A 45,696-nucleotide genomic window follows, 5' to 3' on the forward strand; every position below is an offset into this window, starting at 1 on the left:
GGGGCCGGTCCCCCCCCCCTCCCCCCCCCCCCCAACACCCCCCCCCCCCCCCCCCCCCCCCCCCCCCCCCCCCCCCCCCCCCCACAACTGGTCCTGGGTGACTGCCGGCCTGGTGGTCAACTCGCTCCCACAAAGGCGGCGCACGCCTTGAGTCAGCCTGGCGCGCGGGAGCGGACCTGGACCGTCACCCACTCGGACCGCTGGCTGACATCATCCAGGCGCTCGACCTGATAAAACACGCTCACCGACCTGTCGCGCTGTTCCTGCCAATAACTGGCAGGAATCACAAACTTGAGCGATTTGCCTGCCGTGGCCTCGGTGATTTCGCGCTCAAGCACATGAGTGGAGTTGCCATCGCACTGCAACCAAACCCACTCTCCCGCCTCAAGCCCGGGGTCATCGATGACAATCGTCACCCCTTCTTGCAGGTCGTCGACCTCCAGCCACCCGGCGTTCATTTCCAGGATCTGGAGCGCCTTCAGCGCAGGACGCCGCAGCGGACCGATGTGCAGCGACAAAGGCTCGGCACGACGCACCGAATGCCCGTGCCGGACCCCATAGACCAAGGCCAGGTCGTGCCCTTCATGGGGAGCGATCAACGAATGATCGATCCAGAGCGATACCTTACGCCCCACCGCGTAGGCTTCTATGTCCAGCACATCGCGCCACAGCGCGTTGGAATCCTTGCTGGCCGTCAGGATCAAGCGATCGCCGACCGCCATCCTGGCGTAGGGCCGGATGCTCACCCAGGTTCCTTCAGGCACCCGGTTTGGATCGAGACTGCCACCCACCGCATCGTTGGCAATGACAGGCAGCAGTTGCGGCGCGGCATCGCCGATCCCCAGTTGCAGGGGTTCCGAAGCCAGCGTGCCCGGCAACCGTTTGCCCGTCACTTGGTAGGAGATCTCCAGCGAGCCACCGTCCAACTCGGCGATGTGTGGTTCGCGCACGACGAACACGACGTCTCGCCCCACTTGCCGTTCGGTGACGAACCCGGCCACTTCATGCCGGTAGGGTTCGCCATCGTTGTTGACGCCGTGCCAACGCAGCAGCACCTCATCCCCGCACGTCATCATGGGATACGGCTTGACGGTAACCACAGCCTTGCGCCAAGCGGGGTTGATCACCCCGTCCCTGGCCGCCGCCAGGACCGGTGGTGGCAACCTGGTTTCGGACATTGAACGGGGTCGTTGAAGCGATGGATAGGTGATCATGTGCAAGCTCCAGTCCTTGGATGAAGGCACCGTTCCGATAACGGCGCCTGATGGAGCCATTAAAACCCGCCCGCGGCAAACCCACAGCCAGACAAGGCGACAGCGGGAGTGAGCCCTTGGCGCTCGAACCTGTAGCTGCAAACGACAACGGTTATCGGAGGTCTCCTACACCTTTGAGCGCCACCGGGTTACCTCCCACTATTCCCACTTTTTTTATTCCGGTTTCCCTGGATCAGGGCGGTTCCTTCCTACACCACACAGGATGAGCCTGCATTAGAGTGAAGTCGCAAATTCAAGGTGAACCTCTTCGAAAAAGGTACGAACATGCAACGGAATGCAACCACTCAATTTCCCATCCTGCTGGTCCATGGGTTGTTCGGGTTTGACAAGATCGGCGGCGTCGAACTTTTCCATGGCATCAAACAGTCCCTACGCGCAGGCGGTGCCCGGGTGTTCATCCCGTACTTGTCGGCCACCCACTCCAACGAGGCCAGAGGCGAACAACTGCTGGCGCAGATCGATCGGGTCCTGGCCGGCGCCGGTGCTACTCGGGTCAACCTGATCGGCCACAGCCAGGGCGCGCTGGCCGCCCGGTATGCCGCCGCGCTGGCACCTGACATAGTGGCCTCGGTCACCTCGGTCAGCGGCCCCAACCATGGCTCCGAACTGGCCGATTTCCTGCGCAAGGCCCTTACCCCCGGACGACTGCCGGGGCATGTGGCACGGGGTGTCGCCACGCTGTTCGCTGACTTCATCTCGTTGCTGGACGGCCAGGCGCAGCTATCGCCGGCCGCCGTCGCCGCGCTGGCGGCTATGACCACAGAAGGCGTTGGCGCCTTCAATGACAAATACCCCCAGGGCCTGCCGAAGCACTGGGGCGGGAACGGACCGGACCGGGTCAACGGCGTGCGCTACTACTCATGGAGCGGCACGTTGCAAGAATCGGTGGATAAAGAACAGGCGCCTTTGCAGGCTTTCTGCCGCGCCTTTTCCGAATACTTCATCACCGAAGCCGGGCAGAACGACGGCCTGGTCGGGCGTTTCAGTTCGCACTTGGGCAGGGTCATTCGCTCTGACTACCCCATGGACCACATGGAGGCCATCAACCCTGGAAGTGGCAAGGCATGCTTGAGGACAGACCCCGCAGAGCTTTACCTGCGCCACGCCGAGCGCCTGCGCAAGGCCGGCCTTTGATCGCCGGGTCCAAGGTTTTGACGCAATTTTGACAACACCCCGTCGATGAATCCGGTAGGCTCAACACCTTTGAATACATTGAAAGGAATTTTGCCCCATGGCCAAAGCCACTGCCCGCCACATCCTGGTTTCCAGCGAAGACAAGTGCAACGAACTCAAGGCCCAGATCGAAGGCGGCGCCGATTTCGCCGAAATCGCCAAGGCCAACTCTTCCTGCCCATCCAGCCGTCAGGGCGGCGACCTGGGTTCGTTCGGCCCGGGCCAGATGGTCAAGGAATTCGACACTGTCGTGTTCAGCGCGCCGATCAATACGGTCCAGGGCCCGGTCAAGACCCAGTTCGGCTACCACTTGCTGGAAGTCACCAGCCGCCAGGACTGATTCCGGTACAGAGACCCTTCACTCAAGGGTGATGTGATTCATTGTGGCGAGGGAGCTTGCTCCCGCTGGACTGCGAAGCGGGCCCAACCATTGGCGGCTGCTGCGCACCCGAGCGGGAGCAAGCTCCCTCGCCACAAGGGCTGGCGATTCAGCCGCCGCTCGCGTACAAATCAGTGTCAACGTTCACCCGGCTTTAAGGCTGACAATGCGACTGGCGTTTTCTTCACTGCTATTGACTGCCGCGGTCCTGCTCACAGGCGCCCCAGGCGTCGATGCAGCACCGCAACATGCCCTGACCGTCTATGGCGAACCCGCCAAATATGCCGAAGGCTTCGGCCACTTCGCCTACGCCAATCCCCAGGCCCCCAAAGGTGGGACCATGCGCCGCTCGGCCATCGAGATCGGCCACTTCGACCACATCCTGCCCTACATCGACAAAGGCATCGGCGTCAGCCAGATCGACGGGATGCTGTATTCGCCGCTGGCCCAGCGCTCGCTGGACGAGCCCTATACCGTTTATGGCCTGGTGGCGCAGAAGATGGAGCGTGCCGACGATGGCCTGTCCCTGCGCTTCTACCTGAACCCCAAGGCCCGCTTCGCCGATGGCAAGCCCATCACCGCCGAGGATGTGCGCTACAGCTTCGAGCTGCTGATGACCCAAGGCAGCCTGCGCTATCGCACCCAGTTCGCGGCGGTCAAGGACGTCGTGGTCGAGGACGAGCGCACCGTGCGCTTCAACTTCAAGAACAACGAAAGCCGCACGCTGCCCCTGGACGTCGCCACCCTGCCGGTCTTTCCCGAACATTGGTGGAAGACCCGCGATTTCGCCAACGGCGGCGGCTACGAGGCCCCACTGGGCAGTGGCCCGTACCGGGTGAGCAAGGTCGATTCCGGGCGCAGCATTACCTTCGAACGCAATGCCGATTGGTGGGGCAAGGACTTGCCGGTCAGTCGCGGGCTCTACAATTTCGACCATTTCAGCATCGAATATTTCGGCGACACCGACGTCGCCCGCCAGGTGCTGCGCGGCGGCGCCTATGACTACAACCGGGAATTTTCCGCCACCGGATACTCCATCGGCTATGACGGCCCGGCCCTGCAGGACGGGCGCCTGCAAAAGGCTCACTTGGCCAAAGAGGCGCCCCAGACCGCCCAGGGTTTTGTCTTCAACCTGCAAAAACCGCAATTCCAGGACCGCCGCGTGCGTCAAGCCCTGGCGATGCTCTGGGATTTCGAATGGAGCAACCGCCAGATGATGCGCAACCTTTATGTGCGTCAGCAGAGTTTTTTCTCCAACACCGACCTCGCCGCCCGCAAACTGCCGGACGCCGGCGAGCTGGCGATTCTCGAGCCGTTGCGCGGGCAGATTCCCGACGAAGTCTTCACCCAGGTCTTCCAGGCCCCGAAAACCGATGGCAGCGGCGTGATCCGCGACAAACAACTGCAAGCCCTGGCCTTGTTGGAACAGGCCGGCTGGAAACCCGAGGGCGACCGCCTGGTGAATGCCGAGGGCGAACCGCTGAGCTTCACCTTCCTGAACAGCCAGAACGGTATCGACCGCCTGCTGCTGCCCTACAAGCGAACCCTGGCGCAGATCGGCATCGACATGAGCATTCGCCGCATCGATGCCTCCCAGTACGTCAATCGCCTGATGAGTCGCGACTACGACATGATCATCACCGGCTATCCCGTCAGCACTTCGCCGGGCATGGAACTCTACAATTACTTCGGCTCGGCGGCCGCCAACGATCCAGGGGCCAACAACTACATGGCCTTGAAGAACCCGGCGGTGGACGCCCTGATCGACGGGCTGGTCAAGGCCAGCACCCAGGCCGACATGCTGCACCATGCCCACGCCCTGGACCGGGTGCTGCAATGGAATTACTACTGGATCCCCAACTATTACCCGCCGGGCAGCTCGACCGTGTGGTGGAACCGCTTCGGCATGCCAAAGGTCCAGGCCAGCAATGACGAAGCCATCGAAAGCTGGTGGGAAGTGAGCACCACGCCGCTGACCAACGAGCAGATGCGCGCCGAACGCCTCAGGCGCGGCACACCCGGAGGGCCGCATTGATGTGGGCTTATATCGCGCGGCGCCTGCTGCTGATCATTCCCACCCTGGTGATCATCCTGCTGGTGAACTTCGTCATCGTGCAGGCCGCACCCGGCGGCCCGGTGGAACAGGCCATCGCCCACCTGCAAGGCATCGGCGGCGGCAGCGTCGGCGGCTCGGGCGGTGAGATGACCGGCAGCTCCCGAGCCAGTCGCGGCCTCGACCCGCAGTTGATCAAGGACATCGAAAAACAATACGGCTTCGATAAGCCGGCCCATGAGCGCCTATGGCTGATGCTCAGCAGCTACGCCCGCCTCGACTTCGGCAAGAGTTTCTTCCGCGGCGCCACGGTCACCGACCTGATCCTGGAAAAAATGCCGGTAACCATCTCCCTTGGGCTCTGGGCGACCTTGATCACCTACCTGGTGTCGATCCCCCTGGGCATTCGCAAGGCCGTGCGCCACGGCTCGGCATTCGATGTGTGGAGCAGCACGGCGATCATCATCGGCTACGCCATGCCGGCGTTTCTTTTCGCGATGTTCCTGATCGTGATGTTTGCCGGCGGCACCTCGCTGAACTGGTTTCCGGTGCGCGGGCTGGTGTCGGACAACTTCGAGTCGCTGTCGACGCTGGGCAAGATCGCCGATTACTTCTGGCACCTGGTGCTGCCGGTCACGTCGCTGGTGATCGGCGGCTTCGCCACCCTGACGATCCTGACCAAGAACTCGTTCCTCAATGAAATCACCCGCCAGTACGTGGTCACCGCGCGAGCCAAGGGCATGAGCGAACGCCGGGTGCTCTACGGCCACGTGTTCCGCAATGCGATGCTGTTGGTGGTCTCGGGCATTCCCCAAGCGTTTATCAGCGTGTTCTTCGCCGGTTCCTTGCTGATCGAAGTGATCTTTTCCCTCGATGGCCTGGGACGCATGAGCTACGAGGCCGCCGTGTCGCGGGATTATCCGGTGGTGTTCGGCTCGCTGTTCATCTTTACGCTGTTCGGCCTGCTGATCAAACTCATCGGCGACCTCTGCTACACCCTGGTGGACCCGCGCATCGACTTCGCCGCGAGGAACGCCTGATGTTCAAGCTTTCCCCCTTGGGCCGCCGACGTTTCGAACGTTTCAAGAAAAACCGTCGGGGCTGGTGGTCATTGTGGCTGTTCATCGGCCTGTTCATCCTGAGCCTGGGCGGCGAGTTGATCGCCAATGACAAACCGCTGGTGGTCAGCTACCAAGGCTCGCTGTATTTCCCGGTGTTCAAGCGCTACACCGAACAGGCATTCGGCGGGCAGTTGCCGTTCCAGGCCGACTACCGCAGCAGCTATGTGCAGAACCTGATCCACAAGGACGGCGGCTGGCTGTGGTTTCCACCGATCCCGTTCAGCGACGACACGCCCAATTACGACCTCAACCAGCCGGCCCCGAGCCCGCCCTCGGCGGTGAACTGGCTGGGCACCGATGACCAGTCCCGGGACGTGCTGGCCCGGGTGATCTTCGGCGCGCGGGTGTCGATCCTGTTCGCCCTGGCCCTGACCGCCATCAGCGCGCTGATCGGCATCGCCGCCGGTGCGTTGCAGGGCTATTACGGCGGCTGGGTGGATCTGCTCGGACAGCGCTTGCTGGAAGTCTGGTCCGGGCTGCCGGTGCTCTACTTGTTGATCATCCTGTCCGGCTTCGTCGAGCCGAATTTCTGGTGGCTGCTGGGGATCATGGCACTGTTTTCCTGGCTGGCCCTGGTGGACGTGGTCCGCGCCGAGTTCCTGCGCGGACGCAACCTGGAGTACGTCAAGGCCGCCAGGGCCCTGGGCCTGTCCGACCGCAAGGTGATCGTGCGGCATATCCTGCCCAACGCGATGAACGCCACCCTGAGCTACCTGCCCTTCATCCTCACTGGGGCGATCTCCACCCTGACCGCCCTGGACTTCCTCGGTTTCGGCATGCCGGCCGGCAGCGCATCGCTGGGCGAGTTGATCGCCCAAGGCAAACAGAACCTGCAAGCGCCGTGGCTGGGGTTGACGGCATTTTTCACCCTGGCGCTGATTCTTTCCCTGCTGGTATTCATCGGCGAGGCGTTGCGCGACGCCTTTGATCCACGGTCTTGAAAACAGCCATGAAGCGGAACCTTGAGATGAGCGACAACCTGATCGAAATCCGCGACCTGAGCGTGGCCTTCAACGACCAGACGGTGGTGCGCAACCTGTGCCTGGACATCCGCCCCGGCGAATGCCTGGCCCTGGTGGGCGAATCAGGCTCCGGCAAGTCGGTGACGGCCCATTCGATCCTGCAATTGCTGCCCGAGACCGGCACTCGCACCACCGGCAGCATTCGCTACCGTGGCCAGGAACTGCTGGGGGCCGAGGCCAAGACCCTGCGGGAGTTGCGCGGCAACCGCATCGCCATGATCTTCCAGGAACCGATGACCTCGCTCAACCCACTGCACAGCGTCGAAAAGCAGATCGGTGAAACCCTGATGCTGCACCGGGGCCTGGGCGGCAAAGCGGCGCGCCAGCGCATCCTCGAACTACTGGCCCTGGTGGGCATCCAGAAGCCCGCCGAGCGGCTCAAGGCCTACCCTCATCAACTGTCCGGCGGCCAGCGGCAACGGGTGATGATCGCCATGGCCCTGGCCTGCGAGCCGGAGCTGTTGATTGCCGACGAACCGACCACGGCGCTGGACGTGACCGTGCAGCGCAAGATCCTGCTGCTGCTCAAGTCCTTGCAGCAACGGCTCGGCATGTCCTTGCTGCTGATCAGCCACGACCTCAACCTGGTGCGCAGCATCGCCCAGCGGGTGTGCGTGATGCAGGCCGGGGAAATTGTCGAGCAGGCACCCTGCGAAACCCTGTTCAGCGCACCGAAGCATCCCTACAGCTGCGAGCTGCTGCACGCCGAACCGGAAGGGGAGGCCCTGCCTCGGGACGAACGCGAAGACGTGTTGCAGGTGCGGGACCTGCGGGTGAGTTTTGCCTTGGGCGGCGGGCTGTTCCGACGCAAGGAATACTTGCGCGCCGTGGACGGCATCAGCCTGAGCATCCAGCGCGGCAAGACCCTGGGCATCGTCGGCGAATCCGGTTCCGGCAAGTCCACCCTGGGCCAGGCAATCCTGCGGCTGATCGAATCCGAAGGCAGCATCCACTTCCAGGGCCATGCCCTCGAACAGTTATCCCACAAGGCCCTGCGGCCGTGGCGCAAAAAGATGCAGGTGGTGTTCCAGGACCCGTTCGGCAGCCTCAGCCCGCGCATGTCGGTGCAACAGATCATCAGCGAAGGCCTCGAAGTCCACAGCCCGTCCACCGCCGAGGTGTGTGAGGCGCAGGTGATCCAGGCCCTCAAGGAAGTAGGACTCGACCCGCAGAGCCGCCACCGCTACCCCCATGAGTTTTCCGGTGGCCAGCGCCAACGCATCGCCATCGCCCGGGCCCTGGTGCTCAAGCCGGCCCTGATCCTGCTGGACGAACCGACCTCGGCCCTGGACCGCACCGTGCAGAAACAAGTGGTCGCCCTGCTGCGCCAGCTCCAGGAAAAGCACGGCCTGACCTACCTGTTCATCAGCCATGACCTGGCGGTGGTCCGCGCCCTGGCCCACGACATGATCGTGATCAAGGACGGCAAGGTGGTCGAGCAAGGCGCCAGCCATGACGTGTTCGACTCACCCCAGCATCCCTATACCAAGGAGTTGTTGGCGGCGGCGCATCCGGGGTGGGCATAATCGGCGTTATGCAGTTGGACCGCGTCGCGGCCTTCGCGAGCAGGCTCGCTCCCACATTGGATCTTCAGCACACCGAAGATCACCTGTGGGAGCGAGCCTGCTCGCGAAGAGGCCCGAACAGAACCCACACATTCTGGAACTAGCATGAACCCCACCGAAAGCCTCAAGGATTACAAGCGCGTGCGCACGCTGGCGATCCGCTCGTTGTTCGAGATCATCGAGCAGTCCAGCGAAGGCACGGTGATTGTCGACCGTGACGCGAATATCGTCTGGATGAACGAGCGCTACGCCCGCCGTTTCGGCCTGAACTCGGCGCAGGAGGCGATTGGCCGGGCGTGCGAGAGCGTGATCCCCAGCAGCCTGTTGCGGGAAGTGGTGCGCACCGGGCGGCCGATCCTGCTGGACATGCAGGACACCCCCAAGGAGCCGCTGGTGGTGATGCGCCTGCCGATCCACGACAGCGCGGGTGCGGTGATCGGTGCCATCGGTTTTGCCTTGTTCGATGAATTGCACAGCCTGTCGCCGATGCTCAAGCGCTACCTGAGCATGCAGGAAGAGCTGGCCTCCACCCGTTCGCTGCTGCGGGCGCGGCAAACCAAGTACAACTTTGCCCATTTCATTGGCACCAGCAGCGCCGGCCTTGAGGTCAAACGTCGAGCCCGGCGCAGCGCCAGTGCTGATTCGCCAGTGCTGCTGCTCGGCGAAACCGGCACCGGCAAGGAACTGCTGGCCCAGGCCATCCACAGCGCTTCGCCGCGGGCACACAAGGCATTCGTCAGCATCAACAGCGCGGCGATTCCTGAATCACTGCTGGAAGCCGAGTTCTTCGGCACCGCGCCGGGGGCCTTTACCGGGGCCGACCGCAAGGGCCGCGCCGGCAAGCTGCAGATTGCCCAAGGCGGCACGCTATTCCTCGACGAGATCGGCGACATGCCGTTGCCGCTGCAAAGCAAACTGCTGCGGGTGCTCCAGGAAAAGGAATACGAACCCGTGGGCTCCAACGAGGTGCTGCAAAGCGACGTGCGAGTGATCGCCGCCACCTCCATGGACCTGGAAGCGGCGATCAAGCGTGGAGAGTTCCGCGCCGACCTGTATTACCGCCTCAACGTGTTGCCGATCCAGGTCCCGCCGTTGCGCGAACGCCTGGATGATTTGCCGGCCCTGAGCGAAGCGATCCTGGAAGAACTGCGCAGCCAGCACGAACTGAACCCCGCCGCCCTCGACCTGCTGCGGCAACACGCGTGGCCGGGCAACATCCGCGAGCTGCGCAATGTGCTGGAACGGGCCGCGCTGCTCAGCGATGACCTGGTGCTCACGGCGGCGGACATCCGCGCGGCCATCGGGACGTTCACGCCGGTGGCGCGGCCAGCGGACGTGAGCGTCGATCCCCTGCCCCACGAAACCTTCAGCCAGGCCCGGGCGCGCTTCGACCGGCAATTGATCGAAACCACCCTCGCGCAATGCGGGGGCAAGGTGGTCGAAGCGGCCGAGCGGTTGGGGCTGGGGAGGTCGACGCTGTACAAGAAGATGGTGGCGTTGGGGATTGCAGAGTCTCAATAAAGAGACTTTATTTCTCTATTGGTAGACTGCTGATGGGGGAGCGCTTTGCGCTCATCGCGAGCAAGCTCGCTCCCACAGGGGGCCGGGGTTTTCCTGGAATACCCGGTCAACCTGTGGGAGCGAGCTTGCTCGCGATGAGGCCAGCCCAGCCCCGAAAGATCTCCGATTAGAGACAAATCATTCAACCCACTCCTATAAACACAAATAAAACCCTTATATTTCAGCCAGTTACACACCTGGCACAAAACTCGCTATAGCCCCGCCACCGCTTCACCACAACAATAACAATCCAGGAGACACACCATGAGTGTGATCATTGCCTTGGCAGCTCTCACGCTGCTGATGGTTGCCGCCTACCGTGGCTACAGCGTTATCCTCTTCGCCCCCATCGCCGCCCTCGGTGCCGTCCTGCTCACCGACCCGTCCGCCGTCGCCCCTGCCTTCACCGGGGTGTTCATGGAGAAAATGGTCGGCTTCATCAAGCTCTACTTCCCGGTGTTCCTGCTCGGTGCGGTGTTCGGCAAGCTGATTGAGTTGTCGGGGTTCTCCCGCTCCATCGTCGCCGCGGCGATTCGCTTGCTGGGGACGCGCCAGGCCATGCTGGTGATCGTGCTGGTCTGCGCCGTGCTGACGTACGGCGGCGTGTCGCTGTTCGTCGTGGTGTTCGCGGTGTACCCGTTCGCCGCCGAGATGTTCCGCCAGAGCAACATTCCCAAGCGGCTGATCCCGGCCACCATCGCCCTCGGCGCGTTCTCGTTCACCATGGACGCCCTGCCCGGCACGCCGCAGATCCAGAACATCATCCCCAGCACGTTCTTCAACACCACCGCCTGGGCCGCACCATGGCTGGGCGTGATCGGTACGGTCTTCGTGTTCAGCCTCGGCATGCTGTTCCTGCAACGCCAACGCAACAAGGCCCAACGCGAGGGCGAAGGCTACGGCACCGAGCTGCGCAATGAACCGGAAACCGCCGAAGACATCAAACTGCCGAACCCGTGGATTGCCGTTTCGCCGCTGCTGGCGGTGGGGGTCATGAACCTGCTGTTCACCCAGTGGATTCCCCAGTGGTATGGCAAGACCCACAGCCTGGCGCTGCCGGGGATGACCGCCCCGGTCACCAGCGACATCGCCAAGCTCACCGCGATCTGGGCGGTGCAGGCGGCGTTGCTGGTGGGCATCATCATGGTCCTGCTGTTCGGCTTCCGGGCCATTCGCAGCAAACTGGCCGAAGGCAGCAAGAGCGCGGTGGGCGGTGCGTTGCTGGCGGCGATGAACACCGCGTCGGAATACGGCTTCGGCGCCGTCATCGCGTCCTTGCCGGGCTTCCTGGTCCTGGCCGACTGGCTCAAGAGCATTCCCAACCCGCTGGTCAACGAAGCGGTGACCGTCACGCTGCTGGCGGGCATCACCGGCTCCGCCTCGGGCGGCATGAGCATCGCCTTGGCGGCGATGTCGGAAACCTTCATCAGCGCCGCCCACGCCGCCAACATTCCCCTGGAAGTGCTGCACCGGGTGGCCGCCATGGCCAGCGGCGGCATGGACACCCTGCCCCACAACGGCGCGGTGATTACCCTGCTGGCGGTAACCGGGCTGACCCATCGCGAAGCCTATAAAGACATTTTCTGCATTACGCTGATCAAGACCCTCGCGGTGTTCTTCGTGATCGGTGTGTTCTACGCCACTGGCATTGTGTGAGGTTCCCCATGACAACCCCTCTTTCGGGCAAGACCGCCCTGGTCACCGGCTCCACCAGCGGCATCGGCCTGGGCATCGCCCTGAGCCTGGCCAAGGCCGGCGCCAACCTGATCCTCAACGGCTTCGGCGATGCCTCGACGGTGATCGCCGAGGTGAAACAGTTCGGCGGCAAGGTCGGCCATCACCCGGCCGACGTCAGTGACCCGGCACAGATCGCCGACATGCTCGCCTACGCCGAGCGTGAGTTCGGTGGCGTGGACATCCTGGTGAACAACGCCGGGATCCAGCACGTGGCCGCCGTGGAGGATTTCCCGGTGGAGCGCTGGGATTCGATCATCGCCATCAACCTGTCATCGGTGTTCCACGCCACCCGCCTGAGCCTGCCGGCCATGCGGGCCAAGGGCTGGGGACGGATCGTCAATATCGCTTCGGTGCATGGCCAAGTCGGTTCGGTGGGCAAGGCGGCGTATGTCGCGGCCAAGCATGGGGTGATCGGCTTGACCAAGGTGGTCGGCCTGGAAACCGCCACCAGCAATGTGACCTGCAACGCCATTTGCCCGGGCTGGGTGCTGACGCCGCTGGTGCAAAAACAGATCGATGATCGCATTGCCACGGGCGTCGACCCGCAACAGGCACAGCACGACCTGTTGGCCGAGAAACAGCCGTCCCTGGAATTCGTCACCCCGCCGCAACTGGGGGAACTGGTGCTGTTCCTGTGCAGTGAAGCCGGGAGCCAGGTGCGGGGCGCGGCGTGGAATATCGATGGGGGGTGGTTGGCTCAATAGATACGCAACCTTGTGTGGTGAAAGCGCTCTTTGTGGCGAGGGAGCTTGCTCCCGCTCGGCTGCGTAGCGGCCGCCTATTGGGTCTGCTTCAGCCCAGCGGGAGCAAGCTCCCTCGCCACAGAAGCGACCTGGCTACAGGAAGCACCGTTTCACCGCTTGCTCCCTCGCCACAAAGTGCGCCTTGTGCTGCAATGTTTATAAGCCCGAAAAAACAAGAGGCACCCCATGTCCGACATCCTCTGGCAACCCAGCCCCGAACGCATCGCCCAGTCACGCATGGACGCCTTTCGCCGGTTCGCCAACGCGCGGCATCAGTTGCAACTGAACGACTACCCTGCCCTGCACGCCTGGAGCATCGACCAGCGCGAGGCCTTCTGGCAGGCCATCGTCGATTTCTTCGAGATTCGCTTTCACCAAGCCCCCGACGCGGTACTGCTGGAGGGTGCGCAAATGCCCAGCGCCCAGTGGTTCCCGGGCGCCACGCTGAACTTCGCCGAACACCTGCTGCGCCGCCGCGATGACGCCCTCGCCGTGGTAGCGCTGGCCGAAAACGGCGACGAGGAACACCTGACCTGGGCCGAACTCGCCGCCCAGGTCGCCGGCCTGCAAAAAAGCCTGCAAGCGGCCGGCGTGACCCGGGGCGACAGGGTCGCCGCCTGCATGCCCAACACCTGGCAGACGTTGGTGGGAATGCTCGCCAGCACCAGCCTGGGCGCCATCTGGTCGTGCTCATCGCCGGATTTTGGTACCCAGGGCGTCATCGACCGCTTCGGCCAGATCGAGCCCAAGGTGTTGATCACGTGCGCGGGTTATCGCTATGCCGGGAAAACCATCGACCAGCGGCCCAAGATCAACGAGATCCTTGAACGATTGCCATCATTGCAGCAATTGATCGTGCTGCCTTATGCCCAGCCTGAGGCCCGCGTCGAGGACTTCAAGACCTCGGCCGCCGTCGCGTTGTGGAACGACTTTTACCGAAGCGGTGGCGAACCGGAATTCGTCAGCGTCCCGTTCGACCACCCGCTGTACATCCTGTACTCCAGTGGCACCACCGGCGTGCCGAAGTGCATCGTCCATGGCACTGGCGGCGTGCTGCTGCAACACGTCAAGGAACATGGCCTGCACGTCGACCTCGGTCCCGAGGATCGGTTGTTCTACTACACGACCTGCGGCTGGATGATGTGGAACTGGCTGGTGTCGGCCCTCGCCGTGGGCAGCGCGGTGGTGCTCTACGATGGCTCGCCGTTCCACCCCGGTCCCGCGCGCTTGCTGGACCTGATCGATCAGCAGCGCATCAGCGTGTTCGGCACCAGCCCCAAATTCCTCGCGGCCCTGGAAAGCGAGGGCCTCAAGCCACGGCAAACGCATCGCTTGGACAGCCTGAAAACCCTCCTGTCCACCGGCTCGGCACTGGCGCCCCATAGCTACGACTACGTGTACCGGGATTTCAAGCCCGACGTCTGCCTGGCCTCGATGTCCGGCGGCACCGACATTGTGTCGTGCTTCGTCAACGGTAACCCGCTGTCAGCGGTCCACCGGGGCGAAATGCAGGGCAAGAGCCTGGGCATGGCCGTGCAAGTCTGGAACGAGGCTGGCACGCCGGTCATCGGCGAAAAGGGTGAGCTAGTGTGCACCCGGCATTTCCCGGCGATGCCCATTGGTTTGTGGAACGACCCTCGGCAGGAAAAACTTCGCGCGTCCTACTTCGCCCAATTCCCCGGGGTATGGGCCCAGGGTGACTACGCCGAGGAACTGCCCCACGGCGGCCTGTTGATCCATGGACGCTCCGATGCCGTGCTCAACCCGGGCGGTGTGCGCATTGGCACCGCGGAAATCTACCGGCAGGTGGAAAAGGTCGAGCAGGTGCTGGACAGCGTCGCCATCGGCCAGCAATGGCAGGGTGATGTCCGGGTGGTGCTGTTCGTGCGCCTGCGTGATGGCGTGATGCTGGATGAGGCCTTGGAACAACGGATTCGCCAGGTCATCCGGGCCAACACCACACCACGGCATGTGCCGGCGAAGATCCTCGCCGTCACTGATATCCCGCGGACCATCAGTGGCAAGGTGGTGGAGTTGGCGGTGCGCAACGTTGTGCATGGCGAAGCGGTGAAGAATACCGATGCCCTGGCCAATCCCGGGGCGCTGGAGCAGTTTCGCGATCGGCCTGAGCTGGCGAGCTGACCGTCAGGGCCTCATCGCGAGCAAGCTCGCTCCCACAGGGGGATCGCGGTGATCAAAAGTTTTGTATTCACAGCAATCCACCGTGGGAGCGAGCTTGCTCGCGATGAACGATAACGCGGTCTCCCTTTAAAACAATCAATCCATCAACCCCCACTCACCCGCCGCTGGATCAGCCGGTGGCGCCGCCGCGCCCGACTCGGTATGCAGCTTCAAACGCAACCGCAGGTTGTTCGCCGAGTCGGCATTTTTCAGCGCTTCTTCCTCGTCGATGGCCCCTTCGACTACCAGGTTGAACAGCGCCTGGTCAAAAGTCTGCATGCCCAGTTCCTCCGACTTTTCCATGATGGACTTGAGCTCGCCAAGTTCGTTGCGCCGGATCAGGTCGGCCACCGTCGGTGAACCCAGCATCACTTCCACCGCAGCCCGCCGCTGGCCAGTGCGGGTGCGTACCAGACGCTGGGAGACGAACGCCTTGAGGTTGTTGCCCAGGTCGTTCAATAACTGCGGCCGGCGTTCCTCCGGGAAGAAATTGATCACCCGGTCCAAGGCCTGGTTGGCGTTATGGGCATGCAAGGTGGAAATCACCAGGTGCCCGGTGTCGGCAAAAGCCAGGGCATGCTCCATGGTTTCCCGATCGCGGATCTCGCCGATCAGCACCACATCCGGTGCCTGGCGCAACGTGTTCTTCAGGGCGGCATGAAAACTGCGGGTGTCGACACCGACTTCCCGTTGGTTGATGATGGATTTCTTATGCCGATGGATGTACTCCACCGGATCCTCGATGGTGATGATGTGACCGCTGCTGTTGCGATTGCGGTAATCGATCAGCGCCGCCAGGGAGGTCGACTTGCCCGAGCCTGTCGCACCGACGAACAGCATCAAGCCCTGTTTCTGCATGATGGTGTCCAACAACACCCGGGGCAGTTTCAGGTCTTCGAAGCGCGGGATATCCAGCTTGACGTTGCGAATCACCATGGACACGTCGTTGCGCTGCTTGAAGATATTGACCCGGAACCGCCCGACGCCCGCCAGGGAAATCGCCAGGTTCATTTCCAATTCCCGATCGAACTCAAGGCGCTGTTCGGCGTCCATCAAAGACTCGGCGAGACGGGCAATGTCGCCGACCTTGAAGGCCTCGTTAGCCAAGGGCTTGATCACCCCTTCGAAACGCGCGCATGGCGGCGCGCCCGTGGACATGTAAAGGTCGGAACCATTCTGGCTCGCCAGGATTCGCAACAACGGATCGATTTCCATGGACTGAAACTTCCGCGAGACATCAATGAAACAAGCTGAGCCGAACATGAAATCTTTCAGCCCCACTCGCACTTACCTTCCTCAAAGGATAGTAGACGCCGTGGTACAGACACGACAGGCAGGGAGTGCGTGATGAACGCGACACCCGCCGGCAGCGATACACAACGCCTGGTCAGCCAGGTGGACTGGGCCCAGACCCCGTTGGGCACCGCCCGGGACTGGCCCCAGAGCCTGCGCACCGCCGTGGACATCGTGCTCCATTCGCCCATGCCCATGGCCTTGCTGTGGGGCGCGCAGCTGTCCCACCTCTACAACGACGCCTTCGGCCGACTGGCTGGTGACAAGCACCCTCGAGCGTTTGGCCAGCCGACCCATGCAGCATGGCCCGAACTCAAAGGCACGACCGAAGGGATTTATCAGCGGGTGTTACAAGGCCAGACCCACACTTGCCGCGATCAGCGATGGCGCGTGCCCTTCGCCGGCCGTCTCTGCGATGTCTGGCTGGACCTGACCTACAGCCCGGTGCGTGACGAAAGCGGCAGCGTCGCCGGCATTCTGGTCACCGCCATCGAGACCAGCGAGCGACGCCGCCTGGCCATGGAGTTCGAGCGGCGTTCCGAGGCCAGCCTCAAGGCCCAGCACGAAAGCGAAGAACGCCTGCAACTGGCCTTGGCCGCCGCCGACGCGCTGGGCACCTGGGATTGGGACATCAGCGAGGACCGCTTTATTGCCGACGCGCATTTCGCCCTGCTGCATGGCGTCGATCCGGAGCTGTCGCGACAATTGCCCATCAGCGCCTATCTTGAAGGCGTGCATCCCGAAGACCGGGCGATGGTTGCCCGCAGCATCAAGCACTGCATCACCCACGGCACCGAATACGCCGAGGAGTACCGGCTGCTGCAGCCCGATAATGAGTTGCGCTGGGTATATGTGCGCGGCCGCTGCTACAAGGACCGCCACGGCCGGCCCAAGCGTTTCCTGGGCGCGGCCCTGGACCTGACCGAACGCAAGCGCACCGAGCAGGCCCTGCGCCAGAGCCAGACCGAGTTGCAACTGATCATCAACGCCATGCCGATCCTCATCAGCTACGTGGACCGCGAGGAGCGTTTCCGGCTGAACAACAGCGCCTACCTGGACTGGTACGGCATGACTCCGCAGGAGCTCTACGGCAAGACCATCCGCGAAGTGCTCGGCGATGAGGCCTATGCCGCCCGCGCCCAGCAGATCGCCGACGCCCTGGCCGGCAAGCCGTGCAGCTTTGCCGTGCAGTCGGACCATCGCGACGGTCGCCCGCGCCATTCCTTGATCAACTACCTGCCGCGCCACGGCGCGGACGGTGCGGTGAACGGCTTCTACATCTTTGTGATCGACGAAACCGAGAGCCGGAAAACCGAGGAAGCCCTGCGCAACCTCAACGAAACGCTGGAGGAACGGGTCATCGCTCGAACCCAGCAACTGGCCGAGGCCAACCATCGGCTGCAAAGCGAGATGTTCGAGCGCGAGCGCGCCGAAGAAGCCCTGCGCCATGCGCAGAAAATGGAAGCCGTGGGCCAGCTCACCGGCGGCATTGCCCATGACTTCAACAACATGCTGACCGGCATTCTCGGCAGCCTCGACCTGATGCAACGCTACATCGCTGCTGGCCGTGCCGCCGAGATCGGCCGCTTCACCGAAGCGGCGGTGTCCTCGGCCAACCGCGCCGCGGCCCTGACCCATCGGTTGTTGGCGTTTTCCCGTCGACAATCCCTGGACCGCAAGCCGCTGGACGCCAACGAGCTGGTGCGCTCGCTCGAAGACCTGCTGAGCCGGACCACCGGCGATCACATCGTGCTGCGCCTGCAACTGGCCAATGAGTTGTGGCCGGTCAGCACCGATGCCAGCCAGCTGGAAAACGCCCTGCTCAACCTGGTGATCAACGCCCGCGATGCGATGCCCGAGGGCGGCGAATTGATCGTCGAAACCGCCAACGTCTACCTCGACGGCACGGACATCAACAGCCTGGAGCCGGTCAAGGCCGGCGACTACGTGATGATCGCCGTCAGCGACAACGGTAGCGGCATGACCCCCGCCGTGCTGGCCAAGGCCTTCGACCCGTTCTTCACCACCAAGCCCATCGGCCAGGGCACCGGCCTGGGCTTGTCGATGATCTACGGATTTGCGCAACAGTCCGGTGGTCACCTCAACCTGGACAGCGTGCCGGGCCAGGGCACGCGTGTGCAACTGTACCTGCCGCGCTTGCACGTTGCGCCGGCCCAGCAACCCGCCACGCCGGAGACGGTCGAGGCACCACCGGCCATCGCCGGGGAAACCGTACTGCTGGTGGAAGACGAACCCGCCGTGCGCATGCTGGTGCTCGACCTGTTGAAGACCTTGGGCTACACCGCACTCGAGGCCCAGGACGCCATGATGGCATTGCCCCTGCTGGAATCGGAGCAACGCATCGACCTGTTGGTGACCGACGTCGGGCTGCCGGGCATGAATGGCCGGCAACTGGCGGAAATCGCCCGCCAGCACCGCCCGGGGCTCAAAGTGCTGTTCATGACGGGCTACGCGCAGAAAGCCGCCGAACGCCAAGGATTCCTCGAACAGGGCATGGACATGGTCGCCAAGCCTTTCACCCTCGATCTGTTGGCCAACAAGATTCGGACGATGATCAACCATGGCGGCTGACTTGAGGCATAATCGCCGCCCCGTCGCACCCTTCAGGTCACCGCTGCAATGAAAGCCCAAGCCCGCCATATCCTGGTGAAAACCGCCGAAGAAGCCGAACAGCTCAAGCAACGCATCGCCAAGGGCGAAGCGTTCGATGTGCTGGCCAAGAAATACTCTACCTGTCCCTCGGGCAAGCGCGGCGGTGACCTGGGCGAAGTACGGCCGGGGCAGATGGTCGGGGTGATCGATGCGGTGATTTTCAAGAAGCCACTGCGGGTGGTGCACGGGCCGATCAAGAGCAAGTTTGGCTATCACCTGGTGCAGGTGTTCTACCGGGATTGAAGTGACATTGCCCTGACGACCCGACCCTGTGGCGAGGGAGCTTGCTCCCGCTGGCCTGCGCAGCAGGCCCATTTTTGCGGCTGCGGCGCAGCCGAGCGGGAGCAAGCTCCCTCGCCACAAAGGCATAGCCTGATTTCCATGGAGATGTCAGTCCTTGGGAATCAACGCCCCCGGCACCTGGATCACCCGGCTCGCCAGCCGATGCCCCGCCTCGGCCGCTTCCACCGGGCTGCCGCCCAGCAAGCGGCTCGCCAGGTACGCGGCGCTGAAGGAATCTCCCGCCGCCGTGGTGTCGACTACACGCTCTACCCGCACGGCAGGCACTTCATAAGACTGCCCATCGCAACGAATCAAACAGGCCTCGGCACCGCGCTTGAGCACCACTTCCGGCGTGCCCAACTGCGCATACGCAGCGAATACCGCCTCGTCATCGACATGGCCGAACAGCGCCTGTTCGTCATCCACGGTCAACAGCGCCAGCTCCACGTAAGGCAGTACGCTGCGATACGCCAGGCGCGCCGCCTCGACCGAGGCCCAGAGCCGTGGTCGGTAGTTGTTATCGAACACCACCTGGGCGCCGCGGCGCCGTGCCTCGATCAGGGCCTCAATGAGTTTGCGCCGCCCCTGCTCGCCGAGTACCGCCAGGGTGACGCCGCTGAAATACAGCACATCGTAATCCGGCAATGCGGCCAGGATCGGTGCGGCGGCCGGGGTGGTAAAACACTCGCGCACCGCCGCTTCGTTGCGCCAGTAGAGGAATCGCCGCTCGCCCGCCGCATCGGTCTGGATGCAATACAGACCCGGCAGGCGTCCAGGCAAGCGTTGGACCCTTTGCAACCCGATGTTTTCTTCGGCCCAGCGCTCACACATGGCATCGCTGAAACTGTCGTCGCCCAGGGCGGTGACGTAATCCACCGAGCCCCTGTCGCCCAAGGCGCGGGACAGGTACACGGCGGTGTTCAGGGTGTCGCCGCCGAAGCTTTGCAGCAAGCTGCCGTCGGCGCGTTGTTGCAGTTCGATCATGCATTCGCCGATCAGGGCGATGCGGGGTGTGGGGTTGCTCATGGATGTTCCTGATGGTTCGGTGGTGTCTGGCGGGCCGCTATCGCGAGCAAGCTCGCTCCCACAGGGGGATGGTGGTGATCACAATGTTGTATTCACAACAATCCACGGTGGGAGCGAGCTTGCTCGCGATAGCCGCGACTCGGTCTCAAGTCTCAGAAACAAGTCTCCATAGACTCGACCACCCTCAGTTGCTCATCCACCAGGCACCCCACTCGCCACTTGTCGAACGTCAGGCACGGGTGGGAAGTCCCAAACGAAATGATGTCGCCCACACGCAGCTCAACCCCCGCCGCCACGCTCATGAACGCATGCTGGTCCATCACCGCCGTCACCTTGCAAGCGCTGACATCATCCGCCACCACCGCGTCCGATCCGGGCGTGTAGCGCTTGAGCGGCACCGGTAATCCGGCGTCGTAGGCGACGTCGCGCTTGCCCAGCGCGATCACCGCGAAGCCCGGCTCCGGCAGCGATTGCACATGGGCCCAGACCTCCAGGGCCGGGTGCAGGCCTTCGTGCAGGTCGCTGCGGCGCTCCAGTACACAGCACTGGGCCTCTTTGTAGATGCCATGGTCATGGGCCACGTAGCTGCCGGGCCGCAGCACGCTGAGGAAACGCCCGTGGGCATTCTGGGCTTCGAAGGATTCGGCGATCAGGTCGTACCAGGCCGAACCCGAGGCGGTGATGATCGGTTTGTCGATGGCGAAGGCACCGCCGTCCTGCAACTGCACCGCCAGCCGTACCAAGGAGGCTGCGAACGCGCGGATGCCGCTGATGGCATGGTCGCCGTGGATCACCCCTTCGTAGCCTTCGATACCGGTCAACGCCAGCGCCGGTTGACTGCGAATCGCCTCGGCCAGGGCCAGCACCTCGGCTTCGGTCCGGCAGCCACACCGACCACCGACCACGCCGTACTCGATCATCACATTGAGCCGCACGCCGCGAGAAGCGAAGTAAGCGCCCAGGTCAGCGACGTTGTCCGGATGATCCACCAGGCAATGGAATTCGAACGCCGGGTCGGCGAGCAGATCGGCAATCAGCGCCATGTTGGGCGTGCCCACCAATTGGTTGGCCATCAACACTCGGCGCACGCCATGGGCGTAGGCGGCACGGGTCTGTACGGCGGTGGCAAGGGTCAGGCCCCAGGCGCCGGCCTCCAACTGACGGCGAAACAACGCGGGGGTCATGCTGGTCTTGCCGTGGGGCGCCAGTTCGGCACCGCTGCGGGTGACAAAATCCTGCATCCAGCGGATGTTGTGCTCCAGGGCCGTGCGGTGCAGCACCAGCGCTGGCAGGCTGACGTCCCGCAGCAGGTGGGCGCCGACGGTGGCAGCGCCCTTCTCGACGCCGGCATTAAGGATGGCAGATGACATGTTCGAACTCCTCGCGCACGGCCGCTAGTGCCGTTGCTGTCTATTCATTGATGCGACGGGCCAGGTTGTTGGCGCTTTCGATCAGCACCCGGCGGTAGTCGGCGTAATTGTTCTTGGCGTCGGCCCGTGGGGCGACGATGCACAGGGTGGCGATGGCCACGCCGCCAGGGTCTTTGACCGGTGCGGCGAAGCAATGGGTGAAGGTGTCGGCGACGCTGTCGAAGGAGAAAAAACCATCGAGGCCAGCCTGGCGGATTTCCTTGAGAAATTGCTCCAGGGGCAGGCGCTCGCCGTCCGGCAGGATGAAATCGTCGGGGTCGATCAGGTCGACGATCTGCTGGTCACTCAGATGCGCCAGTAGCAGGCGCCCGGACGCGGTCCATGGGATCGGCGCGTTTTCACCGATGTCCGAGGAGATGCGGAAATGCCGCTCGCCTTCTTTCATCAGCGCGACGGTGTATTTACGCCCGTTGAGCAGGCACATCTGCGCCGTTTCCCGGGTCTGGCGCACGATCTCCTGCAAGGCCTGGTCGGCCTCGCGACTCAAATCGAAATGCCGCAAGTGCGCCTGGCCGAGGAAATACAACTGGCGGCCCAGGTAGACGTGACCGTCCTTGCCCACCGGCTCGAGGATGCGTCGCTCCAACAGCGACGCCACCAGTTCATAGACCGTGGACTTGGGACTGCCGATGCCGCTGGCAATATCGTTCGGGCGCAGCGGTTGGCCGATTTCCTTGAGAAAATCGAGGATATCGAACGCCCGATCCAATCCCCGGGCCCGGCGTTTGATGGTGTCTTCGGTCATGTTTTCGGTTCCTGAAATTTCACCCATAGTCGCATGTATCTTTACTGTGGCGAGGGAGCTTGCTCCCGCTGGCCTGCGCAGCAGGCCCAATTTCTTGCGACTGCTGCGCAGCCGAGCGGGAGCAAGCTCCCTCGCCACAGAAGCTAATTTTCCAGAGTACCGTGTTCAGCTTTTTTTCTTGTAGGCAATGCAATCGATCTCGACCTTGCAATCGACCATCATGCTCGCCTGCACGCAGGCCCTGGCCGGGGCGTGTTCCGGGTTGAAGTATTCGCCGAACACTTTGTTGAAACTCCAGAAGTCCCGCGGGTCCTCCAGCCATACGCCGCAGCGCACCACATCTTCCAGGCCGTAGCCGGCCTCTTCGAGAATGGCCACCAGGTTCTTCATGGTCTGGTGGGTCTGCTCGACGATCCCGCCGACAATGATCTCGCCGTTCACCGCCGGCACCTGGCCAGACACGTGCAGCCAGCCATCGGCCTCCACGGCGCGGGCGAAGGGCCGTGGCTGGCCGCCGCCTGCGGTGCTGCCGGTGCCGTAACGCGTAATGCTCATGGGTATCTCCTTGTTGAACTGATTGATAGCTGAATGGATTAAAAACGGGTGTTCTTGAGGAATTCCGCCAGACGCGGCGATTGCGGCCGCTCGAACAGCTCCTTGGGTGGCCCTTGTTCTTCGATGCGGCCCTGGTTCATGAACACGATCTTGTCGGAGACCTCGAAGGCGAAGCGCATTTCGTGGGTCACCAGCAGCATGGTCATGCCGTCTTCGGCCAGGCCCTTGATCACGTTCAGCACCTCACCGACCAGCTCCGGGTCCAGGGCCGAGGTGACTTCGTCGAACAGCATCAGGCTGGGGTTCATCGCAATCGCCCGGGCAATCGCCACGCGTTGCTGCTGGCCGCCGGACAACTGGCCGGGAAAGTGGTCGCGCCGCTCCAACAGGCCGACCCGCTCCAGCCATTTTTCGGCCAGGGCCACCGCTTCGTCCTTGTGCAGTTTTTTCACCTTGAGCAGGCCCAGGGTGACGTTCTGCAACGCGGTCAGATGCGGGAACAGGTTGAACTGCTGGAAGGCCATGCCGGTCATGGCTCGATGGCGGGCGATGACTTTCTCGGCGTGGCGCACGCGCTTGCCAGCCACCTCGTCATAGCCGATGGACTCGCCGTCGAGCACGATCCGGCCGCCCTGGAATTCTTCCAGCATGTTCACGCAACGCAGCAATGTGGTCTTGCCCGAACCGCTGGAGCCGATCAGCGTGACCACATTGCCGCGCTGCATGCTCAGGTCCACGCCCTTGAGCACTTCCAGCGGGCCGTATTGTTTGCGCAGGCCGCGAATGTCCAGCAGCGGCTGGGCGTTTGAGAGCTTTGTACTGGAGAGTTTCGAAACGTCAGTCATGGCAACGCCACCCGCTTTTCAATGTGCCGTCCGAGCAATTCGATGGCGTAGTTGATGATGAAAAAGAGAAACCCGGCGAACAGGTAAAATTCCAACGTCATGAAGGTCCGGGCGATGATCTGCTGGGTGCTGAGCAGCAATTCGGCGACGCCGATCACCGACAGCAAGGTCGAGGCCTTGACGATCTCCGTGGAGGAATTGACCCAGGTTGGCAGGATCTGCCGCAACGCCTGGGGCAACAGCACGTAACCCAGCGCCTGGTAGAACGTCAGGCCGATGGCCTGGCTCGCTTCCATCTGCCCACGGGGCAATGCCTGCAAGGCGCCGCGCACGATCTCGGCCACGTGGGAGCCGCAGAACAGCGTCAAGCCCAGCACGCCGGCCTGGAACGCGCCGATCTGCCAGCCCAGGGCCGGGGCCATGTAGAAGCAGGCCAGCACCAGCACGAAGACTGGCGTGCCGCGAATCAGGTCGACGTAGAAACGAAACGGCGCACGCATCCAGACACGGCCGTACGTCAACGCCAATCCGGCGACGACACCGATCAAGGTGCCCAACACAATCGCCAGCAGCGAACACTGCACGCTGGTCAGGAAACCGGCCCACAGGGTGTCCCGGGCGACCCACAACTCATGCAACCAACTGGGGGATTCGTACATGGGAGACTCCTAACGGCGGATCGCCAGGCGCTGCTCGAAATACCGCAGCAGCATGGCAATCAGGTAACAGGCCGCGACATACAAGGCCGTGGTCACCAGCCAGGTTTCGATCACCCGGTAGCTCTCCACGTTGATCTTGCGGGCGTAGTAAGTCAGCTCTGGCACGGCAATCGCCGCCGCCAGGGAGGTGTCCTTGAACAGCGAAATGAAGTTGTTCGACAAGGCCGGCAATACGTTGCGCAGCATCACCGGCACGGTGACGTAGGCCTTCACCTGCCACTCGCCCAGGCCGATGGCCAATCCCGCTTCACGCTGTCCCTTGTGAATGCTCAACAGCCCGCCGCGAAACACTTCGGTCAGGTAGGCCCCGGCGTACAACGAGAGGGTGATGACGAACGACGGCAGCTTGTCCAGGCGAATGCCCAGGCTCGGCAAGGCGAAGTAGATCAACAGGATCAGCACCAGGATCGGCGTATTGCGGATCACCGTGACATACACCGACGCCAGCACCCGCAACACGCGATGCTTGCTGAGCAGCGCGAACGCCATCGCCAGGCCGATCACGCAGCCGATGGCGATCGACACCAGCGCCAGGGAAAGCCCCAGGCCGAGCCCCGCCAGCAAGGTGTCGAAATCGCGCCAGACGGCGGCAAAGTTCAACTGATAATTCATGGTCGGCAGTACCTTCGACGGTGCGCCCACAAAGGGCGCCCCGGGCTCACAGGGTCATTTGAATTCAACGGGGAAACCGATCGCCGGCGACGGCAGCTCGACGCCGAACCACTGCTTGAACGACGCCGCGTAGGTGGGGAATTCCACACCGGTCATGGCCTCATGCAAGGTGGTGTTGACGAAGTTCAGCCAGTCCTGGTCGCCGCGCTTGACCGCGCAGGCGTAGGTTTGTGGGCTCCAGGCGTAGGCCGGGCTGCGATAGCGCCCTGGGTTCTGCACCATCAGGTATTTGACCGAGGACTGGTCGGTGGCGGCGGCATCGGCGCGGCCGGAGTTCACGGCCTGGTACATCAGGTCGACGCTGTCGTACTGGTCGACCTTGGCCTTGGGCAATGCCTGGTGCACCAGCTCTTCGGCGTAGACGTTCTGCAGCACCGCCACGGTAACGTCGTCATCCGCCGCCTTGAGGTCTTCGATTTCCTTGTACTTGCTGTTGGCCGGCAGCAGCAGGCCCACGCCTTCGCGGTAGTACGGCAGGGTGAACGCCACTTGCTGGGCGCGACTGGCGGTGACGGTGATGAACTGGCAGCTCATGTCGACCTTGTCGGTCAGCAGGTTGGGAATACGCGCATCGGACGACTGCACCACGAACTCGACTTTCTCCGGGTCATTGAACAGGCCCTTGGCGACCATCCGCGCGATGTCGATATCAAAACCCTGCAACTTGCCATCCGCTCCCTGGAAGTGCCACGGCGCATTGGTACTGCCCGTGCCCACGATCAATTTCCCCCGTTGCAGCACGCTGTCCAGCTTGCTGTCGGCCGCCTGAGCGACCCCCATGGCAGCCGTCGTGGCCACGAAGAGAAAAACACACGCTTTGAACAAGGAAGGTCGGCGTTGCATGGCAAGCACTCCAGAGTGAGTTTATTCCGCTATACCGGAACATGGTATGTAACAACGGAATAGACAGCAGAAAGTGTGCCACAGGCTCGAGGGCCCTGGGAGAGAAAAATAGAAATTGAGGGAAATCAGGGAGATGAGAAAAACAAGTGGGCGGACGGTGAAGTCTGCCTGCAAACACTGTTGCTACCGTTGGCCACGACGCACGGGTAACAAGGTCCCAAACCGGAGCTGCGCCGAGTATTCGGCGCCCCCAAACGGAGCCATTCTGGAATGTGTGAATGATTACCCTGTGGGAGCGAGCTTGCTCGCGATAGCGGTGGATCAGCCAAGGTTGATGCCAACTGACCTGACGCCATCGCGAGCAAGCTCGCTCCCACAGGGCAATAGACCCCGCCCCGGGGCCCGACGCAGTAATTGCCACTGCCGCACTGGCAACCGTCGGTTGATTTGAGCAACGATTGCGGCCGGGCGTCGTTGCGAAGCCCCAGCACCGCGGAACAGGACTTCTTCGAAGCGCTGATGGAACCGTCGTTGCACAAGAAGGTATCGCCGTCACACCCGGCAATACCGCCCTTGCGCCCGGAACACGGCTGATTGGCGGCAAGGGCCGAAGCCCCCAGGGCCAACAACAGGATCGCTACACTGGTACGAAGTAGAGTGGACGTTCCGTGACAGGGTTTCATGGCAGCTTCCAGGCCGATAGATGGCCCTATGCTATCACCTGATCAACTACTACACCTAACGTCCGCAAAACCTCACCCGGGACAACATCCGCAAATCCCCCTCGCGGTAATAGTCATCGCTCCAGCTGTCATTCACCGCCAGCGGCTTGACCTGCTTGAGGGCGAGTTTTTTCGCGAAATAACGAAAGCGGTAATGCTCGTAGAAACGCAGCAGTTCCAGGCCGTAGCGGTCGGCCAGGTCGGTGTCGCCCTGGATGATGAGGTAATTCTCGTCGTTGCCACTGCTGGCCGCGGCGCTCAGGTTGTGGCTGCCGCTGAGAATGGTCGGCGTGTCGCTGGTGAAGTCGGTGACGATGGCTTTGGTGTGCACCAGCAGGTTGCCCTTCTGGCCTTTCATATTCTCCCGCAGCCAGCCTTCCAGGCCGGTGTTGAGCAACGCGGTGGCGGCGAACTCGGCGGTGCGGTCGGCATGGAAGCCGGTGATGCGGCTCCGGGTGTTTTGCAGGCCGTAGCGCAGCACATCGTCATTGGGTGCGCCGAGCAAAGCGTCGAGGATGCGGTCGGGCAACACGAAGGCGGTGACGAACAACAGGTCCTTTCGCGCTCCCTTGATGATGTCGACGAAACGATCCAGGTCGCCCTCCCCGGTGCGCGGCGAAAACCCGGCGAACAACGCCTCTTGCGGCGCCATGGCGTTGTTCAGGTTCAACCATTGGCGAGTGGCATCGACATCTTGGGGGGTCGCCCAGATTTGCTCGAACACCTGGAGGTAGCTGCTGCTGATCCGGGGATCGTCCAGCACATGCACGACGTTGGCCTGGCGGTAGACACCGTTGGCGGTGAAATTGGTGCTGCCGCACAGCACGGCCTCGGGTTGCAATGAACCGCTGCCCTGCACCTTGCTCAGCACAATGAACTTGTTGTGGAAAATGTTGTGGGTGACCCGCCCACGTTTGTTGGCAGCCGGCATGCTCTCGAGACTGGCTTCGTTGCGTGCCGTGGTGTCGTCTTCCGGCTCGGCGTGGTACAGCACTCGCACCCGGGCGCCGCGAGCGTGAGCGGCGGTCACCGCGTCGACGATCACTGGCAGTTCGTATTCATAGATAGCGACGTCCAAGGCCCAGCTGGCATCCAGCGCCCGGTCGATAAAACCGATCAAGCGCCCCAGCAAACCGTTTTCCAGCCAGCGACGCGGGGCGTCGGGCCAGTCGTCGATGGACAGGTGCTTGTTGGCGTCGATCAGCGCGTCCAGCTCGGGAAACTTGCGCTGGAACGCCTGGCTGGCGGCCACGGCACGGTTGAAAATCACGCGCTGGTTGGTCGGTTGCCCGTCGTCGCTGGTGACGGTGACTTCCAGGGATTCACCCAACTGCGGTGCCTCGGGACTGCCATAGGCCAGGTGCACACGGTAATGGATCGTCACGCCGGGGTTGACGGCGTAGTCGGCCCAGCGAAATTTCTGCAAGGGCGCCTTGTCGCTGGGGGTGGCGTGGAACTGGGGAAAGGTATGGGCCTTGTCGGGGAAGGTCAGGCTGTTGAACAGGAACAGCCAGGGCTTGTTGCCCTGCTGCTTCTCGATGGCAAAGCCCAGCAAGCCCTGGCGCCGGTGTTCAGCCAGGTCCATGGCGAGCAGCACGCCGTTGGTGCCGGCATAGGCCTTGACCCGAAAATCGTCTTGGGGATTGGTGACGAGTACGCGCATGGTTCACTCCTGTGAGGGGCTGGCTGAGCATAGTGCAGTGATGCGGGTTCGCTGGGCAGGTCATTGGAACCAAGGGGATGCCATCGCGAGCAAGCTCGCTCCCACATGGGTTTCGCCATGAACACATGAATGATGAACACCTCGGCCCCCTGTGGGAGCGAGCTTGCTCGCGATAGGGCCCTGACAGTCACAGCACATTTCAATCAGCCTCATCGATATGCCGATACTCAGCTCCCAACAGCCCCGCCAACTGCCGGGCCCGGCCCAGGCGAATCGGGCCTCTTTCGATGTCGATCAACAGGCACGGGCAATCGAGGACCGGCGGTAAAAGCCCTTCCTTGACGCGTCCATCGGTCATTACCAGCACCCGTTGCTGCTCCGCCGGGTAGCGTTTGCGCCGCGCCACCAGCCAGCGACCGGTCTCGCTCAACGCCGCCAGCAACGGCGTTCCGCCCCCTGCACCCAAGCCATCGAGCCAGTCGCGCAGACCGGCCGAGGCCTTTAGCCCCTGCACCTGCCAGTTCGGTTGCGTGCCGCTGGCTGTCAGCAGCGCCAAGCGGGCGCGTTGTCGGTAGGCGTCGTCGAACAATTGCGCCAGCAGGCCTTTGCCGTCACTCAAGGCGCGATGACGCCGGGTCGAGGCCGACGCATCGACGATGATCAGCCACAGCTCATGGGGAGACCGATGGCGATCGTGCCAACGCAAATCTTCATGTCGGCGTGGTCGGCCGTTGAGCAACGTCCCCGGCCAGTTCACCGCACCGCTGGCCGCCGCTTTGCTCCGGCCCTGACGGCCCTGGTCGAGGCGTCCGGCGCGGGGTCTGGCATTCGCCCCCGCCGGCGAACGGGGGCGAATGCCTAGGGCTTTTTTGGCCAGCTCGGCACATCGCGCCGGGCCCCGGTCGGCAATGCCCGCGCTGGCAGGTCGCCCCACTGGCCCTGGCCTTCGTTGGGTTCGGTGGTTTTTTCCGCCCCCGTCGGTGCCTGGGACGGCACCGGTGCCGAATGCCCGCGCCGCCGGTGCCGCAAGGCAAACTCGGCGACCGCATCGATGTCTTCGCCGGCAATCGCCGCGGCGCCGCGCCAGGCGGCATGGGCCCGGGCCGCCCGCAGCCAGACCAGGTCGGCGCGCAAGCCATCGACCCCAGCGGCAAAACAACGCTCGGTGATCTGCGCCAGCGCCGCATCATCGAGGGCGATCCCGGCCAAGCGCTCGCGGGCCTGTTGGCAGCGTTCGCGCAACTGCTGTTGAGCCGTCTCCCACTCTGCGCAGAACGCCAACGGATCGCTGTCGAAATCCAACCGCCGCCGGATGATCTGGCCGCGCTCGGCCGGTGCGGTGTGACCATCGAGGGCGACGTTCAGGCCGAAACGGTCGAGCAACTGCGGACGCAGCTCGCCCTCTTCCGGGTTCATGGTGCCGATCAGGACAAAGCGCGCCGAGTGCCGATGGGAAATGCCGTCACGCTCGACCAGGTTGGTGCCGCTGGCGGCCACATCGAGCAGCAGATCCACCAGGTGATCGGGCAGCAGATTCACCTCATCGACGTACAGCACGCCACCGTCGGCCTTGGCCAGCACGCCGGGAGAAAACTGCGCGCGCCCTTCCCCCAACGCCGCGTCCAGGTCCAGGGTGCCCACCAGCCGCTCTTCGGTCGCACCGAGGGGCAAGGTGACGAACTGACCGCTGGCCAGCAGGTCCGCCAGGCCCCGGGCCAATGTGGACTTGGCCATGCCCCGCGGACCTTCGATCAGCACACCGCCGATTCTCGGGTCGATGGCGGCCAGGCACAGGGCCAGTTTCAGGTCATCGGCGCCGACCACGGCGGAGAGTGGGAAATGGGGGGTGTGGGTCATGTTGAATATCTCATGCATGTGAGAGAGTCCCTGTGGCGAGGGAGCTTGCTCCCGCTCGGCTGCGCAGCAGTCGTCATTCTGAAAGGGCACTGGGACTTCAGGTTCCGGGGGCTGCTGCGCAGCCCAGCGGGAGCAAGCTCCCTCGCCACAAGGGCTGGTCTGTGGTCCTCATTTCAGCCATCTTCTTCTATGTCCAACAACAAGTTCTCCAGCGCCTCGCGATACTCGCCTGGATCCTGCCACATCCCTCGCTGCTGCGCTTCGAGCATGCGCTCGGTCATGTCCCGCAGGGCGTCGGGGTTGTGCCGGCGGACGAACTCTCGGGTGTCCGGATCGAGCAGGTAGGCATCGGCCAGCAAGGCGTACTGGTGATCGTCGATCAATTGGGTGGTGGCATCGAAGGCAAACAGGTTGTCCACCGTCGCCGCCAGTTCGAACGCGCCTTTGTAGCCGTGCCGCTTCACGCCGTCGATCCACTTCGGATTGGCCGCGCGGGAGCGGATGACCCGGTTGAGCTCTTCCTTGAGGGTACGAATCCTGGGCAAGTCCGGCTGGCTGTGATCGCCATGGTAACTGGCCGCCGCATCGCCACTGAGGGTCTCGACCGCCGCCAGCATGCCGCCCTGGAACTGGTAGTAATCGTTGGAATCGAGCAGGTCGTGCTCGCGGTTGTCCTGGTTCTGCAACACCGCCTGCACCTGGCTCAAGCGCCGGGAGAACTGCTCCCGGGCGGCGGTGCCTTCATCGCTGGCACCGTAGGCGTAGCCGCCCCAGTTCAGGTACACCTCGGCCAGGTCCTCGCGGCTCTGCCACAAACGACCGTCAATCGCACCCTGCACGCCCGCGCCATAGGCACCGGGCTTGGCCCCGAAAATCCGCCAGCCGGCCTGGCGCGCCGCGGCTTCCGGCTCAAGACCCGACGCCTGCAAGGCTTCGCGCTCGCTGCGCACCTTGGCCGCCAAGGGGTTCATGTCGTCCGGCTCATCGAGGGCGGCGACGGCCTGCACGGCGGCGTCGAACAAGCGGATCAGGTTGGCAAAGGCATCCCGGAAGAACCCGGACACCCGCAACGTGACATCGACCCGGGGCCGGTCCAGCAGGCTCAACGGCAGGATCTCGAAGTCATCGACCCGCTGGCTGCCGGTGGCCCACACCGGACGCACGCCCATCAACGCCATGGCCTGGGCGATGTCGTCACCGCCGGTGCGCATCGTGGCGGTGCCCCACACCGACAGGCCGAGCTGGCGCAGGTGATCGCCGTGGTCCTGCAAGTGCCGTTCAAGGATCAGATTCGCCGACTGGAAACCGATGCGCCACGCCGTGGTGGTGGGCAGGTTGCGCACGTCCACTGAGAAAAAGTTTCGCCCGGTGGGCAATACGTCCAGACGCCCGCGGCTCGGCGCGCCGCTGGGGCCGGCCGGCACGAAGCGCCCGCCCAGGGCATCGAGCAGGCCACGCATTTCCGCCGGGCCGCAGGCATCCAGGCGCGGGGCTACGACGGACCGCAGGTTTTCAATAATGTCGAAAACCGTCTCCCAGCCCACCCCCTCCAGTGGCTCGACGACACCGTCCAGCGCCCGCTCGATCAACTGCGCCGCGAACAGCTCCAGGCGCTCGCGGGTATCACCGGCGGTGCGCCAAGGCTCGGTACTGACCTGACGCAACGCCTCGGGGCGCTCCCCCGTCCAGGGCTCGGCCAAGGCACAATCCAGCGGATCGAAACCCAGCCCGAACGCCTTGGCCAGCGCCCGCAACAGACTCGACTGGGCGCCTTTGCCATCGCCCCGGGGAATGCGCAGCAACGCCAGCAACGTATCGATGCGCAGCCGCCCGCTGGGCGACTCGCCAAAAACGTGCAGGCCGTCGCGGATCTGCGACTCCTTCAAGTCGCACAGGTACGTGTCCAGGCGGGGCAGCCAGATCGCCGCGTCGGCATCGCTGTCCAGGGCGGCATCCAGTTGCAGCTCACGGTCGATGTGCGTCTCGCGCACCAGGTTGAGGATGTCCCGTTGCAGTTCCCGGGCGCGGCGCGGATCGAGCAATTGCGCCTCGTAGTACTCGTCCGCCAACAACTCGAGGTTACGCAGCGGCCCATAGGTTTCGGCCCGGGTCAGCGGCGGCATCAAGTGGTCGATGATCACCGCCTGGGTCCGTCGTTTGGCCTGGGCGCCCTCGCCCGGGTCGTTGACGATGAATGGATAGATATTCGGCAGCGGCCCCAGCAGCACGTCCGGCCAGCAGTTTTCCGAGAGCCCGACGCCCTTGCCCGGCAGCCATTCGAGGTTGCCGTGCTTGCCGACGTGGATCGTTGCGTGGACGCCGTAGGTGTGGCGCAACCAGAAATAAAACGCCAGGTACCCGTGGGGCGGCACCAGGTCCGGGTCGTGGTACACCGCGCTCGGATCGACCTGATAACCCCGCGCCGGCTGGATGCCGACAAACGTCAGGCCCAGGCGCAGGCCGGCGACCATCAGGCGCCCGTCGCGGAACATCGGGTCCTGGTCGGGCGAGCCCCAGCGTGCCAACACCGCTTGGCGATTGGCCTCGGGCAGCGCGTCGAACAGGGATTGGTAGGCATCGAGGGCCAGGCTCTGGTGACAGGGACGCAAGTCGAGGCTGTCCAGGTCGTTACTGACCCCGCCGAGCAATTGCTGGATCAACGCAGTGCCGCTCGCCGGCAGTTCGGCCGGCAGTGGATAGCCCTCGGCCTGCAAGGCCCGCAGGATGTTCAAGGCCGCCGCCGGGGTGTCCAGGCCGACACCGTTGCCGATGCGCCCATCCCGGGTCGGGTAGTTGGCGAGGATCAGCGCCACTCGCTTTTGCCCGTTGGGCAGGCACGCCAGGGTGGTCCAGCGCTGGGCCAGTGCGGCGACAAAATCCATGCGCTCGGGCACGGCGCGGTAGCAGACCACGTCGCTCTGGCTGCGTTCGCTGCGCCAGGCCAAGTCCTTGAAACTGATGGGACGGCTGATGATTCGTCCGTCCAGTTCCGGCAAGGCAATGTGCATCGCCAGGTCCCGTGGTCCCAAGCCCTGCTCGTTGGCACGCCAGCCGGGTTCGTTGTCCTGGGCGCAAATGGCCTGGATCACCGGGATATTGCGGCGAAACGGTCGCAAATGCGGCGCTTCGGGGCTGGATTGAGCGAAGCCGGTGGTGTTGAGGATCACCCCCGCTTCCACCTCGTCCAGCCAGTCCTCGACCCGCGCAAGGCAAGCCGGCTCCTTGAGGCTGGCCACGGCAATCGGCAGCGGATTGAGCCCCGCCGCTTGCAGGCGCTGGCAGAACACGTCGATGAACGCGGTGTTCGCCGCTTGCAGGTGGGAGCGATAAAACAGCACCGCCGCCACCGGTTGCCCGACCTGCCAGTCGGCTTGCCAATCGCCGAGGCTGGCGCTGATTTTCGCCGGGTGATAGATAGCCGTGCGTGGCAAGGCCTGCGGCTCGGCCCAGGGGTAATCGCGGCCGAACCATTGGCTGCCGAGATTGTGAAACAAGTCCAGGGCATTGCCCAACCCGCCCTGGCGCAAGAACTGCCAGAGCCGGTCGCGGTCCTCGACGGCCACGTTGCTCAGGTCACTGAGCTCCGGGTCCGGACGGTCATCCCCCGGCACCAGGATCAGCTTCACCCCGCGTCCGGCCAGCTCCATCAGGCGCTCGATGCCGTAGCGCCAATAGCCGATGCCGCCGTGCAGCGACAGCAGGATCACCTTGGCGTGTTGCAGCACGTCTTCGAAATACAGGTCCACCGAGGCGTGGTTCTGCACCTGCATCGGGTTGGCGAGGCGAAACTGCGGGTAGTCGTCCGGCAACTGCCGCGCCGCTTCGGCCAATAGCGCCAGGCTGGAGTCGCCGCTGCACAGGATCACCAGTTCGGCGGGGGTTTGCCCCAGGTCGGCAATGTTGTCATCCGACACGAAACCGCCGGGCTGAGTCCTGAGCAGGTGCATGGCTTAGGCGCTGAGGGCGGCGCGCAATTGCGCTTCGAGCAGCGCGGCATCCAGCGCCTGGCCGATCAGCACCAGACGGGTGACCCGCGCTTCCTCGGCGCCCCACTGACGGTCGAAATGCTTGTCGAAGCGCGTACCGACGCCCTGGATCAACAGGCGCATCGGCTTGTTCGGGATCGCCGCAAAACCCTTGATCCGCAGTACGCCGTGCTGGACCACCAGTTGCGTCAGTGCATCCAGCAGCAGGCTTTCGTCGGCCTGGGGCAGTTCGATGGAAATGGAATCGAAGGCGTCATGATCGTGGTCGTCATCGTCGCCGTCATGGTGATGGTCGTGATGGCTGTGGCGACCGTCGATGTGTTCTTCGGAACCGGCGCCCAGGCCGATCAGCACGTCCAGTGGCAGCCGACCGCTGCTGGCTTCGATGACCTTGACCGCTGGCGGCAGTTCTTCGGCGACTTCCAGGCGCACCCTGGCCAGGTCTTCAGGGCTGATCAGGTCGGCCTTGTTGAGGATCACCAGGTCGGCGCTGGCCAGTTGGTCGGCGAACAATTCGTGCAGCGGCGATTCGTGATCCAGGTTCGGGTCGAGTTTGCGCATGGCGTCGACCTGGTCGGGGAAGGCGGCGAAGGTACCCGCGGCCACGGCCGGGCTGTCCACGACGGTGATCACCGCATCGACGGTGCAGGCGCTGCGGATTTCCGGCCACTGGAAGGCCTGGACCAGCGGCTTGGGCAGGGCCAAGCCAGAGGTTTCGATGAGGATGTGGTCGAGGTCGCCACGCCGGGCCACCAGCTCACGCATCACCGGGAAAAATTCTTCCTGCACCGTGCAGCACAGGCAACCGTTGGCCAGTTCGTAGACGCGGCCGTTGGCTTCTTCTTCGGTGCAACCGATGGTGCACTGCTTGAGGATCTCGCCGTCGATGCCCAGCTCGCCGAACTCGTTGACGATCACGGCGATGCGCCGGCCCTGGGCGTTGTCGAGCATGTGCCGCAGCAAGGTGGTCTTACCCGAGCCGAGGAAGCCGGTGACGATGGTGACGGGGAGTTTGGCCAGTGTTTTCATCGGATGCCCTTTGGCAAGGTGGCGGGCAAACGGGACGACAACCGCTGGCACAGGCGTGCGGAAGATTTCGCCACCGGATCACCCCGCCCGGTTGTAGTGAGAATCTGTTTCGAGGCAGGTCTCCTGGCTGACGGCGGGCCGGTCTTTCGACTGGCAATTGCTGCGCCTTCCCGTGCGCCTTTGGTAAAAAGGCATGCACAGTGGCCTTGCAGAAACCTCACCGTTCACAGTTGCGGGGGCAGCCGCGGCTTGGACCGCGTTCCCTTCTTAGCTCCGGCGCATGCCGAAGAACCTCGAAGGCGCAAGGCTACGCAGGGTGTGGGGGCGGGTCAATCGCCAGAGCGTTTTGCGGTGCATGGACGGGCCTCATCGCGAGCAAGCTCGCTCCCACAGTGGTTCTGCATCGCCCTCAAATTTAGGGCCCGGCGAAGATCCTGTGTGGGAGCGAGCTTGCTCGCGATGGATGCGACTCGCTGCGAGAATTGACGCCTGGACCCCACCCATGCTCTCCTGTGCGCCTAGTTACGGGTGCCCTTCACAGGGTGAAACGGGAAACCGGTGAATCGTGTGCTTTACTCCAAAGCCACGTCAGTCCGGTGCTGCCCCCGCAACGGTAAGCGAGCGAAGCGTCTGAACCACTGTGTCCACGGACATGGGAAGGGTGACGCTTGCAGGCCAGGCACAAGCCCAGCCCCTCGTGAGCCCGGAGACCGGCCCATGACTCAAGCATCAACAAACCCGCGGTGGGCGGGCGCTGTTCGAACCTTGGCGGGTTTTCGCCCGGGGTCTCATCGCGCTCGCATCCCCCACGGAACAAAAACAGAGGGAAGCGCCATGTCGACCATCAGCAGCACCGCCCGCTCCGCCAGCAGCACCACCACCCTGAGCCAACGCCTGAGCGCCGCGATCCTGGCTTCGATCCTGGGGGCGGGGTTGGTCTATTTCGCCGGTTTCTCCCACATCGAAGCGGTACACAACGCCGCCCACGATACCCGCCACAGCGCCGCCTTCCCCTGCCATTGAGAACCGACGACATGATCAAGCGTATCGCCCAGACCGCCGGTTTCAGCGGTTTGCTGGCCGCCCTGCTGTTGACCCTGTTGCAGAGTTTCTGGGTATCGCCGCTGATTCTCCAGGCGGAAACCTTCGAGAAGGCTCCGACGACCGAGGTTCACGAACACGCCGACGGGGCCACCCATACCCATGACGCCGAAGCCTGGGAGCCGGAAGACGGTTGGCAGCGGGTACTGTCCACCACCGGCGGTAACCTGGTGGTCGCCGTGGGTTTTGCCCTGATGCTGGCGGGCCTGTACACCTTGCGCGCACCGACTCGCACCTCCCAAGGCCTGCTCTGGGGCTTGGCCGGTTATGCCACCTTCGTCCTGGCACCGACCCTCGGCCTGCCCCCGGAGCTGCCCGGCACCGCGGCGGCCGACCTGGCCCAGCGGCAAATGTGGTGGATTGGCACCGCGGCGTCCACGGCGGTGGGCATTGCCTTGATCGCCTTCGGCCAGCATTGGCTGCTCAAGATACTGGGCGCGGCGACGTTGCTGGTGCCCCACGTCATCGGCGCACCGCAACCGGAAGTCCACTCGATGCTGGCGCCCGAAGCGCTTGAGAGCCAGTTCAAGATCGCCTCGCAGGTGACCAACGTCGCGTTCTGGCTGGCCCTGGGCCTGATCAGCGCCTGGCTGTTTCGCCGTGGCGACCAGGCCCACCACGACGCATGAACGCCGCGCCGATCCTGGTGATCGGCCTGGGCTGCCAGCGCGGTTGCCCGGCCAGCACACTGCGGGCCTTGCTCGAACAGACATTGATGGCCCACGGCATCGAGCTTCACCAGGTGCGGGCCCTGGCCAGTATCGACCTCAAGCGTGACGAGCCCGGGTTGTTGGAACTGGCCGGGCAATTGGGCTTGCCGCTGACCTGCTTCAGTGCCGAACAACTGGCCGACTACGAGCCGCGGCTCAGTCACCGTTCCGAGATCGCTTTCGAGCGAACCGGTTGCCACGGTATCGCCGAAAGCGCTGCCCTGGCCTTGGCCGACCAGTTGGGCACCACGACGTCGTCAACACTGCAGATTCCCCGACAGAAAGGCCCCCAATGCACGTTGGCATTGGCGGTCGTGGGGTAAAACCCGATAATCGGCGTCCAGGATCATGAGCGATATTCATCTGGGCGACGCTCACCCACCTTTCTCAGGAGCCGGTCAATGACCGTGTACTTCATCGGCGCCGGCCCCGGCGACCCGGACCTCATCACGGTCAAAGGCCAACGACTGATCCGCCAGTGTGCGGTGATCATCTACGCCGGCTCGCTGGTGCCGACCGCCGTCCTCGAAGGCCATTGTGCCGAACAGGTGATCAACAGCGCCGAGCTGCATCTGGAACAAATCATCGAATTGATCAAGAGCGCCCATCTCAAGGGCCAGGACGTGGCCCGGGTACACTCCGGCGATCCGAGCTTGTACGGCGCCATCGGCGAGCAGATTCGCTGCTTGCGGGAACTGGGCATCCCGTTCGAAATCATCCCGGGAGTAACCGCGACCTCAGCCTGCGCCGCCCTGCTGGGCGCCGAATTGACCTTGCCGGACATCTCCCAGAGCCTGATCCTCACCCGTTACGCCGACAAGTCCCCGATGCCCGCCGGGGAGGAACTGGGCAGCCTGGCCCAGCACGGGGCAACCATGGCGATTCACCTGGGGGTCAATCATCTGGAAAAAATCGTCGACGAACTGCGGCCCCACTACGGCGCCGATTGCCCGATCGCGGTGATCCACCGGGCGACCTGGCCAGATCAGGATTGGGTGATGGGGACGTTGGACGATATCGCGACAAAGGTACAAGCCAAGGGCTTTCGCCGCACGGCGCTGATTCTGGTGGGACGGGTGTTGGGCAACGATGTGTTCAGCGAGTCTTCGCTGTACCGCGCCGGGCATGCGCATCTGTACCGGCCCTGACTCCCTCAGCAAGAGCTAACCCAGATTCCCTGTGGGAGCGACAAGAAAAGTGACGGTCACCGCAGCTCCCACAGGGTTCGGCAGGTGCCCACAGGTTTACGCGGCGATCACCGAAGCTTTTGTGGCGAGGGAGCTTGCTCCCGCTGGACCGCGAAGCGGTCCCCTGGCAACCCCTGCATCATCACGAGAATGCATCGATTGCCTGGCGATTGCTTCGCAATCGAGCGGGAGCAAGCTCCCTCGCCACAGCGTTTTGCGCGCAGCGAACACCTATCAGTAGTAGGCGTTTTCTTTCTGCGTATGGTCGGTCACGTCGCGTACGCCCTTGAGTTCCGGGATGCGCTCGAGCAAGGTGCGCTCGATGCCTTCCTTCAAGGTCACGTCGGCCTGGCCGCAGCCCTGGCAGCCGCCGCCGAACTGGAGCACGGCGATGCCGTCCTCCACCACGTCGATCAGCGACACCTGGCCGCCGTGGCTGGCCAGCCCCGGGTTGATTTCGGTTTGCAGGTAATAATTGATGCGCTCGTTGACCGGGCTGTCGGCATTGACCATCGGCACCTTGGCGTTCGGCGCCTTGATGGTCAGCTGGCCGCCCATGCGGTCGGTGGCGTAGTCGACGACCGCATCGTCCAGGAAAGCTTCGCTGAACGAGTCGATGTACGCGGTGAAGCTCTTGAGCCCCAACGCGGTGTCTTCGGGTTTTTCTTCCCCCGGCTTGCAGTAGGCGATGCACGTCTCTGCGTACTGGGTGCCGGGCTGGGTGATGAAGATGCGGATCCCGATACCCGGCGTGTTCTGCTTGGACAGCAGGTCGGCCAGGTAATCGTGGGCGGCATCGGTAATGGTTATGGCGGTCATGGAAACTCCTCGCAGGCTTGCCGGCAGTTTACGCCAATCATCGCGCCGGACAAAGTCCTAGTATTTTTGTCAGGAAAGCATCCGGCGGCACGGGGTTTGCCACCGGACCTGTCGATCAGAGGTTCTGGTAGCGATTCATGTCCAGCACACCGCTTTCCACGGGCTCCGTCTCCTGGATGGACTGGCTCAGGTCATGGAAGTAGTACCAGAACTGCGGGTGGCTGCGGCGAATCCCCCAGCGCTCGACAATCCGCTCGAACGCCGGCGCGTCTTGGACGCCTTGCATGGCTTCGACGAACGCCGGCACTTGCCCGGCCGGAATGTTGAACAGGAAGTTCGGATAGCTGCTGAGCACGCCCGGGTAGACCGTCAGCGTGTCCAGCCCCGGTTGGTAGCGCCGTTCCTCCCCCAGCAGGAACGCCACGTTGCTGTGGGCGCGGTTGCGCAGCAGGCTGTAGACCTCACGCCGACCGCCAACGGTTTCGACGCGCAGCATCGTCGCTTCCGGCAGTTGGTCGATCACCTTGAGCCCCGCCGCCGGGCGCGACACCAGCCGACTGAGGGCCTGCTCGGCGTTTTGCAGCGTCGGGTCGATGTTCGGGCGCGAGCAGTAGGCCCCGTCGCAGCGGTTGAGCGGATCGGGGCGCGCGTTCAGCTCGCCATAGCGGGCTAGCAATTGCTGGGCGAAATCGCGCTTGGGGTCGTGCTCGTCAAGCTTGAGGGCCGTCGGCTTGTCATTGTCGATGGCCTCGTAATCGAGCCACATCTTGACTTTGCCACCGTCCTGGTACCAGTCGTCCAAGTACTCTTCGCGGGAGTCAGCGGGCATCAGGCGCAGGAAGTTCTGTTCCGCGCCATTGCGGATCAAGTCGAAATACAACCGGGTCTGGGCCTGGTGGGACACGTTGCCGAACACGTCGAAATTCACCGCCAGCTGATAGTAGGTACGCTCCAGCAACGGGAAGTCGAACAGCCACATTGTCTGCGGTACCTCGCCGATCAGCCCCTTGGTGACCGAAGCACTGTCGAAATGCCGGAAAATGCTCAGCAGCGCGTTGTCGTTGCCGGCCCACAGCGTCGACCAGCTCGGTGCCGGCAGCTCGGCATAGTTGTCGCGGCGCAAGGCTTCGTATTCGTTACGTTTGTCCCGATAGTCGAGCCACAGGCTGACGACACTGCCCACGTCATCGTTCTGCCCCGGCATCGCCAATAGCGGCGTGGCCTGGCCGCGATAGTTCGGGTCGGTGATGTACAGGTCGTGCTCGGGGGCCTGGAACAGCGCCCAGAAATTGTCGCGGATCACATCCGTGGCGATCTGGCCACGGCACACCGGCCCGCGAATGAACGTGCGCACGAAGTACTCGGCGTTATCGAGCATGAACTGGTAGCGGGCCTGGGCCGGGATCGCTTCGAAGGTGGAAAACGGATTGGCCCGGCGCTCCGGCCCATAACCCGGCAGCGCGCTGACCTGCCAGTTGCCGCTGTAGAACAGGCTCTTGATGCGCGCCATTTTCGCCGCGCTCAAGCCGTAGGTGATGTGGGTCTTGTGCACGATCACCCCCTGTACCGGCCAGAGCCGGTAATAAATGCGGGTACCAGGGTCGTCGTTGGGACGGCGGGTGTTGATCAGGTCGATCGGCTGGCCCGTGGGCGTGCGCGAACGCACCCACTGGAAGAAATGCCCCGGCTCGCCGCCCTTGAAATAGATGTGCGCCAGGAACCAATGTTCGAACAACCAGCGGCCCACCAGGCTTTCCCGGGCGCCCGGGGCATTGAGCAGGTTTTCCCATTGCACCACTTGCGAGGCTTCGGCGGCGCTTGGGGCCAGGGCCTGCTGATCGATGGGCGCGCCTGCGGCCAACCAGCGCTGCAGGGTCTGGTATTGCTGGTCAGTCAGGCCGGTGACGGCCAGGGGCATGCCTTCCTTGGGATGGGCACCGGCGTATTCGTCGAATTGACCCGGCATCGCGCAACTGTTGTCGCGGTTGAGGCCCAGGACGATCTCTTCCGGCAGCTTGGCGTTAGGCTGCAACGGCGTGCGATGGCCCAACTCCAGCATGCGCGCCATCAACGCAGCCTGGCTGCCCTGGGCGTCGAGCACTGAATAGAAACCCTTGCGTTGCCAGGCGCGCGGGCCGGAGGCGTCATAGAACAAGCGGGTCGGGTCGGCCGCCTGGCGCCGCTCGCCGTCATACACCGACAGCTTGCTCGCCCCCCGCGCCGCGCCCTCGCCGCTGCCCAGGTTCAACTGGCAGGCGGAGTCGTAGCAGGCATGGCAGGCCACGCATTTTTCCGTGAAGATCGGCTGGATATCGCGAGTGTAGGAGATCGCGGAAGCGGGATTCCCGGCGGCTGCGGTAAAAGACAACAGCAGCAGACTGCCGAATAAGACGCGGTACGGCATGTCTCGGGTCCCTAAGAGATAATCCGGCGATTCTACCGGGCCAGCATCGCCTTGCAAACATGAGCGATATTCATGCAAAAGCCGTCATGATCAAATCCTGCACAGGTTTGCTATCATCCCGGCCTTCGTAATGGTCTTTTTTCCAGGTAGTCCTATGTCTGATCGCAGCGCTCGCCTTTATCTTCTCCAGCAAGCCCTCAAGGAACGCATCCTGATCCTCGACGGCGGCATGGGTACGATGATCCAGAGCTACAAGCTGGAAGAACAGGACTACCGCGGCAAGCGTTTTGCCGACTGGCCGAGCGACGTCAAAGGCAACAACGATTTGCTCGTGCTCAGCCGCCCCGACGTGATCGGCGCCATTGAAAAAGCCTACCTGGATGCCGGCGCCGACATCCTGGAAACCAACACCTTCAACGCCACCCAGGTGTCCCAGGCCGACTACGGCATGCAAGGCCTGGCCTACGAGCTGAACCTGGAAGGCGCACGCCTGGCCCGTAAGGTGGCCGACGCCAAGACCCTGGAAACCCCGGACAAGCCGCGCTTCGTCGCCGGCGTGCTCGGCCCGACCAGCCGCACCTGCTCGCTGTCGCCAGACGTGAACAACCCTGGCTACCGCAACGTGACCTTCGATGAACTGGTGGAAAACTACACCGAGGCCACCAAGGGCCTGATCGAAGGCGGCGCCGACCTGATCCTCATCGAAACCATCTTCGACACGCTGAACGCGAAAGCGGCGATCTTTGCCGTGCAAGGCGTCTACGAAGAACTGGACGTCGAACTGCCGATCATGATCTCCGGCACCATCACCGACGCCTCCGGCCGCACCCTCTCCGGCCAGACCACCGAAGCCTTCTGGAACTCGGTGGCCCACGCCAAGCCCATTTCCGTCGGCCTGAACTGCGCCCTCGGCGCCAGCGAACTGCGCCCGTACCTGGAAGAGCTGTCGAACAAGGCCAGCACCCACGTATCGGCCCACCCCAACGCAGGCCTGCCCAACGAATTCGGGGAATACGACGAACTGCCAGCCGAGACGGCCAAGGTCATCGAAGAGTTTGCCCAGAGCGGTTTCCTGAACATCGTCGGCGGCTGCTGCGGCACCACCCCGGCGCACATCGAAGCCATCGCCAAGGCCGTGGCCGGCTATGCGCCGCGACAGATTCCGGAGATTCCCCGGGCCTGCCGCCTGTCGGGCCTGGAGCCGTTCACCATCGACCGCAGCTCGCTGTTCGTCAACGTCGGCGAGCGGACCAACATCACCGGTTCCGCCAAGTTCGCCCGGCTGATCCGCGAGGACAACTACACCGAAGCCCTGGAAGTGGCCCTGCAACAGGTCGAGGCCGGCGCCCAGGTGATCGACATCAACATGGACGAGGGCATGCTCGATTCGAAGAAGGCCATGGTGACCTTCCTCAATCTGATTGCCGGCGAACCGGACATTTCCCGGGTGCCGATCATGATCGACTCCTCCAAGTGGGAAGTGATCGAAGCGGGCCTCAAGTGCATCCAGGGCAAGGGCATCGTCAATTCCATCAGCATGAAGGAAGGCGTCGAGCAGTTCATCCACCACGCCAAGCTGTGCAAGCGCTACGGCGCCGCGGTGGTGGTGATGGCCTTCGACGAAGCCGGCCAGGCCGATACCGAGGCGCGCAAGAAGGAAATCTGCAAGCGCTCCTACGACATCCTGGTCAATGAAGTCGGCTTCCCGCCGGAAGACATCATCTTCGACCCGAACATCTTCGCCGTTGCCACCGGTATCGAAGAGCACAACAACTATGCCGTGGACTTCATCAACGCCTGCGCCTACATCCGCGACGAACTGCCCTACGCACTGACCTCCGGCGGCGTGTCCAACGTGTCGTTCTCGTTCCGCGGCAACAACCCGGTGCGCGAAGCGATTCACTCGGTGTTCCTGCTGTATGCGATCCGTGCGGGCCTGACCATGGGCATCGTCAACGCCGGCCAACTGGAGATCTACGACCAGATCCCGGTGGAGCTGCGCGACGCCGTGGAGGACGTGATCCTCAACCGCACCCCCGAAGGCACCGACGCCCTCCTCGCCATCGCCGACAAGTACAAGGGCGACGGCAGCGTCAAGGAAGCGGAAACCGAAGAATGGCGCGGCTGGGAAGTGAACAAGCGCCTGGAGCACGCGCTGGTCAAGGGCATAACCACCCACATCGTTGAAGACACCGAGGAATCGCGACTGTCGTTCGCCCGGCCGATCGAGGTCATCGAAGGCCCGCTGATGGCCGGCATGAACATCGTCGGCGACCTGTTTGGCGCTGGCAAAATGTTCCTGCCCCAAGTGGTCAAGTCTGCCCGTGTCATGAAGCAGGCCGTGGCGCACCTGATCCCGTTCATCGAGGCGGAAAAAGGCGACAAGCCAGAGGCGAAGGGCAAGATCCTCATGGCGACGGTCAAGGGCGACGTCCACGACATCGGCAAGAACATCGTCGGCGTCGTGTTGGGGTGCAACGGCTATGACATCGTCGACCTGGGCGTGATGGTGCCGGCGGAAAAGATCCTGCAGGTGGCCAAGGAACAGAAGTGCGACATCATCGGCCTGTCCGGCCTGATCACCCCGTCCCTGGATGAGATGGTGCACGTGGCGCGGGAGATGCAGCGCCAGGATTTCCATCTGCCGTTGATGATTGGCGGTGCTACGACCTCCAAGGCTCACACGGCGGTGAAGATCGAGCCCAAGTACAGCAACGATGCGGTGATCTATGTCACCGACGCTTCCCGCGCCGTGGGCGTGGCGACCCAGTTGCTGTCCAAGGAACTCAAGCCGGCGTTCGTCGAGAAAACCCGCCAGGACTACATCGACGTGCGCGAGCGCACCTCGAACCGCAGCGCCCGCACCGAACGCCTGAGCTACCCGGCGGCCGTGGCGAAGAAGCCGCAGTTCGACTGGAGCAGCTACCAGCCGGTCAAGCCGACCTTCACCGGTGCCAAGGTGCTGGACAATATCGACCTGAACGTCTTGGCCGAATACATCGACTGGACACCGTTCTTCATCTCCTGGGACCTGGCCGGCAAGTACCCACGCATCCTCACCGACGAAGTGGTCGGCGAAGCGGCCACGGCGTTGTACGCCGATGCCCGGGCGATGCTGCGCAAGCTGATCGACGAGAAACTCATCAGCGCCCGCGCCGTGTTCGGCTTCTGGCCCGCCAACCAGGTGCACGACGATGACCTGGAAGTCTATGGCGACGACGGCAAGCCACTGGCGCGCCTGCATCACCTGCGCCAGCAGATCATCAAGACCGACGGCAAGCCGAACTTCTCCCTGGCCGACTTCGTCGCGCCGAAGGACAGCGGCGTCACCGATTACGTCGGCGGCTTCATCACCACCGCCGGCATCGGCGCCGAAGAAGTCGCCAAGGCTTATCAAGAGGCCGGCGACGACTACAACTCGATCATGGTCAAGGCCCTGGCCGACCGTTTGGCCGAAGCCTGCGCCGAATGGCTGCACCAGCAGGTGCGCAAGGAACACTGGGGTTACGCCAAGGACGAAAGCCTGGACAACGAGGCGCTGATCAAGGAGCAATACACCGGCATCCGCCCTGCCCCCGGCTACCCGGCCTGCCCGGATCACACCGAGAAGGCCACGCTGTTCCGCCTGCTCGATCCCGAGGCCAGTGAAATGAAAGCCGGGCGCAGCGGCGTGTTCCTCACCGAACACTACGCCATGTTCCCGGCGGCGGCGGTCAGCGGCTGGTACTTCGCCCATCCCCAGGCGCAGTACTTTGCCGTGGGCAAGATCGATAAGGACCAGGTGCAGAGCTATACGGCGCGCAAGGGCCAGGATTTGAGCGTGACTGAACGTTGGTTGGCGCCGAATCTGGGTTACGACAACTAGGACCCCTTCGCTTCACAAAGATCGCAGCCTGCGGCAGCTCCTACAGGGTTTGTGGATTCCTGTAGGTGCTGCCGCAGGCTGCGATCTTTTGTCTATGCTTGTTCCAAACCCATGGCAGACGAGGGATTTATGGACGATCCAGTCGACAACAAGCCGCCAACGCTGTTGCAGATGATGCACAGCGTGCTGGCCGCCGCTTTCGGCGTGCAGAGCGGCAAGAACCGCGCCCGGGATTTCACCCACGGCAAACCGAGTCACTTCGTGATATTGGGGATCGCTTTCACGGCGATCTTCGCCTTGACGTTGTTTGGCATCGTCAAGCTGGTGGTGCATCTGGCGGGGTTGTAGCTCTTCAACGCCACACAAAATCCTGTGGGAGCGAGCTTGCTCGCGATAGCGATTGTTCAGTCAGGCATGATGGGGATGTTTAACCCCGATAGCGAGCAAGAGCGCGCCCCCCAA

Annotated in this window: 35 protein-coding genes, 1 pseudogene and 2 riboswitches; of the genes and pseudogenes, 18 read left to right on the forward strand and 18 right to left on the reverse strand. The window is 63.4% G+C overall.

The window, feature by feature from the left end:
• Positions 1–152: 152 nt before the first annotated feature.
• A complete protein-coding gene (locus ACIPQ1_RS12725) occupies positions 153–1,178 on the reverse strand; it encodes a hypothetical protein (RefSeq protein ID WP_411385005.1) in 1,026 nt (341 codons plus the stop codon).
• Between the two features lie 360 nt (positions 1,179–1,538).
• On the opposite strand from ACIPQ1_RS12725, the gene ACIPQ1_RS12730 reads away from it, so the two are divergent.
• From ACIPQ1_RS12730 to ACIPQ1_RS12775, 10 genes are all read left to right on the forward strand, one after another.
• A complete protein-coding gene (locus ACIPQ1_RS12730) occupies positions 1,539–2,408 on the forward strand; it encodes an esterase/lipase family protein (protein WP_446534228.1) in 870 nt (289 codons plus the stop codon).
• 97 nt (positions 2,409–2,505) lie between these two features.
• The gene (locus ACIPQ1_RS12735) at positions 2,506–2,787 is read left to right on the forward strand and encodes a peptidylprolyl isomerase (protein WP_060752577.1); all 282 of its coding nucleotides are present in this window, start codon (positions 2,506–2,508) and stop codon (positions 2,785–2,787) included.
• Between the two features lie 205 nt (positions 2,788–2,992).
• Positions 2,993–4,861, forward strand: a complete 1,869-nt coding sequence (locus ACIPQ1_RS12740; RefSeq protein ID WP_446534229.1) for an extracellular solute-binding protein — start codon at positions 2,993–2,995, stop codon at positions 4,859–4,861.
• Complete coding sequence (locus ACIPQ1_RS12745) at positions 4,861–5,919, forward strand: microcin C ABC transporter permease YejB (protein ID WP_411385008.1); 1,059 nt, start codon at positions 4,861–4,863, stop codon at positions 5,917–5,919. Before ACIPQ1_RS12740 ends, ACIPQ1_RS12745 begins: the two co-directional genes overlap by 1 nt.
• Entirely contained in the window at positions 5,919–6,941 is a 1,023-nt protein-coding gene (locus ACIPQ1_RS12750; RefSeq protein WP_411385009.1) for an ABC transporter permease, read from the forward strand. Before ACIPQ1_RS12745 ends, ACIPQ1_RS12750 begins: the two co-directional genes overlap by 1 nt.
• A gap of 26 nt (positions 6,942–6,967) precedes the next feature.
• Complete coding sequence (locus tag ACIPQ1_RS12755) at positions 6,968–8,548, forward strand: ABC transporter ATP-binding protein (RefSeq protein ID WP_411387529.1); 1,581 nt, start codon at positions 6,968–6,970, stop codon at positions 8,546–8,548.
• Between the two features lie 144 nt (positions 8,549–8,692).
• On the forward strand, positions 8,693–10,108 hold the full coding sequence (locus tag ACIPQ1_RS12760; protein ID WP_446534230.1) for a sigma-54 interaction domain-containing protein: 1,416 nt from the start codon (positions 8,693–8,695) through the stop codon (positions 10,106–10,108).
• A gap of 303 nt (positions 10,109–10,411) precedes the next feature.
• The gene (locus ACIPQ1_RS12765; RefSeq protein WP_434705814.1) at positions 10,412–11,803 is read left to right on the forward strand and encodes a GntP family permease; all 1,392 of its coding nucleotides are present in this window, start codon (positions 10,412–10,414) and stop codon (positions 11,801–11,803) included.
• Positions 11,804–11,811: 8 nt separating this feature from the next.
• Positions 11,812–12,588, forward strand: a complete 777-nt coding sequence (locus tag ACIPQ1_RS12770; protein WP_250965432.1) for a 3-hydroxybutyrate dehydrogenase — start codon at positions 11,812–11,814, stop codon at positions 12,586–12,588.
• Positions 12,589–12,813: 225 nt separating this feature from the next.
• Positions 12,814–14,769 carry an acetoacetate--CoA ligase gene (locus tag ACIPQ1_RS12775; protein ID WP_411385011.1) on the forward strand — a complete coding sequence of 652 codons (1,956 nt, stop codon included), beginning with the start codon at positions 12,814–12,816 and terminating at the stop codon, positions 14,767–14,769.
• A gap of 135 nt (positions 14,770–14,904) precedes the next feature.
• Here ACIPQ1_RS12775 and ACIPQ1_RS12780 read toward each other — a convergent pair whose 3' ends face one another.
• Positions 14,905–16,023: a PilT/PilU family type 4a pilus ATPase gene (locus tag ACIPQ1_RS12780; RefSeq protein ID WP_411385012.1), complete on the reverse strand. Its 1,119-nt coding sequence runs from the start codon at positions 16,021–16,023 to the stop codon at positions 14,905–14,907.
• Positions 16,024–16,155: 132 nt separating this feature from the next.
• Between ACIPQ1_RS12780 and ACIPQ1_RS12785 the strand changes: the two genes are divergently transcribed.
• A complete protein-coding gene (locus ACIPQ1_RS12785; protein WP_446534231.1) occupies positions 16,156–18,693 on the forward strand; it encodes a PAS domain-containing protein in 2,538 nt (845 codons plus the stop codon).
• Between the two features lie 48 nt (positions 18,694–18,741).
• Positions 18,742–19,017, forward strand: coding sequence for a peptidylprolyl isomerase (locus ACIPQ1_RS12790; protein WP_003182808.1), 276 nt, complete (start codon positions 18,742–18,744; stop codon positions 19,015–19,017).
• A gap of 147 nt (positions 19,018–19,164) precedes the next feature.
• Here ACIPQ1_RS12790 and ACIPQ1_RS12795 read toward each other — a convergent pair whose 3' ends face one another.
• The 14 genes and pseudogenes from ACIPQ1_RS12795 to cobW form a co-directional block, all read right to left on the reverse strand.
• The gene (locus ACIPQ1_RS12795; RefSeq protein WP_411385014.1) at positions 19,165–20,082 is read right to left on the reverse strand and encodes a sugar kinase; all 918 of its coding nucleotides are present in this window, start codon (positions 20,080–20,082) and stop codon (positions 19,165–19,167) included.
• A 152-nt stretch (positions 20,083–20,234) separates the two neighbouring features.
• On the reverse strand, positions 20,235–21,452 hold the full coding sequence (locus ACIPQ1_RS12800) for an amino acid deaminase (RefSeq protein ID WP_411385015.1): 1,218 nt from the start codon (positions 21,450–21,452) through the stop codon (positions 20,235–20,237).
• A gap of 40 nt (positions 21,453–21,492) precedes the next feature.
• Complete coding sequence (locus tag ACIPQ1_RS12805) at positions 21,493–22,257, reverse strand: IclR family transcriptional regulator (RefSeq protein ID WP_058543922.1); 765 nt, start codon at positions 22,255–22,257, stop codon at positions 21,493–21,495.
• Between the two features lie 165 nt (positions 22,258–22,422).
• A complete protein-coding gene (locus ACIPQ1_RS12810) occupies positions 22,423–22,812 on the reverse strand; it encodes a RidA family protein (protein ID WP_250965344.1) in 390 nt (129 codons plus the stop codon).
• Positions 22,813–22,850: 38 nt separating this feature from the next.
• Positions 22,851–23,657 (reverse strand): amino acid ABC transporter ATP-binding protein, encoded by an 807-nt coding sequence (locus ACIPQ1_RS12815; RefSeq protein ID WP_250965345.1) that lies wholly within the window; start codon positions 23,655–23,657, stop codon positions 22,851–22,853.
• Positions 23,654–24,316, reverse strand: a complete 663-nt coding sequence (locus ACIPQ1_RS12820) for an amino acid ABC transporter permease (RefSeq protein ID WP_053121514.1) — start codon at positions 24,314–24,316, stop codon at positions 23,654–23,656. The genes ACIPQ1_RS12815 and ACIPQ1_RS12820 overlap by 4 nt, the downstream gene beginning before the upstream one ends.
• A 9-nt stretch (positions 24,317–24,325) precedes the next feature.
• On the reverse strand, positions 24,326–24,988 hold the full coding sequence (locus tag ACIPQ1_RS12825; protein WP_014338685.1) for an amino acid ABC transporter permease: 663 nt from the start codon (positions 24,986–24,988) through the stop codon (positions 24,326–24,328).
• Between the two features lie 54 nt (positions 24,989–25,042).
• Positions 25,043–25,891 carry a transporter substrate-binding domain-containing protein gene (locus tag ACIPQ1_RS12830; RefSeq protein ID WP_207961909.1) on the reverse strand — a complete coding sequence of 283 codons (849 nt, stop codon included), beginning with the start codon at positions 25,889–25,891 and terminating at the stop codon, positions 25,043–25,045.
• A gap of 380 nt (positions 25,892–26,271) precedes the next feature.
• Positions 26,272–26,574 (reverse strand): annotated as a pseudogene (locus tag ACIPQ1_RS12835) (hypothetical protein); the annotation flags it as partial.
• Positions 26,575–26,629: 55 nt separating this feature from the next.
• Positions 26,630–28,276: a phospholipase D-like domain-containing protein gene (locus ACIPQ1_RS12840; protein ID WP_446534232.1), complete on the reverse strand. Its 1,647-nt coding sequence runs from the start codon at positions 28,274–28,276 to the stop codon at positions 26,630–26,632.
• A gap of 199 nt (positions 28,277–28,475) precedes the next feature.
• Positions 28,476–29,210 (reverse strand): vWA domain-containing protein, encoded by a 735-nt coding sequence (locus tag ACIPQ1_RS12845; protein WP_446534233.1) that lies wholly within the window; start codon positions 29,208–29,210, stop codon positions 28,476–28,478.
• Positions 29,135–30,133 carry an ATP-binding protein gene (locus tag ACIPQ1_RS12850; protein WP_446534234.1) on the reverse strand — a complete coding sequence of 333 codons (999 nt, stop codon included), beginning with the start codon at positions 30,131–30,133 and terminating at the stop codon, positions 29,135–29,137. Before ACIPQ1_RS12850 ends, ACIPQ1_RS12845 begins: the two co-directional genes overlap by 76 nt.
• A gap of 173 nt (positions 30,134–30,306) precedes the next feature.
• Positions 30,307–34,080 (reverse strand): cobaltochelatase subunit CobN, encoded by a 3,774-nt coding sequence (gene cobN / locus ACIPQ1_RS12855; protein WP_446534235.1) that lies wholly within the window; start codon positions 34,078–34,080, stop codon positions 30,307–30,309.
• Positions 34,081–34,083: 3 nt separating this feature from the next.
• Positions 34,084–35,148: a cobalamin biosynthesis protein CobW gene (gene cobW, locus ACIPQ1_RS12860; protein ID WP_411385019.1), complete on the reverse strand. Its 1,065-nt coding sequence runs from the start codon at positions 35,146–35,148 to the stop codon at positions 34,084–34,086.
• A gap of 96 nt (positions 35,149–35,244) precedes the next feature.
• Positions 35,245–35,459, reverse strand: a riboswitch (cobalamin riboswitch).
• A gap of 198 nt (positions 35,460–35,657) precedes the next feature.
• Positions 35,658–35,881, forward strand: a riboswitch (cobalamin riboswitch).
• Between the two features lie 101 nt (positions 35,882–35,982).
• Here cobW and ACIPQ1_RS12865 point away from each other — a divergent pair.
• The 4 genes from ACIPQ1_RS12865 (at position 35,983) to cobM (ending at position 38,107) form a co-directional block, all read left to right on the forward strand.
• A complete protein-coding gene (locus ACIPQ1_RS12865) occupies positions 35,983–36,171 on the forward strand; it encodes a CbtB domain-containing protein (RefSeq protein ID WP_053121497.1) in 189 nt (62 codons plus the stop codon).
• Positions 36,172–36,182: 11 nt separating this feature from the next.
• The gene (locus ACIPQ1_RS12870) at positions 36,183–36,878 is read left to right on the forward strand and encodes a CbtA family protein (RefSeq protein WP_411385020.1); all 696 of its coding nucleotides are present in this window, start codon (positions 36,183–36,185) and stop codon (positions 36,876–36,878) included.
• Positions 36,875–37,282: a cobalamin biosynthesis protein gene (locus tag ACIPQ1_RS12875; RefSeq protein WP_250965353.1), complete on the forward strand. Its 408-nt coding sequence runs from the start codon at positions 36,875–36,877 to the stop codon at positions 37,280–37,282. The genes ACIPQ1_RS12870 and ACIPQ1_RS12875 overlap by 4 nt, the downstream gene beginning before the upstream one ends.
• A gap of 78 nt (positions 37,283–37,360) precedes the next feature.
• Positions 37,361–38,107 carry a precorrin-4 C(11)-methyltransferase gene (cobM, locus tag ACIPQ1_RS12880; RefSeq protein ID WP_250965354.1) on the forward strand — a complete coding sequence of 249 codons (747 nt, stop codon included), beginning with the start codon at positions 37,361–37,363 and terminating at the stop codon, positions 38,105–38,107.
• Between the two features lie 273 nt (positions 38,108–38,380).
• Here cobM and nfuA read toward each other — a convergent pair whose 3' ends face one another.
• Positions 38,381–38,965 (reverse strand): Fe-S biogenesis protein NfuA, encoded by a 585-nt coding sequence (nfuA, locus tag ACIPQ1_RS12885; protein WP_003182850.1) that lies wholly within the window; start codon positions 38,963–38,965, stop codon positions 38,381–38,383.
• A gap of 115 nt (positions 38,966–39,080) precedes the next feature.
• The gene (locus tag ACIPQ1_RS12890) at positions 39,081–41,369 is read right to left on the reverse strand and encodes a fatty acid cis/trans isomerase (protein WP_446534236.1); all 2,289 of its coding nucleotides are present in this window, start codon (positions 41,367–41,369) and stop codon (positions 39,081–39,083) included.
• 154 nt (positions 41,370–41,523) lie between these two features.
• Between ACIPQ1_RS12890 and metH the strand changes: the two genes are divergently transcribed.
• Positions 41,524–45,234 (forward strand): methionine synthase, encoded by a 3,711-nt coding sequence (gene metH, locus ACIPQ1_RS12895; protein WP_446534237.1) that lies wholly within the window; start codon positions 41,524–41,526, stop codon positions 45,232–45,234.
• Between the two features lie 129 nt (positions 45,235–45,363).
• Positions 45,364–45,582, forward strand: coding sequence for a DUF2970 domain-containing protein (locus ACIPQ1_RS12900; RefSeq protein ID WP_250965358.1), 219 nt, complete (start codon positions 45,364–45,366; stop codon positions 45,580–45,582).
• Positions 45,583–45,696: the final 114 nt, after the last annotated feature.

Source organism: Pseudomonas sp. LARHCG127, assembly GCF_052871455.1.

Bases quoted from the DNA above. Each gene is read 5' to 3' on its own strand.
- ACIPQ1_RS12725 (WP_411385005.1), bottom strand. From the start codon at position 1,178: ATGTCCGAAACCAGGTTGCCACCACCGGTCCTGGCGGCGGCCAGGGAC.
- ACIPQ1_RS12730 (WP_446534228.1), top strand. From the start codon at position 1,539: ATGCAACGGAATGCAACCACTCAATTTCCCATCCTGCTGGTCCATGGG.
- ACIPQ1_RS12735 (WP_060752577.1), top strand. From the start codon at position 2,506: ATGGCCAAAGCCACTGCCCGCCACATCCTGGTTTCCAGCGAAGACAAG.
- ACIPQ1_RS12740 (WP_446534229.1), top strand. From the start codon at position 2,993: ATGCGACTGGCGTTTTCTTCACTGCTATTGACTGCCGCGGTCCTGCTC.
- ACIPQ1_RS12745 (WP_411385008.1), top strand. From the start codon at position 4,861: ATGTGGGCTTATATCGCGCGGCGCCTGCTGCTGATCATTCCCACCCTG.
- ACIPQ1_RS12750 (WP_411385009.1), top strand. From the start codon at position 5,919: ATGTTCAAGCTTTCCCCCTTGGGCCGCCGACGTTTCGAACGTTTCAAG.
- ACIPQ1_RS12755 (WP_411387529.1), top strand. From the start codon at position 6,968: ATGAGCGACAACCTGATCGAAATCCGCGACCTGAGCGTGGCCTTCAAC.
- ACIPQ1_RS12760 (WP_446534230.1), top strand. From the start codon at position 8,693: ATGAACCCCACCGAAAGCCTCAAGGATTACAAGCGCGTGCGCACGCTG.
- ACIPQ1_RS12765 (WP_434705814.1), top strand. From the start codon at position 10,412: ATGAGTGTGATCATTGCCTTGGCAGCTCTCACGCTGCTGATGGTTGCC.
- ACIPQ1_RS12770 (WP_250965432.1), top strand. From the start codon at position 11,812: ATGACAACCCCTCTTTCGGGCAAGACCGCCCTGGTCACCGGCTCCACC.
- ACIPQ1_RS12775 (WP_411385011.1), top strand. From the start codon at position 12,814: ATGTCCGACATCCTCTGGCAACCCAGCCCCGAACGCATCGCCCAGTCA.
- ACIPQ1_RS12780 (WP_411385012.1), bottom strand. From the start codon at position 16,023: ATGGAAATCGATCCGTTGTTGCGAATCCTGGCGAGCCAGAATGGTTCC.
- ACIPQ1_RS12785 (WP_446534231.1), top strand. From the start codon at position 16,156: ATGAACGCGACACCCGCCGGCAGCGATACACAACGCCTGGTCAGCCAG.
- ACIPQ1_RS12790 (WP_003182808.1), top strand. From the start codon at position 18,742: ATGAAAGCCCAAGCCCGCCATATCCTGGTGAAAACCGCCGAAGAAGCC.
- ACIPQ1_RS12795 (WP_411385014.1), bottom strand. From the start codon at position 20,082: ATGAGCAACCCCACACCCCGCATCGCCCTGATCGGCGAATGCATGATC.
- ACIPQ1_RS12800 (WP_411385015.1), bottom strand. From the start codon at position 21,452: ATGTCATCTGCCATCCTTAATGCCGGCGTCGAGAAGGGCGCTGCCACC.
- ACIPQ1_RS12805 (WP_058543922.1), bottom strand. From the start codon at position 22,257: ATGACCGAAGACACCATCAAACGCCGGGCCCGGGGATTGGATCGGGCG.
- ACIPQ1_RS12810 (WP_250965344.1), bottom strand. From the start codon at position 22,812: ATGAGCATTACGCGTTACGGCACCGGCAGCACCGCAGGCGGCGGCCAG.
- ACIPQ1_RS12815 (WP_250965345.1), bottom strand. From the start codon at position 23,657: ATGACTGACGTTTCGAAACTCTCCAGTACAAAGCTCTCAAACGCCCAG.
- ACIPQ1_RS12820 (WP_053121514.1), bottom strand. From the start codon at position 24,316: ATGTACGAATCCCCCAGTTGGTTGCATGAGTTGTGGGTCGCCCGGGAC.
- ACIPQ1_RS12825 (WP_014338685.1), bottom strand. From the start codon at position 24,988: ATGAATTATCAGTTGAACTTTGCCGCCGTCTGGCGCGATTTCGACACC.
- ACIPQ1_RS12830 (WP_207961909.1), bottom strand. From the start codon at position 25,891: ATGCAACGCCGACCTTCCTTGTTCAAAGCGTGTGTTTTTCTCTTCGTG.
- ACIPQ1_RS12840 (WP_446534232.1), bottom strand. From the start codon at position 28,276: ATGCGCGTACTCGTCACCAATCCCCAAGACGATTTTCGGGTCAAGGCC.
- ACIPQ1_RS12850 (WP_446534234.1), bottom strand. From the start codon at position 30,133: ATGACCCACACCCCCCATTTCCCACTCTCCGCCGTGGTCGGCGCCGAT.
- cobN (WP_446534235.1), bottom strand. From the start codon at position 34,080: ATGCACCTGCTCAGGACTCAGCCCGGCGGTTTCGTGTCGGATGACAAC.
- cobW (WP_411385019.1), bottom strand. From the start codon at position 35,148: ATGAAAACACTGGCCAAACTCCCCGTCACCATCGTCACCGGCTTCCTC.
- ACIPQ1_RS12865 (WP_053121497.1), top strand. From the start codon at position 35,983: ATGTCGACCATCAGCAGCACCGCCCGCTCCGCCAGCAGCACCACCACC.
- ACIPQ1_RS12870 (WP_411385020.1), top strand. From the start codon at position 36,183: ATGATCAAGCGTATCGCCCAGACCGCCGGTTTCAGCGGTTTGCTGGCC.
- ACIPQ1_RS12875 (WP_250965353.1), top strand. From the start codon at position 36,875: ATGAACGCCGCGCCGATCCTGGTGATCGGCCTGGGCTGCCAGCGCGGT.
- cobM (WP_250965354.1), top strand. From the start codon at position 37,361: ATGACCGTGTACTTCATCGGCGCCGGCCCCGGCGACCCGGACCTCATC.
- nfuA (WP_003182850.1), bottom strand. From the start codon at position 38,965: ATGACCGCCATAACCATTACCGATGCCGCCCACGATTACCTGGCCGAC.
- ACIPQ1_RS12890 (WP_446534236.1), bottom strand. From the start codon at position 41,369: ATGCCGTACCGCGTCTTATTCGGCAGTCTGCTGCTGTTGTCTTTTACC.
- metH (WP_446534237.1), top strand. From the start codon at position 41,524: ATGTCTGATCGCAGCGCTCGCCTTTATCTTCTCCAGCAAGCCCTCAAG.
- ACIPQ1_RS12900 (WP_250965358.1), top strand. From the start codon at position 45,364: ATGGACGATCCAGTCGACAACAAGCCGCCAACGCTGTTGCAGATGATG.